52 protein-coding genes and 1 tRNA gene (2 of these 53 only partly in view) are annotated in these 56511 nt (G+C 61.6%); 30 read left to right on the top strand and 23 right to left on the bottom strand.

Going from position 1 to position 56511, the window contains the following annotated elements; genetic code table 11:
• Nucleotides 1-2303 carry the 5' portion of a Zn-binding domain-containing protein gene (locus I6I12_RS11620; RefSeq protein ID WP_200288346.1) on the bottom strand. 61 nt of this gene lie to the left of the window's left edge, so the window shows 2303 of its 2364 coding nt (coding positions 1-2303); the start codon lies at nucleotides 2301-2303; its stop codon lies beyond the left edge, outside the window.
• 177 nt (nucleotides 2304-2480) lie between these two features.
• Between I6I12_RS11620 and I6I12_RS11615 the strand changes: the two genes are divergently transcribed.
• On the top strand, nucleotides 2481-2684 hold the full coding sequence (locus I6I12_RS11615) for a cold-shock protein (RefSeq protein ID WP_086588724.1): 204 nt from the start codon (nucleotides 2481-2483) through the stop codon (nucleotides 2682-2684).
• Nucleotides 2685-2701: 17 nt separating this feature from the next.
• Here the strand turns inward: I6I12_RS11615 and I6I12_RS11610 are convergent, their stop codons facing one another.
• On the bottom strand, nucleotides 2702-3331 hold the full coding sequence (locus I6I12_RS11610; protein ID WP_023020430.1) for a DedA family protein: 630 nt from the start codon (nucleotides 3329-3331) through the stop codon (nucleotides 2702-2704).
• A gap of 248 nt (nucleotides 3332-3579) precedes the next feature.
• Here I6I12_RS11610 and topA point away from each other — a divergent pair, with 248 nt between their 5' ends.
• Together topA and I6I12_RS11600 are read left to right on the top strand one after the other, a co-directional pair.
• On the top strand, nucleotides 3580-6555 hold the full coding sequence (gene topA / locus I6I12_RS11605) for a type I DNA topoisomerase (RefSeq protein ID WP_200288345.1): 2976 nt from the start codon (nucleotides 3580-3582) through the stop codon (nucleotides 6553-6555).
• 18 nt (nucleotides 6556-6573) lie between these two features.
• A complete protein-coding gene (locus I6I12_RS11600; RefSeq protein WP_200288344.1) occupies nucleotides 6574-7155 on the top strand; it encodes a hypothetical protein in 582 nt (193 codons plus the stop codon).
• On the opposite strand, the gene I6I12_RS11595 is transcribed toward I6I12_RS11600, so the two are convergent.
• Nucleotides 7105-8343, bottom strand: a complete 1239-nt coding sequence (locus tag I6I12_RS11595) for a DUF418 domain-containing protein (RefSeq protein ID WP_234288133.1) — start codon at nucleotides 8341-8343, stop codon at nucleotides 7105-7107. The genes I6I12_RS11600 and I6I12_RS11595 overlap by 51 nt on opposite strands.
• A gap of 12 nt (nucleotides 8344-8355) precedes the next feature.
• Nucleotides 8356-9888 (bottom strand): adenylate/guanylate cyclase domain-containing protein, encoded by a 1533-nt coding sequence (locus I6I12_RS11590; protein WP_200288343.1) that lies wholly within the window; start codon nucleotides 9886-9888, stop codon nucleotides 8356-8358.
• Between the two features lie 37 nt (nucleotides 9889-9925).
• Between I6I12_RS11590 and I6I12_RS11585 the strand changes: the two genes are divergently transcribed.
• Nucleotides 9926-11125, top strand: a complete 1200-nt coding sequence (locus I6I12_RS11585) for a DNA polymerase III subunit delta' (RefSeq protein ID WP_396130028.1) — start codon at nucleotides 9926-9928, stop codon at nucleotides 11123-11125.
• 87 nt (nucleotides 11126-11212) lie between these two features.
• A tRNA-Thr gene (locus I6I12_RS11580) sits at nucleotides 11213-11288 on the top strand.
• Nucleotides 11289-11354: 66 nt separating this feature from the next.
• Here I6I12_RS11580 and I6I12_RS11575 read toward each other — a convergent pair.
• On the bottom strand, nucleotides 11355-13022 hold the full coding sequence (locus I6I12_RS11575; protein ID WP_396130027.1) for an AMP-binding protein: 1668 nt from the start codon (nucleotides 13020-13022) through the stop codon (nucleotides 11355-11357).
• A gap of 101 nt (nucleotides 13023-13123) precedes the next feature.
• On the opposite strand from I6I12_RS11575, the gene I6I12_RS11570 reads away from it, so the two are divergent.
• The 3 genes from I6I12_RS11570 to I6I12_RS11560 are packed head-to-tail and all read left to right on the top strand — an operon-like array spanning nucleotide 13124 to nucleotide 15691.
• Nucleotides 13124-13939, top strand: coding sequence for a GDSL-type esterase/lipase family protein (locus I6I12_RS11570; RefSeq protein ID WP_200288340.1), 816 nt, complete (start codon nucleotides 13124-13126; stop codon nucleotides 13937-13939).
• Nucleotides 13940-13991: 52 nt separating this feature from the next.
• Nucleotides 13992-15077, top strand: a complete 1086-nt coding sequence (locus tag I6I12_RS11565; protein WP_023020438.1) for an S-(hydroxymethyl)mycothiol dehydrogenase — start codon at nucleotides 13992-13994, stop codon at nucleotides 15075-15077.
• Nucleotides 15077-15691 (top strand): MBL fold metallo-hydrolase, encoded by a 615-nt coding sequence (locus I6I12_RS11560; protein ID WP_023020439.1) that lies wholly within the window; start codon nucleotides 15077-15079, stop codon nucleotides 15689-15691. Before I6I12_RS11565 ends, I6I12_RS11560 begins: the two co-directional genes overlap by 1 nt.
• Nucleotides 15692-15694: 3 nt before the next feature.
• Here I6I12_RS11560 and rfbA read toward each other — a convergent pair whose 3' ends face one another.
• The 7 genes from rfbA to I6I12_RS11525 form a co-directional block, all read right to left on the bottom strand.
• Nucleotides 15695-16543 carry a glucose-1-phosphate thymidylyltransferase RfbA gene (gene rfbA / locus I6I12_RS11555; RefSeq protein ID WP_023020440.1) on the bottom strand — a complete coding sequence of 283 codons (849 nt, stop codon included), beginning with the start codon at nucleotides 16541-16543 and terminating at the stop codon, nucleotides 15695-15697.
• Nucleotides 16544-17899 (bottom strand): sugar nucleotide-binding protein, encoded by a 1356-nt coding sequence (locus I6I12_RS11550; protein ID WP_200288339.1) that lies wholly within the window; start codon nucleotides 17897-17899, stop codon nucleotides 16544-16546.
• Between the two features lie 2 nt (nucleotides 17900-17901).
• Entirely contained in the window at nucleotides 17902-18897 is a 996-nt protein-coding gene (gene rfbB / locus I6I12_RS11545; protein WP_200289071.1) for a dTDP-glucose 4,6-dehydratase, read from the bottom strand.
• Between the two features lie 73 nt (nucleotides 18898-18970).
• Nucleotides 18971-20452 (bottom strand): HNH endonuclease signature motif containing protein, encoded by a 1482-nt coding sequence (locus I6I12_RS11540; RefSeq protein WP_200288338.1) that lies wholly within the window; start codon nucleotides 20450-20452, stop codon nucleotides 18971-18973.
• Nucleotides 20453-20574: 122 nt separating this feature from the next.
• Nucleotides 20575-21900, bottom strand: a complete 1326-nt coding sequence (locus I6I12_RS11535) for a M1 family metallopeptidase (protein WP_200288337.1) — start codon at nucleotides 21898-21900, stop codon at nucleotides 20575-20577.
• Between the two features lie 45 nt (nucleotides 21901-21945).
• On the bottom strand, nucleotides 21946-23025 hold the full coding sequence (locus tag I6I12_RS11530) for an alpha/beta hydrolase (RefSeq protein WP_200288336.1): 1080 nt from the start codon (nucleotides 23023-23025) through the stop codon (nucleotides 21946-21948).
• Between the two features lie 51 nt (nucleotides 23026-23076).
• A complete protein-coding gene (locus tag I6I12_RS11525; RefSeq protein ID WP_023020446.1) occupies nucleotides 23077-24453 on the bottom strand; it encodes an alpha/beta hydrolase in 1377 nt (458 codons plus the stop codon).
• A 524-nt stretch (nucleotides 24454-24977) separates the two neighbouring features.
• On the opposite strand from I6I12_RS11525, the gene lpdA reads away from it, so the two are divergent.
• Nucleotides 24978-26390 (top strand): dihydrolipoyl dehydrogenase, encoded by a 1413-nt coding sequence (gene lpdA / locus I6I12_RS11520; protein WP_200288335.1) that lies wholly within the window; start codon nucleotides 24978-24980, stop codon nucleotides 26388-26390.
• A gap of 135 nt (nucleotides 26391-26525) precedes the next feature.
• Here lpdA and ramB read toward each other — a convergent pair whose 3' ends face one another.
• Nucleotides 26526-27935: an acetate metabolism transcriptional regulator RamB gene (gene ramB, locus I6I12_RS11515; protein WP_200288334.1), complete on the bottom strand. Its 1410-nt coding sequence runs from the start codon at nucleotides 27933-27935 to the stop codon at nucleotides 26526-26528.
• 369 nt (nucleotides 27936-28304) lie between these two features.
• On the opposite strand from ramB, the gene I6I12_RS11510 reads away from it, so the two are divergent.
• The 8 genes from I6I12_RS11510 (at nucleotide 28305) to I6I12_RS11475 (ending at nucleotide 35112) form a co-directional block, all read left to right on the top strand.
• On the top strand, nucleotides 28305-29060 hold the full coding sequence (locus I6I12_RS11510; protein WP_023020450.1) for a succinate dehydrogenase cytochrome b subunit: 756 nt from the start codon (nucleotides 28305-28307) through the stop codon (nucleotides 29058-29060).
• A gap of 15 nt (nucleotides 29061-29075) precedes the next feature.
• Complete coding sequence (locus I6I12_RS11505; RefSeq protein ID WP_200288333.1) at nucleotides 29076-31091, top strand: fumarate reductase/succinate dehydrogenase flavoprotein subunit; 2016 nt, start codon at nucleotides 29076-29078, stop codon at nucleotides 31089-31091.
• The gene (locus tag I6I12_RS11500) at nucleotides 31091-31840 is read left to right on the top strand and encodes a succinate dehydrogenase/fumarate reductase iron-sulfur subunit (RefSeq protein ID WP_023020452.1); all 750 of its coding nucleotides are present in this window, start codon (nucleotides 31091-31093) and stop codon (nucleotides 31838-31840) included. The genes I6I12_RS11505 and I6I12_RS11500 overlap by 1 nt, the downstream gene beginning before the upstream one ends.
• Before the next feature lie 56 nt (nucleotides 31841-31896).
• Nucleotides 31897-32271, top strand: a complete 375-nt coding sequence (locus tag I6I12_RS11495; RefSeq protein WP_200288332.1) for a hypothetical protein — start codon at nucleotides 31897-31899, stop codon at nucleotides 32269-32271.
• 250 nt (nucleotides 32272-32521) lie between these two features.
• On the top strand, nucleotides 32522-33856 hold the full coding sequence (locus tag I6I12_RS11490) for a DUF445 domain-containing protein (RefSeq protein ID WP_200288331.1): 1335 nt from the start codon (nucleotides 32522-32524) through the stop codon (nucleotides 33854-33856).
• 19 nt (nucleotides 33857-33875) lie between these two features.
• The gene (locus I6I12_RS11485; protein ID WP_200288330.1) at nucleotides 33876-34313 is read left to right on the top strand and encodes a CGLAU_01105 family protein; all 438 of its coding nucleotides are present in this window, start codon (nucleotides 33876-33878) and stop codon (nucleotides 34311-34313) included.
• Between the two features lie 5 nt (nucleotides 34314-34318).
• Nucleotides 34319-34609, top strand: a complete 291-nt coding sequence (locus I6I12_RS11480) for a DUF2516 family protein (protein WP_200288329.1) — start codon at nucleotides 34319-34321, stop codon at nucleotides 34607-34609.
• Nucleotides 34609-35112: a beta/alpha barrel domain-containing protein gene (locus tag I6I12_RS11475; RefSeq protein WP_023020457.1), complete on the top strand. Its 504-nt coding sequence runs from the start codon at nucleotides 34609-34611 to the stop codon at nucleotides 35110-35112. The genes I6I12_RS11480 and I6I12_RS11475 overlap by 1 nt, the downstream gene beginning before the upstream one ends.
• Here the strand turns inward: I6I12_RS11475 and I6I12_RS11470 are convergent.
• The 3 genes from I6I12_RS11470 to I6I12_RS11460 form a co-directional block, all read right to left on the bottom strand.
• On the bottom strand, nucleotides 35109-35960 hold the full coding sequence (locus I6I12_RS11470) for an LmeA family phospholipid-binding protein (RefSeq protein WP_034655702.1): 852 nt from the start codon (nucleotides 35958-35960) through the stop codon (nucleotides 35109-35111). The two genes, I6I12_RS11475 and I6I12_RS11470, sit on opposite strands and share 4 nt — an antisense overlap.
• Before the next feature lie 109 nt (nucleotides 35961-36069).
• On the bottom strand, nucleotides 36070-36882 hold the full coding sequence (locus I6I12_RS11465) for a class I SAM-dependent methyltransferase (RefSeq protein WP_200288328.1): 813 nt from the start codon (nucleotides 36880-36882) through the stop codon (nucleotides 36070-36072).
• A gap of 20 nt (nucleotides 36883-36902) precedes the next feature.
• Entirely contained in the window at nucleotides 36903-37394 is a 492-nt protein-coding gene (locus I6I12_RS11460; RefSeq protein ID WP_200288327.1) for a DUF2505 domain-containing protein, read from the bottom strand.
• Between the two features lie 24 nt (nucleotides 37395-37418).
• Between I6I12_RS11460 and I6I12_RS11455 the strand changes: the two genes are divergently transcribed.
• Nucleotides 37419-38525, top strand: coding sequence for a UDP-N-acetylmuramate dehydrogenase (locus I6I12_RS11455; RefSeq protein ID WP_200288326.1), 1107 nt, complete (start codon nucleotides 37419-37421; stop codon nucleotides 38523-38525).
• A 144-nt stretch (nucleotides 38526-38669) separates the two neighbouring features.
• On the opposite strand, the gene I6I12_RS11450 is transcribed toward I6I12_RS11455, so the two are convergent.
• Nucleotides 38670-39146 (bottom strand): S-ribosylhomocysteine lyase, encoded by a 477-nt coding sequence (locus I6I12_RS11450; RefSeq protein ID WP_023020462.1) that lies wholly within the window; start codon nucleotides 39144-39146, stop codon nucleotides 38670-38672.
• A gap of 71 nt (nucleotides 39147-39217) precedes the next feature.
• Between I6I12_RS11450 and I6I12_RS11445 the strand changes: the two genes are divergently transcribed.
• Nucleotides 39218-40474: a YihY/virulence factor BrkB family protein gene (locus I6I12_RS11445; RefSeq protein WP_023020463.1), complete on the top strand. Its 1257-nt coding sequence runs from the start codon at nucleotides 39218-39220 to the stop codon at nucleotides 40472-40474.
• Here the strand turns inward: I6I12_RS11445 and I6I12_RS11440 are convergent.
• From I6I12_RS11440 to I6I12_RS11425, 4 genes are all read right to left on the bottom strand, one after another.
• The gene (locus tag I6I12_RS11440; RefSeq protein WP_200288325.1) at nucleotides 40471-42000 is read right to left on the bottom strand and encodes an AMP-binding protein; all 1530 of its coding nucleotides are present in this window, start codon (nucleotides 41998-42000) and stop codon (nucleotides 40471-40473) included. The two genes, I6I12_RS11445 and I6I12_RS11440, sit on opposite strands and share 4 nt — an antisense overlap.
• Before the next feature lie 11 nt (nucleotides 42001-42011).
• The gene (locus I6I12_RS11435) at nucleotides 42012-43721 is read right to left on the bottom strand and encodes a long-chain-fatty-acid--CoA ligase (RefSeq protein ID WP_200288324.1); all 1710 of its coding nucleotides are present in this window, start codon (nucleotides 43719-43721) and stop codon (nucleotides 42012-42014) included.
• 71 nt (nucleotides 43722-43792) lie between these two features.
• Nucleotides 43793-44278: a methylated-DNA--[protein]-cysteine S-methyltransferase gene (locus tag I6I12_RS11430; RefSeq protein ID WP_200288323.1), complete on the bottom strand. Its 486-nt coding sequence runs from the start codon at nucleotides 44276-44278 to the stop codon at nucleotides 43793-43795.
• 1 nt (nucleotide 44279) lies between these two features.
• Nucleotides 44280-45995, bottom strand: coding sequence for a long-chain-fatty-acid--CoA ligase (locus I6I12_RS11425; protein ID WP_200288322.1), 1716 nt, complete (start codon nucleotides 45993-45995; stop codon nucleotides 44280-44282).
• A 66-nt stretch (nucleotides 45996-46061) separates the two neighbouring features.
• Here I6I12_RS11425 and mshA point away from each other — a divergent pair, with 66 nt between their 5' ends.
• From mshA to I6I12_RS11405, 4 genes are all read left to right on the top strand, one after another.
• The gene (gene mshA / locus I6I12_RS11420; RefSeq protein WP_200288321.1) at nucleotides 46062-47327 is read left to right on the top strand and encodes a D-inositol-3-phosphate glycosyltransferase; all 1266 of its coding nucleotides are present in this window, start codon (nucleotides 46062-46064) and stop codon (nucleotides 47325-47327) included.
• A gap of 40 nt (nucleotides 47328-47367) precedes the next feature.
• Nucleotides 47368-48114 (top strand): phosphoglyceromutase, encoded by a 747-nt coding sequence (locus I6I12_RS11415; protein ID WP_023020469.1) that lies wholly within the window; start codon nucleotides 47368-47370, stop codon nucleotides 48112-48114.
• A 63-nt stretch (nucleotides 48115-48177) separates the two neighbouring features.
• Nucleotides 48178-49440, top strand: a complete 1263-nt coding sequence (locus I6I12_RS11410) for a sensor histidine kinase (RefSeq protein WP_200288320.1) — start codon at nucleotides 48178-48180, stop codon at nucleotides 49438-49440.
• Nucleotides 49437-50144 (top strand): response regulator transcription factor, encoded by a 708-nt coding sequence (locus tag I6I12_RS11405; protein WP_049358745.1) that lies wholly within the window; start codon nucleotides 49437-49439, stop codon nucleotides 50142-50144. The genes I6I12_RS11410 and I6I12_RS11405 overlap by 4 nt, the downstream gene beginning before the upstream one ends.
• Here I6I12_RS11405 and I6I12_RS11400 read toward each other — a convergent pair.
• Nucleotides 50141-51052, bottom strand: coding sequence for a DUF3109 family protein (locus I6I12_RS11400; protein ID WP_200288319.1), 912 nt, complete (start codon nucleotides 51050-51052; stop codon nucleotides 50141-50143). The two genes, I6I12_RS11405 and I6I12_RS11400, sit on opposite strands and share 4 nt — an antisense overlap.
• Before the next feature lie 33 nt (nucleotides 51053-51085).
• Here I6I12_RS11400 and I6I12_RS11395 point away from each other — a divergent pair, with 33 nt between their 5' ends.
• The 5 genes from I6I12_RS11395 to I6I12_RS11375 all read left to right on the top strand — a co-directional run bounded on the left by I6I12_RS11395 (nucleotide 51086) and on the right by I6I12_RS11375 (nucleotide 54714).
• Entirely contained in the window at nucleotides 51086-52015 is a 930-nt protein-coding gene (locus I6I12_RS11395) for a Ppx/GppA family phosphatase (RefSeq protein ID WP_080971159.1), read from the top strand.
• 9 nt (nucleotides 52016-52024) lie between these two features.
• On the top strand, nucleotides 52025-53095 hold the full coding sequence (locus tag I6I12_RS11390; RefSeq protein ID WP_200288318.1) for an Rv0497 family membrane protein: 1071 nt from the start codon (nucleotides 52025-52027) through the stop codon (nucleotides 53093-53095).
• Between the two features lie 72 nt (nucleotides 53096-53167).
• Nucleotides 53168-53959 (top strand): pyrroline-5-carboxylate reductase, encoded by a 792-nt coding sequence (proC, locus tag I6I12_RS11385; RefSeq protein WP_234288132.1) that lies wholly within the window; start codon nucleotides 53168-53170, stop codon nucleotides 53957-53959.
• 225 nt (nucleotides 53960-54184) lie between these two features.
• On the top strand, nucleotides 54185-54373 hold the full coding sequence (locus tag I6I12_RS11380; RefSeq protein ID WP_005527601.1) for a helix-turn-helix domain-containing protein: 189 nt from the start codon (nucleotides 54185-54187) through the stop codon (nucleotides 54371-54373).
• A 239-nt stretch (nucleotides 54374-54612) separates the two neighbouring features.
• The gene (locus I6I12_RS11375; protein ID WP_003855542.1) at nucleotides 54613-54714 is read left to right on the top strand and encodes a 30S ribosomal protein bS22; all 102 of its coding nucleotides are present in this window, start codon (nucleotides 54613-54615) and stop codon (nucleotides 54712-54714) included.
• An 86-nt stretch (nucleotides 54715-54800) separates the two neighbouring features.
• Here I6I12_RS11375 and I6I12_RS11370 read toward each other — a convergent pair whose 3' ends face one another.
• Nucleotides 54801-55838 (bottom strand): HAD family hydrolase, encoded by a 1038-nt coding sequence (locus tag I6I12_RS11370; RefSeq protein ID WP_200288317.1) that lies wholly within the window; start codon nucleotides 55836-55838, stop codon nucleotides 54801-54803.
• A gap of 88 nt (nucleotides 55839-55926) precedes the next feature.
• Here I6I12_RS11370 and I6I12_RS11365 point away from each other — a divergent pair, with 88 nt between their 5' ends.
• Both I6I12_RS11365 and I6I12_RS11360 read left to right on the top strand, forming a co-directional pair.
• A complete protein-coding gene (locus I6I12_RS11365; RefSeq protein WP_200288316.1) occupies nucleotides 55927-56169 on the top strand; it encodes a glutaredoxin family protein in 243 nt (80 codons plus the stop codon).
• A 73-nt stretch (nucleotides 56170-56242) separates the two neighbouring features.
• Nucleotides 56243-56511, top strand: the start of a protein-coding gene (locus tag I6I12_RS11360; RefSeq protein ID WP_023020478.1) for a glutamyl-tRNA reductase. 1066 nt of this gene lie beyond the right edge of the window; the window shows 269 of its 1335 coding nt (coding positions 1-269); the start codon lies at nucleotides 56243-56245; the stop codon falls past the right edge of the window.

Raw genomic sequence — 56511 nt, 5'->3', positions numbered from 1 at the left:
GGATTATTTCCGTTGCCGCACTTCGGTGATTGCACGCACGACGGGCAACCGGATTCGCAAGGACACGAGCGCACCGCCTCGAAGGTGGCCTCTATCCATTCGGGGAAGCGGCGGAAGCCTTCTTCAGCAAAGCCGGCACCGCCCGGATGGCCGTCATAGACAAAAACGGTGGGCAGCTGGGTATCGGGGTGCAGTGCGGTGGATACGCCGCCGATATCCCAGCGGTCGCAGGTGGCGATAAGCGGCAGTAAGCCGATGGCGGCGTGCTCGGCCGCGTGTAGGGTGCCGGGCGTATCGGAGGCCGTCACGCCCATGGCGGAAAGTGCCAGCGGATCGATGGTATAGGCCACGGCTCGGGTAACCAGGCGCTGTTCGGGGAGATCGAGGGGGATGTCGTCACCAATGGTGCCATCGGCAAGCCGCACTTGGTAACCGGTGACGAGATCGGTGACCTCTACCTCCACGTCGGCTACCCACAGGCCCGGGGAATAATTGACCAGGTTATCGGCCTCGCGCAGGATGCGGATATCCGTGGTGGAGCGCGGGGTCGTCGAATAATCCGGGGCCTCGGGGCGGGCGAGCGCCAGGTAATCGCTGAGGATGAGTTCCTCGATGACAAAACTTTCGCCTTGGTGCAGGTACACCGCGCCGGGGTGCACCTGGCTGGTGGCGCGAGCGGCATCGATGGTGCCGAGCAGGCGGCCGTCGGAAGAATCCACGATCATCACTTCCTCGCCTGACCCGCCGCGCAAGGAAACGGCGGTATGCGCCGTCTCCGGGGAGAGTTCCTCCGGCGAGTGGGCAGGAATGGGTACGGCGAACCACCCGCGCTCGCGGTGGCGCAGCAGGCCAGACTCGGCCAGCTGATGGACCACGTCCTGGGCTCCCCAGGCAGCAATCGTGGCATCATCCAGTGGTTTTTCTACCGCAGCGCAGTAGACATGGCCGAAGAGGATATAGGGATTGGCCGGGTTGAATACGCTGGCCTCCACCGGCTTGCCCAGCAGCGCCTCGGGATGGTGGACCAGATAGGTATCCATCGGCTCATCGCGGGCGATGAGTACTACGAGCGAGCCCTGCCCGCGGCGGCCGGCGCGCCCGGCCTGCTGCCAAAAACTGGCGACGGTCCCCGGGAAGCCGGCCGTGACCACGGCATCGAGCCCACCGACGTCGATGCCCAGCTCGAGCGCGGAGGTGGTGGCGACGCCGAGCAAGGAGGCGTCGTCAAGCGCGCGCTCTAATGCACGGCGGTCCTCGGCCAGGTAACCCGCGCGGTAGGCGGCGATGCGCTGGGCAAAATCGGGCCGGCCCAAACTACCGGAGAGCACCTCGGCCGCACGCATGGCCACCACCTCGGCCGAGCGGCGCGAACGCACGAAGGTCATGGTGCGCGCACCCTCGGCGATGAAAGAGGCCATCATCTCGGCCGCTTCGGTGGTGGCGGCGCGGCGCACCGGCGCCCCGTGCTCACCCTCGGCGCCCTCGATGAAGCCTGGCTCCCACAGGGCTACGGTGCGCGCACCGGTGGGGGCGGTGTCCTCCGTAATTGCGCGGGCCGGCCGGCCGGTGAGGCGCTGTGCATGCCGGCCCGGGTCCTTCATGGTGGCCGAGGCATAGATAACCGTCGGCCGCGAGCCATAGTGCGCGCACAAGCGCAGCAGCCGCCGCAACACGAGCGCCACATTGGCGCCGAATACGCCCCGGTAGGAATGGCATTCATCGATGACGATGAATTCCAGGTGCCGCAGCAGCCGCGCCCACCGGGCATGCGCGGCCAGCAGGGACATATGCACCATATCCGGGTTGGAAAAAATGAACCGCGAATGATCGCGCACACCCGCGCGGGATTCCTGCGGCGTATCGCCGTCATAGGGCGCGGGCACCACACCCTTGAGCGCCGGAATCCCCCGGCACAGCTCCAGCACCGCCTGCAGCTGATCCGAACCCAGTGCCTTAGTGGGGGTGAGATACAGCGCGCAAGCGGTCGGCTCCTGCGCCAGCCGGCTCAAAATGGGCAGCTGGTAGCCCAGGGATTTTCCTGAAGAAGTGCCGGTAGCAATCACCGCATCCTCGCCTTTCCAGGCGGCCTGTGCGAGTTCAGCCTGGTGCCGATACAGCTTGCCGACGCCCCCTTCTACCAGCTTCTCCCGCAACTGCGGCAGTACCCACTCCGGCCACTGCGCATACTGGGTGCGCTGAGGGGGCAGGGTGGTGTGAAAGGTGAGAGTGGACTCATCGAGGCGGCGCTGGATGAATTCGAGGAGCTCTGTTCCCAGGGGATTATCTGTTTCCGGGTGAGACAATTTTTACCCCCTTGTGGGTTTGGTCTATCGCTTTGGCGTGGAACGTGTCACACTGATATAAGGCCAATGATGTCTTGGTGCGGTGTTTACACTTTAAGGTACTGCTAAAGGACGCATTTACCGAACCCCCTTGGTGCGGAATCGCTGCACCGATAAGCAAGAAAAGGACTGCACACCATGGCACAAGGAACCGTTAAGTGGTTTAACTCTGAAAAGGGCTACGGCTTTATCGAGCGCGCGGATGGCGCCGGCGATATCTTCGTCCACTACTCCGAGATTCAGGGCAGCGGTTTTCGCACCCTAGAGGAAAACCAGCAGGTTACCTTCGAGGTAGGCACCGGGCCGAAGGGCGATCAGGCTCAGTCCGTGTCCGTCATCTAGGCGGCCTGTTCTCCCCGCTACGGCGTCTCGGCGTAGCCGCGGCGGGTATCCCACCACTCGGTGAACTTATTCTGCAGCTTCTGCAGGCCCACGCCGATGATGATGGCTGCGATGATGCTGACCACCACGGCGAGTACTGGCGAATTAGAAAAGGCCATGCCGCCGAGATAACCAATGGCCAGCGCCTCGCCAGCCCAGAGGGCGACGCCGATGGTGTCGAAGAAAACAAAGACGATCCATGGGAACCTCATGGACCCCAGCAGGATGGTCATAAACAAGCGTGCTGAAGGGATGAAGCGGGCGATAATAATGGCGGCCCCTCCGCCGCGGCGCATATTCCGCTTGACCCAGTTCAGCCCTTCGTAGGCCTTAGATCCCTTTGGCACGCGCTTAAGCAAGGGCATAAACCGCGTGCCTAGCAGGAAACAGAGATTATCGCCCATCATGGCGGCGATGAGCGCCACGAAGAACATGGTGGGCAGGTGGGGGAAGCCCTGCGAGCCGGACCAGGCGCCGGCCATATTGAGCGGGATTTCTGACGGCAGGACGGGGAAGAAGCAGTCACCAAAGATCAGCGCGGCGACCAGCGGGTAGATCCACTCTGTGGACATGACGGTTTCGATCCACATAGTGATTGTGTCGACCATGAATCCTCCCCGGGTGTCGGCTTAGGTGTGCTATCGTGCCCCACAATGCTTTCACAGTTACTGGGCATTCTAAGTAGGCCAGTATAGACCCGTTCCGTGGGGGTACATAGTGCCCCTGAAAACGACCTTTTGGCAGAACCGCGTATATGGTGCGAGAAAGGAAACACAGATCAACTGTGTACGCTAGGGGCGATTGCTGAAAGCGTGCATACCTTATTGTTCGCATCATCGAAAGGGATGAAGTCGAAGTGGCAGAAGCAGCCGGGCCGGGAAAGACCTTGGTGATCGTCGAGTCGGCGACGAAGGCGAAGAAGATTCAGCCTTACCTCGGAGATAAGTACATCGTGGAGGCCTCCGTAGGCCACATCCGCGATCTTCCCCGCGGCGCTGCGGACGTACCGGCTAAGTATAAGAAGGAATCCTGGGCGCGCCTCGGCGTGAACCCGGAGGATGACTTCGCCCCGCTATATGTGGTGAGCCCCGATAAGAAGAAGAAAGTCGCGGACCTAAAGTCCAAACTGAAGCAGTGCGATCAGCTCTACCTCGCAACAGACCCCGACCGCGAGGGCGAGGCCATCGCCTGGCACCTGCTTGAGGTCTTAAAACCCAAGGTTCCGGTACGCCGCATGGTGTTCAACGAGATCACCAAATCGGCCATCCTGGAGGCGGCGGATAATACGCGCGATCTGGATTACAACCTTATCGACGCCCAGGAAACCCGCCGCATCCTTGACCGTCTCTACGGCTACGAGGTCTCCCCGGTGCTGTGGAAGAAGGTCATGCCGCGGCTTTCTGCCGGCCGCGTGCAGTCGGTGGCTACCCGCGTCATCGTCGAGCGCGAGCGCGAGCGCATGGCGTTCATCCCCGCGGATTATTGGGATCTAGCCGCCACGCTAGATACCGGCGCTGCGGATGCGGATAATCCCGCTACGTTCGACGCCCGCCTCACAGCCGTCAATAGCAAGCGCGTGGCCCTGGGCCGCGACTTTGATGACCGCGGAAACGTGAAGAGCAAAGACGTCATCGTCATCACCGAGCCGCAGGCCAAGGCGCTAGAAACCGCACTGAGCGGCGCGGACATGCAGGTCGCTGGTGTCGAGCACAAGCCTTATACGCGCAAGCCTTATGCGCCGTTTATGACCTCTACGCTGCAGCAGGAGGCCGGCCGCCGCCTGCACTTTACCTCCGAGCGCACCATGCGCATTGCGCAGCGCCTGTACGAAAACGGCCACATTACTTATATGCGTACTGACTCCACTTCGCTGTCCAAGCAGGGCCTATCAGCTGCGCGCAACTCCGCCACCAGCATCTATGGCGCAGAGTATGTCTCCGACTCCCCGCGGGTTTATGACCGCAAGGTGAAAAACTCCCAAGAAGCCCACGAGGCCATCCGCCCGGCTGGCGAGACCTTCGCCACCCCGGGCCAGCTTTCCGGCCAGTTGGATGCGGAGGAGTTTAAGCTCTATGACCTGATTTGGAAGCGCACCGTCGCCTCCCAGATGGCCGATGCCAAGGGAACCTCCATGAAGGTCACCGTGGCCGGCACGGCTACCACGGATAATGGCAGCTATGACGTGGAATTCTCCGCCACCGGCCGCACCATTACCTTCCCGGGCTTCCTGAAGGCCTATGGCGCAGATGACGCCAAGGGTGACAAGAAGGGCGAGACCCACCTGCCACATTTGGAAGAGGGTCGCGCCCTGAACGCCAAGGAGGTCTCCGCCGAGGGCCACTCCACCAACCCGCCGGCGCGCTATACCGAGGCCAGCTTGGTCAAGAAAATGGAGGACTTGGGTATCGGCCGCCCGTCCACGTATGCGTCCATTATCAAGACCATCCAGGACCGCGGCTATGTGGTCTCGCGCGGCAATGCGCTGGTGCCATCGTGGGTTGCCTTTGCCGTCGTGGGACTGTTGGAGGAGAACTTCACCGAGCTGGTCGACTATGACTTCACCTCTTCTATGGAGGATGAGCTGGACCAGATTGCTACCGGTATCGAGGACGGCACCGCCTGGCTCAATGGCTTTTATTTCGGCAACGCCGAGGCCAACGAGCAAAAGGCGGCCTCCATTGCCCGCCACGGTGGCTTGAAATCGCTTATCGACGTCAACCTAGAAGCCATCGATGCCCGCAAGGTCAACTCCCTGCGCCTTTACACCGATACCGAGGGCCGCGATGTCTTCGTCCGTGTGGGCCGCTATGGCCCGTATATCGAGCGCGCCGTCGGCACCAATGACGACGGCAGCATCGAGTACCAGCGCGCTAACCTCTCTGAAACCGTCACTCCGGACAGCTTGAACGAGGAGCTGGCGGAAAAACTCTTTGCCACCCCACAGGGCGGCCGCGAACTGGGTGAAAACCCGGCAAATGGGCGCATGATTGTGGCTAAGGAGGGCCGCTTCGGCCCGTATGTCACCGAGGTGGTCCGCGATGATGAGCGGGAAAAGGCCGAGGGTGAGGCTGAAGAGGTCGTCGCCAAGGAGCGTGCCGAGGAAGACAAGCAACGCGCCGAGGAAGGCAAGCGCGCTAAGAACTGGGAAACCAAAACTGCCGCGAAGCAGAAGGAAAAGCGCGTCAAGGAGTACATCGAGAACAAGCTGAAGCCGGGTACGGCCTCGCTATTTAGCTCGATGGAACCCTCTACGGTGACCCTCGAAGAAGCCCTCCAGCTGCTGTCCCTGCCGCGCGAGGTGGGCGAGGACGACGGCGTGATGATCACCGCCCAAAATGGCCGCTACGGCCCGTACTTGAAGAAGGGGACCGATTCGCGCTCTTTGGCCAAGGAAGAGCAGATCTTCACCATCACCTTGGACGAGGCCCGCCGCATCTATGCCGAGCCGAAGCGTCGCGGCCGCGCCGCGGCCCAGCCGCCGATCAAGCAGCTGGGCGATAATGACGTCTCCGGCAAGCCCATGACCGTCAAGGATGGCCGCTTCGGCCCGTACGTCACCGACGGCACCACCAACGCCTCCCTGCGCCGCGGCGATGATCCAGAGCAGCTTACCGACGCCCGTGCGAACGAGCTCCTCTCCGAGCGCCGCGCCAAGGAAGCATCCGGCGAAACCAAGAAGAAGTCCACCAAGAAGTCCTCTAAGAAGACGACCAAGAAGAAGACGACTAAGAAGGCCACCAAAAAGTCCACGAAGAAGGCCGGCAAGAAGGCAACCAAGAAACCATCGCCCGGCACGAAGAACGTGGTGAAGGCCGGCTCGCGCAAGAAATAACCGCGTAAGGTGGCGGGCATGAACGATTTTCTTGCCCGCACCCAGGAAGGCGCTGCGGCCCTGCGGCGCGCCGTATCCGATATCAGCGCACAGCCGCAGCTTATCGCCTCGGTCCGCGAAGACCCCGCCGTTGGCGCCGGTATCCTAGCCGGGGTCATCGCCCAAGTGGAAAAGGCCCGCACCCTGACTCGTCCTTCGGCGCTGGGCGTGGCGGCTTTAACGGCGAACCACGCCGCCTATGCCTGGAGCCTGTATCGCCGCGGCGCGCGCAACGATGCCCTGGGCTGGGGCCTGCGCGCGGCCGCATGGGGTGCGGGCGTTGCCGCTACCCGTAGCCAGCCGACGTCCGCCGCAGTGGCAGTGGGTGGCGCGGCCGTGCTTGCCACCTCGGCGCTGGCGGGCGACCCAGTGCTGCGCACCGACGCCGGCAAAGGCATGAGTCACGGCGCTAATGTGCTCGTCGCGGCCGAGGGGCTAACCGCCTTGCGTGCGGCGCTGAAGCAGCGCAAGCACAAGGCGCGGCTAGTGTGCGCGGCCGAAACCGGCGCCCTAGTTATCGGCCATCTGCTGCTGATTGACGGCCTTCACCGCACCCGGTAACTGCGGCTGCATCGTCGGACCATAGGAAAGGCGGCGGTGCACCGCCTCGAAGGGGCCGCGGCGGCCGCAGGCCTCCAGCACGCAGGCGAAGATGAGAGTGGCCAACCACACCGCGAAGGCCATCACCGCTTGGCCGAAGGCCCCCAGCTCGTGACCGAAGTTCAGCATAAACGGGTGCACGAGGCAGAAAAAGAGGATGGACTGCCCCACATAGCCGCTCATGGAGCGCTTGCCCAGCGCCGCAAAGGGCCATAACACTGCGGGCAGCGGTGCCCCGGCCGAAAGTCGCTCCTGTACTGGCTGCAGCACCAACGCGAGCCCGGCCAGGATGCCGGGGCCAGTGAAGACGCCGAGGAAAGAGTTGGCATTATTGGCTGCATTCGCCCAGCGCTGCTCGATGACCCCAAGCGTGCTCAGAGACCACAAGGTACCGATAACCACGGTAATGACCACCGCGACGGCCACCCAGCGCAGGAGGGTGGGGCGGTGGGAAGGGACGTCGGCAAGCACGCCTTGGCGCGCCCACACAAAGCCCACCAGCATGACGGGCAGGTACATCAATAAAATGATCGGCGTGGCCAAGGCCTGGCTGCCTAGGGTGACAAGCTGGCTGAGCAGCAAATCGGGGTAGGACTCGATGGTGCCGATGCCCTCCGTGGCCACCACGCCGAGGGGATCCAGCGCGCCGGAAATGAAGGCCACAATCCCGCCCAGCGCGCATAGTGCGAATAGAATATAGGCCACGCGCATGAGGGAGGAATCCCGCTTGCGCAGCAGGAATGCAATCACGATTCCGGCCACGCCATAGAAGAACATGATGTCGCCCCAAAACAGCAGCACCATGTGCGCCGCTCCCATCACCGCCAAGAAGGCATAGCGCTTGGCGATGACCCTGCGCGCCCCCTGCACCGGAAACCCGCGCCGCCACAGACTCAGCGCGATGAGCCCCACGCCAAAACCCAGCAGGGTGGAAAACATGGGCAGGCCGCGGTTGTGGACAAAGAAGGCGGCGAAGACGACGGCCGCCTTATCCCACACGCTGCCATCGATGATGCCGCCGAAATAACTTGCTGGCCGGTCGGTGGTGATGATCCACGCCGTGGTCATATTGGCCATGGCGATGCCTAGAAGGGCCATGCCGCGCGCCACATCGGGCACGATCATGCGGGGCCGGGGAGCTGAGCTCACTTAAAAACCTCGTTATACCTCGGAACGTTCTGCCAGGGTAGCGCGGATAGGGCGAGCCAGCTGGGTCATGCGGTGACGGCCGCGCAGCTCAATGGATTTCATCATAGTCCAGCGGGCCTGCTCGGCCTCGTTAGCGGTTTTGAGCGTGGCGGCGTTGGTCAATACTTGGCCCGGGGTGTCCTTGGCCAGCTCGGTCAGGCGCGCGGCCTCGTTGACGGCATCACCGATGACGGTGTATTCAAAGCGATCGGCGCCGCCGATGTGCCCGGCGACAACGTGCCCCGCGGCCACGCCGATGCCGGCTTGCAACTCGAGTCCGCGCAATTCGCCGCGTAGCTCGCGGGCGGCCTGCAGGGCCATGGAGGTGGAATCATAAACGTTGAGGGGAGCGCCAAAGACAGCGAGGGCTGCATCGCCCTGGAATTTATTGATAATTCCTTTATTGCGGTGTACCACCTTGACGACGTGCTCGAAGAACTTATTGAGCTCCTCCACAACTTCTTCGGGGGAGTGGTTAACGGCAAACGTGGTGGAACCGATGACGTCAATAAAAAGCACCGCTACTTTGCGGTCCTCTCCGCCTAATTCTGGGCGTTCCTCCAGCGCACGTTGGGCCACCTCGCTGCCGACGTAGCGGCCGAAAATATCGCGCACGCGGTTGCGCTCCCGCAGGCCACGCATCATTTCATTAAAACCGGCCTGCAGCACGCCTAGCTCGGATCCGTCATAGATATCGACCTCGGCATTGGTCTCACCGCGGCGCACCCGATTGATGGCGTTCTGTAGCTCCACAATCGGGTCCACGACGCTCATCACCGCAAAGCTGGTGCCGATAAAACCGGTAGCCAGAGCGGTAAGCGCCAAGGCGGTAATGGCGGGAACAAGATCATCGGCGGTTCCAGGGAAAAGCCCGGTGAGCTGGGCAATCAGCGCCAGAAGGATGCCGATGAGCGGCACCCCGGAAGTCATCAGCCAGGTGGATATCAGGCGGTATTTGATGGGGGGCTCGAGCGTGGAATCCTCAAAGCGCCGTGCCACCGCCTGGGCGGCAACCGGGCGCACGAGGCGCTCTGCCTGCAGGTAGGTCAGGATGATAACCACCAAGCCAGCCAGGGTAGCGGATACGCCTACGACAAGCCCCAATCTGCCGGACTCCCGCGCGGAAATGACCACGGCCAAAATGATGCCGATGAGCCATACCGCGGCCGCTACTGCGGATTGGTAGACGGGGATGCGCAGCACGAGGTTGCGCACCATATTCGGATCGTGTTCGTCTGGGTTGCGCTGCCAGTCCAGCACCGGGCGGAAGAGCAGCAGGGTAACGGCAATTCCGATAATCACGGCGAAGATGAGGTACACCGCGGCGACACCCATCAAGCTCGGCAGCTCGGCGGCAAAGTCCTCGATTTCCGGCATGGGAAGGAAATAGAGAACGAATGTCATGATCGCGATGGCGCCGATGAGGTTCGCACCGAGGACTAAGGCAGCGTAGACCGGCCATTGGGTTCCCATGAGCCATCGTGCGCCGCGCAATAGTCTGTTCATGTCTTCATACTTTAGTAAGACCAGTAGGCTAGGGCGAGTGAATACCGGAAGCGTTGCGCAAAGATTGGCAGATACCCCAGGCGTGGCCCGCACCATCCTGGATGCCGCTCGGGCAGCTCGGGGGATGCCGGGGGCAGACCCGCGGGCAATGAGCCATTCCTGGCTATTTACCGGCCCGCCGGGCTCCGGCCGATCCCTGGCCGCCCTCGATTTTGCTGCCGCACTCATGTGCACGGACCCGGAAGAGCCGGGCTGCGGCCGGTGCGAGGCCTGCCAGGCGGTGCTGGATGCGAAGCAGCATACTGACTTGGTGCTGGTGGACCCGCAGGAAGTCATCATTCCGGTGGATACGGTGCGCGAGGTCATCGGCCGCGCCGCGAGCCTGCCCACGGTGGCGCCCTGGCGCGTAGTGATCTTCAACAATGCCGACCGCCTCAATAATAACGGTGCGAATGCCCTGCTCAAGACCGTGGAAGAACCGCCGGCGCGCACAGTGATCATCATGTGCGCTCCTTCCGACGCCCCCGAGGACTTCTCCCAGACCCTCCGCTCGCGCTGCCGCCACCTCTACATTCCTTCCCCGTCCGTAGAGAGCATTACCGCCCAGCTGGTCAGCGAGGGCGCCTCGGATCACGACGCCCACTTGGCCGCCCTCACCTCCCTCCGCCACGTCGGCAGGGCGCGACGCCTCGTCAACGACCCGGCGGTACAAAAGCGCCGCGCGGTGGCCATCAACCTGGCAGAAGAGGTCTTCCACGGCTCCCAAGGCTTCCAGGCGGTCACCTCGCTGCTGAAATTGGTCGATTCGGAAGCGAAGGAATCGCATAAGGAACAAGAAGAAGCCGAACTGGCGAAGCTGGAGCAGACCCTCGGCGTAGGTGCGAAGGGCAAAGGCGCGGCTAAAGCGCAGCGCGATGCCCGATCCGCCATTAAGGATCTGCAGGACCAACACAAGAAGCGAGCGAAACGCCGAGTTATCGACAACTTGGACTTAGTTCTTATCGATCTCTCCGGTGTGTACCGCGATGCGCTCATGCAGAAAGTTGGCGCGCAGGTGGACCTGACCCACCCGGACTTCGCCGGTCTTTCTGGCGAGCTAGCGCAACGCGTGAGTGAGGAAGGTCTGCTGGACTGCCAGGCCGCCATCACGTTGTGCCGCGAGCAGCTCACACAAAACGTCGGCACGCAGATTGCCTTCGACGGGTTGGTGGGCCGACTGCGTCGCGCGTGCCTATAAGCGGGTGCGTAGTCGGGGCCGATTTCTATTCCGCGGCGCCCCTAGGTTAAACTTTCTCTTGCTGCACTGGCATATGCCAAGCAGCGTGCCGCCTTAGCTCAGTCGGTAGAGCATTTCACTCGTAATGAAAAGGTCGCGAGTTCGATTCTCGCAGGCGGCTCCACAGTGGCCGCAGGTTATCTAGCCTGCGGCCTTTCGCCGTTGTGGGCACGGCAGTGGGTGCAGAGCGTTAAGCCTCGCCGTGGTTGTGCAGTAGGCGCGGGACCACCTTGCCGGTGGCGTTGCGCGGCAGCTGGGATAGGAAGTGCACATCGCGCGGCACGGAGTGATCGGCGAGCTTGGTGCGGACCCACTCGCGGATGGCGTCGGCCGTGAGGGCCTTTCCGGTGGCGTCGGCAGTAGGCACCGCCCACACGGCGATGCGCTGGAAGGTCTCGCTATCCTCCACGCCACCGGCATGGACCTCGTGGATGCCGGGCATGGCCTCGAGGACCTCGGTGATGGACTGCGGGTGGACGTTTTCGCCGCCGACAATGATCATGTCATCGGCGCGGCCGACCACGTGCAGGAAGTCGTGCTCATCGATGTAGCCCAAATCGCCGATGGAAATGAGCCCGTCCACCTTATTGAGCCGCAGGTTCGGGTTGGTATAGCCGGTCATCGCAGTGGAGTTGGTCAGGTAGATCTCTCCCACCTCGCCGCGCGGAACCGGGTGGCCCTCCTTATCGAGGATGCGCAGCTTCGTGCCCGAGGCCACGCGCCCGGCGATGGTGGGGTTGGCGGCCACCTGATCCATGGTGGCGGTCGTCGCGAGCGCGAGCTCAGTGGATCCGTATACGTTGCATAGGATGGCGCCGAAGCGCTCATTGGTCTCCTTGACCACCTCCGGAGTCAGCGCATTGCCGGCCGAGGCGATGAATTTCAGGCTCGAGGTATCGAACTCACCGGCTGGGTCCCGCTCCACTAGGCGCTTAAAGAAGATGGGGGAGGAAATCATGCCATCGAGGCGGTAGCGCTGGACATCGTCAAGCACCTGCTCCGCGTCGAATACGCGGCGGGTGACGATGGTATTGCGCAGTCCGAGTGCGATATTGATGCAGGCCCATCCCCAGGTGTGGAAGATGGAGGCGGTGATCTGCAGGCGCTGGTCGGCGCGCCATGGAATGGTATCCACGATGGAGGCCAGCACTACCGGCAGGGTCGGTTCCGGCCGCACAATGCCCTTCGGAATGCCGGTGGTGCCGGAGGACATGAGCACGATCGGGCCGTGCTTGGGGAAGCGCGGCAGCTCCACGGCCGGTGGATTCTTCACAATCTTGTCTAACTTCGGCAGCTCGCTAGCCCCGGTATCGTGCGCGATGATTACGGGGATATCGGTGTCCACGCGGTCGATGAATTCATCATCCACGACGAGCACATTGATGCCGTTTTCCTCAATGCAGCCGGCCAGCTGCTCCGGGGAGGAGCCTACGTTGAGCAGGTAAATAGAAGCGCCCACATAGCCCTTGGCGCCGAGCGGAATGATGATGCCGCGGCCGTTGCGCGCCATGACGCCGAGGCGAATCTCGGGCAGGTCCAGCGAGCGGAGGTAGCGGGCGAAGCCCTGCGTGTGGGTGCGCAGCTGGCGGTAGGTGAGGGTGCCGTCGTCGTCGATAAGCGCCAAGCGCTCCGGACAGGCAAGGTAGCCCTGCTCGATCTCGCGTGCGGTGGTAAAGCGGTAGCGGGCCAGGTTCGGCAGCAGGTTGAGCTGGGCCTTCGCGCCGCCTTGGTGGCTGATGAGTCCGGCGTTAAGAAGCGCCGGCACGAACCGGCCGAGGGCTGCAGCGTGGAATGTGAAATCAGAAAAATTCACGGTTGGGGTAGCTCCAAAAAGCGAAGATAACAAAAAGGTAACCATGGACGATCTCGTGAGAGAGGCGCGCGGTGTAGCCGCCAACTCGAAATTACAGAAGTGACTACAGTTACCTGAAGTTACTGGTGTTTCTAGAAAAGGATCTCATGAAATCTCTGCAGCTCAAAGTCCTCTCCGTGGTGGCGTCCGCGCTGGCCGTCGTAGGCGTGGCAGTCGCGCCGCAGGCCACCGCCGCGGAGCGCAACCTAGTAGCCTTCGGCGATTCCGTCCTCGCGGATCCAGATGCCGGCTCCTACTTCGCCCACCGTTACGATCCCTCTAAGGGTGTGGGCGTGGATTGCCCGACCTCCAATAACTACGCCAAGCGTGCCGGTGCCAAGCTGCGCCTTCCGGTGCGGGACTTCTCCTGCTCCGGCGCCGTGTCCATGTCCCGCGGCCCGCAGATTTTCCAGCAGGTGGATGCGGCCATCCGTACCGGCGCGCTGACTCCGGCTACCAACCGTGTGGTAATCACTACCGGTTTCAATGACACCTATAACCACCGCGAGCTCAACCTGTCGCAGATTCGCAAGCAGTTCGCGGACCATACCGCACCGCAGATTGAGCGCATTAAGCGTGCGGCTCCGAATGCGCGCGTGCAGATCGTTGGCTACCCCACTATCGGTTCTGGCCCGTACTACTGCCTCTTCCACTTCGGCCCGCGCCCGGCCGATTCCACCTTCCTGCCGCCAATCCAGGACTTTGAGAATAAGGCACAGTGGATGCAGGTGGACCTGGCGGCACGCACCGGCGTGCAGTTCTTGGATATGAAACCTTCCACCCGCAATAACGGCATGTGCGCCGATGCAAACCAGCGCATGTGGGCTGGTCTAGTGGACTTTAGCGCAGGCGACGGCAACCTGCCCATCCACATGAACCAGCGCGGCCACGAGCATACGGCCAACGTCATCGCTCGCTCTTAAAAAATATTTTCATTAATGTGCCGATTTTGAAAATATCGGTATGCTCGGGCGCATGACTGTAAAAGCTGTTATTGCCCGTTCCAAGGGCGCGGAAGTCGAAACCGTCAATATTGTTGTCCCCGACCCCGGCCCTAATGACGTCATCGTGCGCGTGCAGGCCTGCGGCGTATGCCACACCGACCTTGCTTACCGCGATGGCGATATTGAAGACGCCTTCCCGTTCCTGCTCGGCCACGAGGCCGCAGGCGTGGTGGAGACCGTAGGTTCTGCGGTCACCCACGTGGAGGAGGGCGACTTCGTCATTTTGAATTGGCGCGCCGTATGCGGCGAGTGCCGCGCTTGCAAGAAGGGCGAGCCAAAGTACTGCTTCAATACCCACAACGCCTCGAAGAAGATGACCCTCGAGGACGGCACCGAGCTCACTCCTGCGCTGGGCATCGGTTCCTTCGCGGAAAAGACCCTGGTCCACGAGGGCCAGTGCACCAAGGTGGAAGACACTGACCCAGCCGCTGCAGGCTTGTTGGGCTGCGGCATCATGGCGGGCCTCGGCGCAGCCGTGAATACCGGTGACATCCAGCTCGGCGAGTCCGTTGCCGTCTTCGGCTGCGGCGGCGTGGGCATGGCCGCCATTGCAGGCGCCAAGCTGGCGGCCGCGGCAAAGATCATCGCCGTGGACATTGACGAATCCAAGCTGGAAACCGCCCGCGAATTCGGCGCGACCGATACTATCTGCTCCAAGGACCTGTCGGAACAGGAAGTCATCGACGCCGTCCGCGAGCTCACCGGCGGCTTCGGTACCGATGTTTCCATCGACGCCGTGGGTATCCAGCCCACCTGGCGCCAGGCCTTCTACTCCCGCGACCACGCCGGCCGCATGGTCATGGTGGGCGTGCCAAACCTCACCGACCACGTGGACATTCCCGCCATCGACCTCTACGGCCGCGGCGGTTCCATCAAGCCAGCGTGGTACGGCGATTGCCTCCCGGAGCGCGATTTCCCCGCTTATGTAGCGCTATCCAAGGCCGGCAATTTCCCGCTAGAAAAGTTCGTTTCCGAGCGCATTGCGCTTGACGACGTCGAGCAGGCCTTCGCCACCATGAAGTCCGGCAAGGTCCTGCGTTCGGTGGTGGAGTTCTAATGCGCATCGATAGCACGGTTACTTCTGGCAAGTTCCGCCTCGACGGCGGCGAGTGGGACGTGGATAATAACGTCTACGTCGTGGGCGATGACTCCAATGTTTATGTGGTGGATCCCTCTCACGATCTCGATGCCGTAGCGGAGCTGGTAGGCGATCGCCACGTGGAAGGCATCCTGCTCACCCACGCGCACAATGACCACTGCGAGCTCGCCCCCGAGGCCGCCAAGCGCTTCGATACCGAGGTTTATCTGCACCCGGACGATGACATGCTGTGGCAGGAGTCCAATGGCGATGCCCCGTATACGCCGCTGGCGGATCGCGGTCAATTCGATATCGGCGGCGAGAAAATCACGGTCTACCACACCCCTGGTCACTCGCCGGGCTGCGTGGTGCTGCACGTGGGCGAGACGCTGCTGTCGGGCGATACGCTCTTCAATGGCGGCCCTGGTGCCACTGGCCGCAAGTACTCCGACTTCGATGTGATCATCGAGTCGCTGAAGAACGTGGTCTTCACCCTGCCGGAGGACACCAAGGTCCTGCCGGGGCATGGCGACGCCACCACGGTGGGTGCCGAAGCCGCACGCCTCGACGAATACATCGAGCGCGGTTACTAGCCGTTAGTACGCCCGCAGGTACTCGCCGTAGCCGGACTTAAGCAGCGGCTCGGCGAGTGCTTCTAGCTGGGCGCGGTCGATAAAGCCCGCCTCATAGGCAGCAACCTCGGGCGATCCGATAACGATCCCGGTGCGCTTTTGCATCACCTCAACATAGGCAGAAGCCTCGCTCATGGAGTCCACCGTGCCGGTATCGAGCCAGACGCTACCGCGGTGCAGGCGCTGGACATTCAGCTCGCCGCGGCGCAGGTATTCCTCGTTAACCGCCGTGATTTCCAGCTCGCCGCGGCCGCTGGGCTGGATGCCCTTGGCAATGTCCACGACGGAGTTGTCATAGAAATACAAGCCCACCACCGCGTGATTCGACCGTGGAACCTCCGGCTTCTCTTCGATGCTGAGCGCATGCCCCGCAGCGTCGAATTCCACCACGCCGTAGCGCTGCGGATCCGAGACCTCGTAAGCAAAAATGATGCCACCCTCCGGATCCTGGCAGTGGGTGAGCTCGCCGCCGAAGCCGTGGAAGATATTATCGCCGAGCACCAGTGCGACGCTATCGTCTCCAATAAAATCCTCGCCAATCAAGAAGGCCTGCGCGAGCCCCTCCGGCCGCGGCTGGACCGCATAATCGATCATGAGTCCGAGCTGGGAGCCGTCACCAAAGAGGCGTTGGAAGGCACCCGCATCCTCCGGGGTGGTGATGATGAGGATTTCCCGAATACCCGCCTGGATGAGCGTGGTCAGCGGATAGTAAATCATCGGCTTGTCATAGATGGGCATGAGTTGTTTCGAGATGCCCTTGGTAATCGGGTAGAGCCGCGTGCCGGAACCGCCGGCCAGGATGATGCCTTTCATTTAATCCTCCGGGTAGAGCGCTAGGTACAGGGCAAGGGCCGCGCGCCAATTCTGCGGCTTGAAGCGGGTGGCCTCGATTTTATCCAGCGCAAACGTCGATTCCTTGGGCCGCGGCGCCTCCGGTCCCGCGATTTCGCGGTACTGCTCGGTCGTCACTGGCGTGACCTCGGACGGATCGTGGCCGAGCCCGATGAATACCGCCATGGCAATCTCATCGCGGCCCACGGTATCGCCCGAATTGGATAGGTTATACACGCCGTAGTCCGCGTCGGACTTGAGCAGGTGCACGATGCCCTTGGCTAGGTCCTCGGCAAACGTGGGGCGGCCACGCTGGTCATGGATGACCTTCGGCTCCACGCCCTTATTAGCCAGCCGGCGCATGGTGGACATGAAATTTTCCCCATCGCCAAAGACCCACGAGGTGCGAATGACGTAGTGCTGCGGCGCGGTCTGTGCTGCGGTATCACCCGCGGCTTTCGACGCCCCGTACGCACTGAGCGGCGACGGCAACTCCGCCTCGGTGTGGACTTCGTTCGCCCCATCGAAGATATAGTCGCTCGAGACATGCACCAGCGTGATCTGGTTTTCTGCGGCGATGCGTGCCAGCTTTGCCGGCCCTTCCGCGTTGACGGCCCAGGCAGCGGCGCGGTCGTTTTCGGCGCCGTTGACGTCGTTGTACGCCGCGCAATTAATGATGGTCGAGTACTGCTTCCAATTTCGCTCCGGCGGATTGGTGATGTCGAAGTCGGCGTGGGAGCAGAATTCGGCGTCGCCAAGCAGGCGCTTCAGCGCCCTCCCCAACTGCCCATTCGCACCCGTGACGAGGATGCGCCGGGCGGGCATCGGGCTCACCTCTTCGAGGCTGTGGTGCTGCTTGTCTTTCTCCGAAATCTCGGTGGGCTCTAGTGGCCAGTCCACGATGTCGAGGTTCACCGCGGCATAGCGCGCCTCGGCAGACCAGTGCTCATTGACCAGGTAACTATAAGAGGTATCCTCCAGCGCTTGAAAGCCATTGGCGACGCCTCGCGGCACAAACACCGCCGTCTCCGGCCCAATCTCGTGGGTAATAACCTCGCCGAAGCTCTCCGACCCCTCGCGCAGGTCGCACCACGCACCAAAAATCTTGCCCTGCGCCACCGAGATGAGTTTGTCCCAAGGTTCGGCGTGCAGCCCGCGGGTAGCGCCGGCGTGGTTGAAGGAAATATTGTTCTGCACCGGCTGAAAGCTCGCGAGTTCGGGCGCGAGACCGGTGAGCTTTTCCCGCTGCCAATTTTCTTTGAACCAGCCGCGATTGTCCCCGTGCACGTCGAGGTCGATGATGAGTAGTCCCGCGATGGCGGTTTCAGTTATGTGCATGTCTACTGTCCTTGCTGCTTGTAGCGGGTCTCTACGTCTTCTTTCTCGGGCTTCCACCAGTCTTCGTTATCGCGGTACCACGCGATGGTGTCTTCGAGGCCGGCGCGGATATCCGTAAACCGCGGGGCCCAGCCCAGCTCGCGGCGAAGCTTGGTGGCATCCATGGCATAGCGCTGATCATGGCCGGGGCGGTCCGCCACGTGCTCATAGAGCGCGCGTCCATCGCGGGTGTGGCCCATGATCTCGCAGATAAGCTCGATGACCTGCTTATTGCTGATATCTGGCTGATCCGCGCCGATAGCGTAGGTCTCTCCAATCCGGCCGCGCTCTAGGATGGCGAGCACTGCCTCGTTGTGGTCATCGACATGAATCCAATCGCGGACCTGCTCGCCCGTCCCATAAAGCTTGGGCGTGCGGCCGGAGAGAATATTGGTGATCTGGCGGGGAATGAACTTCTCGATGTGCTGATACGGCCCATAATTATTGGAGCAATTCGAGATGGTGGCGCGCAGCCCAAAAGAACGCACCCATGCGCGCACGAGGTGGTCAGAACCTGCCTTGGTGGCGGAGTACGGGCTGGAGGGGGCGTAGGCGGTGTTCTCGTCAAACTTGGTTTCTGCCCCAATCTCGAGATCACCGAAAACCTCGTCGGTGGAGACATGGTGGAAGCGGGTATCGTGCTTCCGGCACGCCTCCAACAGCGTGAACGTGCCCACGATATTCGTGTGGAGGAATCGGGAAGGGTCACGCAAAGAATTGTCGTTATGGGATTCGGCGGCGAAGTGAACTACTACATCGGCGGCAGCGACGAGCGGTTCTACCGTCGCAGAATCGGCGATATCACCCTCGACGAAGTCAATATCCAGATCGGCGAGGTTGGCGCGGTTTCCAGCGTAAGTGAGCTTGTCAAGCACCGTAACGCGGGTATCGGGGCGCGCCTGGCGCATGAGGCGCACGAAATTGGCGCCGATAAAACCGGCGCCGCCAGTGACGAGCATCGTTTGCATGGTTATCCAGTGTAGGGCAGTCGGACGGGCTGCTGTGGCAGGCCGCGGGCCCGCGCGCAAGAGGTCAGGCCGCGCCCGGGGGAGACGGTGGTGGCGAGGGCGGATCCGTGAGCCTGCGTCCCGGGGCTTGTTCCGCGGCGGGGTGGTCGTTGACCTCTACTGTGGGCGATAGCCCGCTCGCGTGCGCGGCCCGGTAGCCTACCCGGCCGGTGGCGGGGTCTCGCTCGGCGTGACCCATTCCGTTGCGGCCATCGCGGTAGTCGTTATTGTCTACGTGGTGGCGCCGGCACAGCAGCGTGAGGTTCTTGAGGTCGGTGGCGCCACCGTGAGACCAAGCCTGCAGATGGTGGACATCGCAGTCCTGCCAGGGGCGGTGGCACTCGGGGCGGGTGCAGACAAGCTCGGAGGCCGCGAGGGCGAGCTTCTGCCAGAGGGACGCGGTGCGTTTGGTGCGGCCAAGTTCGAGAGGAAAGCCCTTCTCATCCACCGCACAGAAGAAATCGTGCTGCGCGGCACCCAAGCGGAGGAGATCGAGCGGAGAAAGCTCGATGCCGGTGCTGGTGGCGAAGCGGGTATCGCCGCCCATCGCCTCCAGTTCTTCCAAGGTGGTGGCGACGAAGAAAGAACCAAGGCCCGCTGAGTCCTTTTGGGTGGCAGAAAGGTAGCTCGACAAGGCAGCGGTCAATTGGTCCGCCATGCGCTGGGCATAAGTGCGGGTATCATCCTCGGCGCTGAAATCGGCGCTGCCTTTATTTTTGGCGGGAGCAAAGGCACTGGCAAGGATGGCGGCCGCGGAGGCGTCGAGGTATCCGGAGATATGCACACCGCCGTCAGCATCTTGGCGGGAGATGCTAAAGCGCCGCTTGCGGGTAGCGGCGTGCGGATCGGGCTCGCCGGCAGGATTGAGGGCGTGCTTATTCGCCTTGCGAACTGCCTTACGCAGCCACTCGCGTAAGGAATCGAAGGAGCGGCGCTTGGCCTGCTCGAGGGCCTGGTTGCGCAGCTCGCTTGGGCCGGGGATGGCGTACTTGCTGAGGCTGCGCAGCTCATTCTCGATGAGGTTAAGGATGCGCTCAGGGATAGGCTCTTCTTCGAAAAGCTTCTTGCGGCGCTTTTCCTCTTCGCGGCGCTCGCGGTCGGCGCGGCGGCGGGCTTCTTCCTCGGCCTGTGCGCGTGTGGCGTCATCAGCATCGGGATCAGCAGGTGGGGGAGTGGGCTCCGGTTCGGGGATAGGGGCAAATAGGTTGCGCCCATTGCGCAGACGGGCGGCGGCTTCGGACTCGCTAAGACCTAGGCGGGCGGTCAGGTAGTCCTTGGCCTTGGAGGAGCCCACGCGGCGGCCGGCGTCATCGCGCTCCGCGATGAAGGCGAAGGCAGCGTCAATAGCGGCCTTGTTGCCCAGGGCCCTTTCCAAGTGCTCGAAATGAGGGTGAAGAAGCTCGAAAGAGAGGTCGGAGGGATCCTGCATGAGGGCGCGCAGTTGGGTTAACCCGGCGGCAACTTGGGCGATGGCGGAGTCTATCTCCGCGTGCTTGGTGGTCTGCATAATCCCTCCCCTCCTGTTCGTTTACATGTTCTATTCTACCTAGATAAAACACCCCGTCAACAGGAAAGAAGGGATTGGTCAATAGATTAGACAATCCCCAAACAAACGCAGGGCCAAAACCACTAACTCGGGAATGAAGGAAGGGCCGTGTGGTTGAGCCAAGCGTCTACGGTGGCGTCGAAAAGCGCGGCATCAGGAGCGGCGGCGCGGAAGGAATTTAGCAACATGGAAGGCTCCACCACCGAATGCTGGTGCTCGGTGAGGTAGCTGCGGAGGGTGCTAAAGAAGGCGTCGCCAAGCAGGCGGTGAATGGCGTGCACGGTCAAAGCACCGCGCTTATACACGCGGTCATCGAACATATCGCGCGCACCCGGATCGGAAACGGTGAGGTTCTGCGCCTTGCGGCCTAGGACGTTGTAGTGGGACCGTGCTGCCTCGCGCGCGGTGGTCTCGCCCTTGTGCTCGGCCCATAACCACTCGCTGTAGCAGGCAAAGCCCTCATTGAGCCAGATATCCTTCCACTCGCCTAGGCCCACGGAATTGCCAAACCACTGGTGGGAAAGCTCATGCGCGATAAGGCGCTCGAAGGCGTGGTCTCCCTTCACATGGTTGGATCCAAAGATAGAAAGCCCCTGCGCTTCGAGCGGAATCTCCAACTCATCTTCCGTGATGACCACCTGGTAATCCGCAAACGGGTAGGGGCCATAAATGGAGGTAAAGAAGTCCACCATCTCCTGCTGCTGGGCAAATTCATTCAGCACCCGCTCGCGCAGCGTGGCTGGAGCCCAAGCCCGAGTGGAAGGGCCCAAGGCAAAGCTGGAAAACTCACCTACCTGCACCGTAGCCAGGTAGGTGGCCATGGGCTGGCGGGTACGGTAATGCCAGCGCGTGGTGGAGCCGCCCGCCCTGCGGGAGACGAGGTCGCCATTAGACACAACGATAAAGGGATCATCGGCCGTAATGATGATGTCATAGAGCGCCTTTTCAGACGGTGTATCGTCGCAGGGGAACCAGCTCGGCGCGCCATTGGGCTGGCTGGCTACCAGCGAGCCGGACTCGGTTTCTTCCCAACCAATCTCGCCCCAGGTGGTGCGGATGGGGCGAGGGCTACCGCCATAGCGAATAACCAGCTCAAACTCCGTACAGGCGGCGATTTCTGCAGCGAAACGAAGACGCAACTTACCGGAAGACTGGCGGAACTTTGCCACCCGCGGTGCACCCTTCGCGGTCACGCGACGGGCCACCATCGCCCCGCCCAAATCCAAGGTCAAAGACGTTAAATCGGCGGTCGCTCGGATTGCTAAAACGGCCTCGCCGTGGAGCAAGTTGGGCTCCACGCGGTAGGTCAGATCCAGCGTGTAGTGGGACACCTCAAATCCGAGGTTAAAATCCACGCCGGTATAAGGGTCAGTGTGGGTACGCGAAAGGGCGGTAGGAAGCAACTTCATAATGCTGCAAGCCTACCGCCCTTTTAGCCGCGGAAAGAAACGAGCTTATTTATTGAAAGCGCGCTCGAAGACCGGCCAAGAATCCTTGAGGTCCGCAATCCAGTGCGGCCAGGAGTGGGTGCCGGTATTGCGGAAGTTATAGGTAGCCGGGATGCCAGCCTGGTCCAACTTGGCCTTGAAGTTGTGGGTGCAGTAGTTCACGCCAGCCTCGATGGCGCCGCCTTCCACCTGCAGCTTAGCGGAGCCCAAAGCAGCGGCGGCAGGGTTGTAGCCCTTAGCCACGTTATAGGAGAAGGTATCCTCCTTGCCGGCCAGACCGGAACCGGAGGAGATGTACAGCTCCGTGCCGCGCAGCTTCTCGTGGTTCATCATCGCATCGTTATAGCGGTTGGTGGGGGAACCGAAGGGGCCCCACATCTGCTCTGCGGAAGCGCCACCGCGGTTAACGGTGAGCTCAACGGCCTTGTGCTCTACCGGGTAGGCGGTAGCCGCACAGCCGGCGTAGGAACCAACGGCGTCATAGAAGCCTTGGTTGTGCTCTGCCAGCAGCAGGGAGGAGGTAGCGGACATGGACATACCCGCGATGGCGCGGTGGTTATCGGCCTTGATGTGTCCCTCGATAGCGCCCGGCAGTTCCTTGGTGAGGAAGGTTTCCCACTTCTGCGGGCCCTTAAGATACTGGGAGTTCGGCTCGGATACCCAGTCGGTGTAGTAGGAGAAGGCACCAGCCTGCGGGATGACCACGTTGACGTTCTTGGAGTGGTAAAAATCCACGGCATCGGAAAGCTTCAGCCAGTCCATGTCCTGCTCCGCGCCGCCTGCGCCATTAAGCAGGTAGATGGTCGGGCGGTTCTCATCCGTCGCGCGAATGACAGCCAGCGGAATCTTGCGGCCGTTCATAGCCGGGGAGGTGGCCTGCAGCTTATCGACGCGCGGATCGTCCTTGTACTTCTGGTACCAGGTCTGCTGCTCCAACTCCGGGGTGACCTCTAGTGGGGCCAGGGTGGACTGGGCGGCGTTGCCTGCTACCTGCTGCGGGGTGAGCTGTGCGGCGCCCGCCATCGGGGCGCTAGCCAAGCCTGCGCACACTGCGGTGGCGGCCAGGATGGAGCTAAGACGCTTCATTGTGCTTCTTTCCTGTAGTTAATGAACTCGTTGATTATACTTCTGCGCTACTTATTCCGCAGCGCCGGCAGCCTCTGGAGCTTCGGCTTCCTTGCCCTCGACGAAGTCCTTATCAGGGGACTGGTCAGCGGCGCTCGGGGCGTCCTTGATCTGCGCATTTTCCTGAGCCTGCGGCGCATCGATGGAAAGCTCGTTGGGCTTTACTTCCGGCTCGGCCGGAGCTTCTGCGGCGTCCTTGTTAAAGCCACGCTCGAAGGTCTTCCACGAGGAGAAGATGTCATCGCGCCAGCCCGGCCAGGAGTGGGTGCCGGTATTGCGGAAGTTCCAATCCGCCTTCATGCCCTGGGAATCCATCTTGGCCTTGAGATCGTGGGTGCAGGAGCTCATAGCAGCCTCGATGACGCCGCCCTCCACGATGAGGGTGGACGATCCCTTAGCGCCCCAGTCATTGGCACCGCCCAAACCGCTATTCACGGAGACGTAGGTCTCGGATGGGCCCAAATTCTTCGGGGTGGCATTGACCAATGCGTCGTTGTACACGTTGTACTCACTGCCCATAGCGCCCCACATCTGATCGGCCGAGCCGCCGCCGCGGTTGACAGTCAGCTGGGTGTACAGGCGCGGCAGCGGGCGAGAGGTAGCCGCGCAGCCGGAGAAGGAGCCCACCGCGTTGTAGAAGCCCGGGTTGTGCTCCGCCAGCAGCAGGGAGGAGGTAGCGGCCATGGACATGCCAGCGATGCCGCGCTTGCCATTGCCTCCGATATGATCCTCTAGAGCGCCTGGCAGCTCCTTGGTCAGGAAGGTCTCCCACTTCTGTGGGCCCTTGAGGTAGCCGGCATCCGGCGTAGAAACCCAGTCAGTGTAGTAGGAGAAGGCACCGGCCTGTGGGATGACCACATTGACGTCCTTGGACGTGTAGAAATCCACCATGTCCTGCACGCCCTCTTGCTCTGGGTTGACGTCGCGCTTCGCGGTGGCGGTGATCCAGTCCATGCCCTGCTCAGCGCCGCCCGCGCCGTTGAGTAGGTACAGGGTGGGGCGCTTCTTTTCAAAGTTGCCGTCTGGGGAGATGACCGCAAGCGGGACCTCGCGGCCACCCATGGCGGCGGAGGTAGCCGTCATGACCTTGACGTGGTTGCCGTAGTGGTTGCCCTGGGCGCTCTTGTGGCCGAAGGCATAACCCTTCCACTTGTCCTTGTCCTTTAGTCCGGCAATATCTACCACGCGGTTTTCGCCCTCGGTGGTGATGGCGTAGTTGATATTTTCCGGATCTGCCGAGTCAGTGAGGTTTACCTCGCGGATGGTGGATGGGGTGGCGTCCCCCTGAATCTTGGCCGGCTCGACGGCGGAGGCGATAGGGGCGGAGAGGACTCCTGCCGCGATGGCGATGCCTGCGACGCTGGAGCCGATAGAGCGCAAAGTATGCATATTTTTAGCTTCCTCGAGTTAAGAGAATTTCCTCAGTAGGTATCGTTCCGCATAGCGGGAGTGTTAGCAAGACTCTATGCCTTAATAGCCCTTTTAATGTAGCAAAACCTGTGACGCATGTGGTTTGTGTGTCATAATTCTGAACGCAGCGCGTATGTAACGGCGGCGCTACAATTCCCGTTAGTTCTAAACGTGTGAATAGTGCGGTCCCGTCCGCGGGCCCATCCCTCGCTCTAGGCAAAAGACAGAAAGAAGAAAAATGAACGTTTTCGATTCCATCCTCGTGTCCATCAACGAAGTTCTGGGCCAGTTCCTGCACATGGGCTCCTCCATGTCCTCCGCCGCCGCACTGGCTCTCGGCCTGTTCTAAAATACCGAGCCCATAGCCCTGCACGGCGTCGCGCGCTTGCCGACGTCACCGTGCAGGGCCTTTGTGCGTTTTACCCCCGAAGCGTGGGGTACACGGGCAAAAGAGTGTGACCCAATGCGCGACATGGAGGGGAAAGTTACGTATCCTGTAGGGCGTGACTAATGAACATTATGACGTAGTAGTACTCGGCGCGGGCCCTGGCGGCTACGTGGCCGCCATCCGTGCAGCTCAGCTTGGTAAGAAAGTTGCCGTAATCGAGAAGCAGTACTGGGGTGGTGTCTGCCTCAACGTAGGCTGCATCCCTTCCAAGGCACTGCTGAAGAACGCTGAGGTTGCCCACACCTTCAACCATGAAGCAAAGGACTTCGGCATCTCCGGCGATGTTTCCTTCGACTTCGGTGTAGCCCACAAGCGTTCCCGCAAGGTTTCCGCGGGCATCGTCAAGGGCGTTCATTACCTGATGAAGAAGAACAAGATCACCGAGATCAACGGCCTTGGCTCCTTCAAAGATGAGAAGACTATTGAAATCACTGACGGCGATGACAAGGGCAAGACCGTCACCTTCGATGACTGCATCATCGCTACCGGCTCCGTGGTCAAGTCCCTGCCGGGCGTAGAGCTCGGCGGCAACATCGTGTCCTACGAGGAGCAGATCCTCAACGATGAGGCCCCGAAGTCCATGGTTATCGTCGGCGCTGGCGCCATCGGCATGGAATTTGCTTATGTTCTGTCCAACTACGGCGTGGACGTCACCATCGTGGAGTTCATGGACCGCGTTCTGCCGAACGAGGACAAGGATGTCTCCAAGGCCATTGCTAAGGAGTACAAGAAGCTTGGCGTTAAGCTGCTGACCGGCTACAAGACCACCTCCGTCAAGGACAACGGCGATAATGTCACCGTTGAGGTCGAGTCCAAGGATGGCTCCAAGCAGGACACCCTCACGGTGGACCGCGCCATGATTTCCATCGGCTTCGCCCCACGTACCGAGGGCTTCGGCCTGGAGAACACCGGCGTTGAGCTCACCGAGCGCGGCGCTATTGCCATCGATGACACCATGCGCACCAACGTGGACCACATCTACGCCATCGGTGACGTCACCGCGAAGCTGCAGCTCGCACACGTTGCTGAGGCACAGGGCGTTGTCGCCGCAGAGACCATCGCCGGCGTGGAGACCCAGCTTCTGGGTGACTACATGAACATGCCGCGCGCTACCTTCTGCAACCCGCAGGTCGCTTCCTTCGGCTACACCGAAGAGGCCGCAAAGGAGAAGTTCGTGGACCGCGATATCAAGGTCGCTACCTTCCCGTTCTCCGCCAACGGCAAGGCTGCCGGTCTCAACGAGACCGCGGGCTTTGTAAAGCTCATTGCGGATGGCGAGTATGGCGAGCTCATCGGCGGCCACATGGTGGGCTCCAATGTCTCCGAGCTGCTGCCGGAGCTGACCTTGGCGCAGCGCTTCGACCTCACCGCTGAGGAAATCGGCCGCAACGTTCACACCCACCCGACCCTCTCTGAGGCCATGAAGGAAGCTGCCGAGGGCATCGGTGGCCACATGATTAACCTCTAAGCAGGGGCGCTTGGCGACGTCGCCTTGAGCGCAACACCCACGGCACCGCGCCGTCCCCCGCCCACCGGGCAAAGGGGCCGCGGTGCCGTTTTGTATGTCTACGCCCCCGAAAAGGCTCGTCGTGGTGATGTGTAACTAGTACGGTGCCACCGCTGAGCGGTGGGCATCGATGCTGATGACCTCGTTAATGGGTGGGAAGGCGCGCTGCGCACAATTCTCGCGCGGGCAGGTGCGGCAACCGGAGCCGATAGGGGTAGCAGAAGAGAGATCTTTGAGGTCGAGACCTTCTGCGTAGACGGTGCGGTCGGCGTGGCGAGCCTCGCAGCCCAGGCCAATGGCGAAAAGCTTATTGGTATCGCCAAAGCGGCCTTGATGGTGCTGTACCGCGCGGGAGATCCACAGGTAATTGCGGCCATCGGGCATCTGGGCCAACTGACGGGAAATAATGCCCGGCTGGGTGAAGGTCTCGTAGACATTCCACAGCGGGCAGGTGCCGCCATTATTGGAAAAGTGCACGCCGGTGGCGGATTGTCGCTTGGACATGTTTCCGGCGCGGTCGACGCGGACGAAGGTAAAAGGAATGCCGCGCAGGTTATCGCGCTGCAGGGTGGACAGCCGAGAGGCGACGGATTCATAGCCCACTCCGAAGACCTGGCAGAGGTATTCCACGTCGTAGCCGGAGCGTTCAGCCTCAGAATGTAGCAGGGTATAGGGCATCACGGTGGCGGCGGCGAAGTAGCTGGCCAATCCGCGTTGTGCTAGGTTACGCGAGGCATCCGAGGTAAACGGCTCATTTTTTACCAAAGATGCGATCTCCTCGCCAGCCTCGAGGAAGCTCAGCTCCGCGGCCATGCGGAAGGCGCGTTGCCCTTCGCTTAAGCGCGAGGCGAGCCGAAATTCGCCGGTCTCGCGGTCGAAGCTGTGCAGCGTGCCATCCATCTGTGAGGTGATGTGAATGTCTACGTTGTGGAGATCGCGCAGGCGCTGGGCTAGGGCATGTTCGGTGTCGCGGATGCCGAATTGGGTGACCGAGAGGGCGTCGGCAAGCTGCTCCGCATGGTGGTCCAGGCCGTCCAAGTAGTTCTGGCGGGCATAGAAGAAATCGCGCACCTCATCGTGCGGCATGGACAGTGCCTGGGTGGCCTCGGTGGTGCGGCGGGTATCGGTGGCGAGTGAGAGCTTATCGCGCACATTGCGGTAGCGGCGGTGGACATCCACCAGCGTGCGGGCGACGGTGGGGTGGTTATAGACCAGCTCGGAGAGCTCCTGCAGCTCGACGGGGGAGGGGCACAGCTCCTTGTCCTGGATGACGTCCTGGATCTCCGCGAGGAGGCGCGAGTCATCGTCGCGGGAGAAGAAGGTGGCGTCAACTCCGAAGACTTCGGTGATGCGAAGGAGGACCGGAACGGTAAGTGGCCGAACGTCGTGCTCGATCTGGTTGACGTAGCTGGCCGAAAGGCCCAGCGTGGCGGCTAAGGAAGCCTGGCTGAGATCGCGCTCACGGCGAAGTTGGCGAAGGCGGGATCCCACATACGTCTTACTCATGCCGGAAAGGTTACTGGGTGGCCTGCGGGTGTGCACCTTAATCGCAAAGATCTTGCGAAGAATATTCACCCTCCTGTGGGGAATATGTGTGTTTCATGCGAAAGTTTGACACATAAAGGGGTAAGGGGGTCACTCCCGTAACACTGGGTGACCAAGTTCACAACTGGTGGAAGATTTACGCAACGTCAATATTGCGAAATTGCGAGCAGCCAAGGTAGTGACGTTTTGAATCCGGGCATCTAAGGCAACCCTTACCTAAAAGAATTCTGAGTTTAACCGTACCGCCGTACCGTTAGATGAAACGCCGCCGGAATTGACTGGTAACCAGCGGTTAAGCCCAGTTAAGGTGAGGACGACAATGGAGGTGTCATGACTTTAAGAAATCCCGACCGTGAGGCAGTAGCTCACGGCCACATTACTAACGAACCAATCCGTCAGAAGCCGGGAGTGCCCTCTTGGGTTCTGAAGCTCATCATGGCCGTCACCGGCCTGCTATTTGCACTTTTCGTCGTCGGCCACATGGCCGGCAACCTGAAGCTGTACTTGCCGGCTGAGGGCGGCGACGAGGCTCTTGATGAATATGGTGCATTCCTGCGCTCCATGGGCGAGCCACTGTTCCCGCATGAGGGTGCGTTGTGGATCATCCGCGCAGTCCTGCTGGTTGCCATCATCGCCCACATCTATGGTGCGTTTGCTCTCACCGCACGTTCCAAGGCGTCCCGCGGCAAGTTCCGCCGTAGCAACCTGATGGGCGGCCTTGATTCCTTCGCTACCAAGTCCATGCTGGTTACCGGCATCGTCTTGCTGCTGTTCATCATCTTCCACTTGCTAGACCTGACCTTGGGCGTACAGCCCATCGCCCCAGGTGACTTTGTGGAGGGTGCGGTGAAGGCCAATATGATCGCAACCTTTAGCCGCTGGCCGGTCACCATCGTGTATGTGATCGCCATGTGCTTCCTGTTCCTGCACCTCACCCACGGCATTCGCCTCGCTGCTTCTGACCTGGGTATTACCGGTGCGAAGTGGCGTCAGACCTTCCTGATCCTGGCGTACGTCATCCCGGCCGTTGTCTGCATCGGCAACATCGTTATGCCTTTGTCCGTTGCCCTGGGCTTGGTCAGCTAAAGGAGTTAGAAACCCATGACTAATACTGAACTCAAGCGCGAGCACCCCAAGTTCTCGCATCCGCAGTCCATCGTTCCGGGCGTATCTGCCGGCAACATTCTGGAATCCAATGAGCCGCACGGCGTGCCAATGAAGGATATGTGGTCCCACCAAAAGGACCACATGCAGCTGGTTTCCCCGCTGAACCGCCGCAAGTTTGAGGTCCTCGTGGTTGGTACCGGCCTATCCGCCGGCGCCGCTGCGGCCGCACTGGGCGAGCTGGGCTACAAGGTAAAGGTATTTACCTACCACGACTCCCCGCGCCGCGCGCACTCCATCGCCGCGCAGGGTGGCGTCAACGCCTCCCGTGCCAAGAAGGTGGACAATGACTCCGCCTACCGCCACACCAAGGACACCGTCAAGGGTGGCGACTACCGCTGCCGCGAGTCCGACTGCTGGCGCTTGGCCAACGAATCCGTTCGCGTTATTGACCACATGAATGCCATCGGTGCACCATTCGCTCGCGAGTACGGCGGCACCCTGGCTACCCGTTCCTTCGGTGGTGTGCAGGTCTCCCGTACCTACTACACCCGTGGCCAAACAGGCCAGCAGCTGCAGCTGTCCACCACCTCGGCGCTCTACCGCCAGATTGGCCTGGGCAACGTGGAGCTCTTCGCTCACAACGACCTGCAGGACATCATCGTCTACAACGACAATGGCAAGAAGCGCGCTGGCGGCATCGTTACCCGCAACCTGATCACCGGTGAGCTCAAGGCCTTCACCGGCCACGCTGTCGTGCTGGGTACCGGCGGCTACGGCAACGTCTACCACATGTCCACCCTGGCTAAGAACTCAAATGCCAGCGCCATGATGCGTGCGTACGACAGCGGTGCTTACCTGGCTTCCCCAGCCTTCGTGCAGTTCCACCCGACGGGCCTACCGGTCAACTCCGATTGGCAGTCCAAGACCATCCTGATGTCGGAGTCCCTGCGTAACGACGGCCGCATTTGGTCCCCGAAGAAGGAGGGCGACGACCGCGACCCGAATACCATTCCGGAAGAAGAGCGCGACTACTTCCTGGAGCGCCGCTACCCGGCATTCGGCAACCTGGTTCCGCGTGACGTTGCTTCCCGCGCCATCTCCCAGCAGATTAACGCTGGCTTGGGCGTTGGCCCGCTGCACAACTCGGTGTACCTGGACTTCCGCGACGCCATCGAGCGCCTGGGTAAGGACAAGATTCGCGAGCGCTACTCCAACCTCATCGAGATGTACGAAGAGGCCATTGGTGAGTCCGCCTATGAGACTCCGATGCGTATCGCTCCGACCTGCCACTTCACCATGGGTGGCCTGTGGACCGACTTCAACGAGATGACCTCCATCGACGGCCTCTTTGCTGCCGGTGAGTGCTCCTGGACCTACCACGGTGCTAACCGCCTGGGTGCTAACTCCCTGCTTTCGGCTTCCGTTGACGGCTGGTTCACCTTGCCGTTTACCATCCCGAACTACTTGGCTGACCACCTCAATGAGGAGAAGCTGGCGGAGGATTCCCCAGAGGCACAGGCAACCCTGGCCCAGTCCCAAGAGCGCATCGACCGCCTCATGGGCGTGCGCGGCGAGAACCCGCACGGTCCTTCCTACTACCACCGCCAGCTAGGCGACATCCTGTACCACGGCTGCGGTGTGTCCCGTAACGTGGAAGACCTCAAGGAAGCCATCACCAAGATCCGTGAGCTGCGCGAGGACTTCTGGGCTAATGTCCGCATCCCGGGCGAGGCCAACGACATGAACCAGGTGCTGGAATACGGCCTGCGCGTTGCCGACTACCTGGACCTGGGCGAGCTCATGTGTGTTGACGCTCTGGACCGCGACGAGTCCTGTGGCGCCCACTTCCGCGAGGACCACCTCACCGAGGACGGCGAGGCAGAACGCGACGACGAGAACTGGTGCTTCGTTTCCGCCTGGGAGCCGGGCGCTAATAAGAACGAGTTCATCCGCCACGCTGAGCCGCTGTACTTTGATTCGATCCCGCTGATGACAAGGAACTACAAGTAATGAAACTGACACTTGAGATCTGGCGTCAAGCCGGACCGACCCAAGAAGGCCACTTCGAGACCGTCCAGGTGGACGATGCCTCTGAGCAGATGTCCATCCTGGAGCTGCTGGACCACGTCAACGAGGGCTACATTGAGCGCGGCGAGGAGCCCTTCGCCTTCGCCTCTGACTGCCGTGAGGGCATTTGTGGTACCTGTGGTCTGACCGTCAACGGCCGTCCACACGGCCCTGGACAGAACACCCCGGCCTGCCAGCAGCGCCTGTTCAACTTCACCGAAGGACAGACCATCAAGCTGGAGCCATTCCGTTCCGCTGCCTACCCGGTTATCAAGGACATGATCGTCGACCGTGCGGCACTGGATCACGTGATGGAGCAGGGCGGCTACGTCTCCATGGATGCTGGTACCGCTCCGGATGCGGATACCCTGCACGTCAACCATGAGACTTCCGAGTACTCGCTGGACCACGCTGCCTGCATCGGCTGCGGCGCCTGCGTTGCTGCTTGCCCGAATGGTGCTGCACACCTGTTTACCGGTGCGAAGCTGGTGCACCTGTCCCTCATGCCGCTGGGTAAGGAAGAGCGTGGCCGCCGTGCCCGCAACATGGTCGATGACCTGGAAGCCAACTTCGGCCACTGCTCCCTCTACGGTGAGTGCGCTGATGTTTGCCCGGCCGGCGTTCCCCTGACCGCAGTATCCGCGGTTACCCGCGAACGTGCACGTGCTGCTTTCCGTGGCAAGGACGACTAAGCTAAGGTTATTCCGTAGGAATACAAGGAACGAGAGAAAGACAGAAAGACTCCGCCATGAGCGATAACACCCACGCAGTCGCTGACTACACCAGCGAGACTTACCCGGAGTTCTCCGGAAAGATTCAGGACGCCTACATTGAAGGCTACGACCCAGTTTCCTTCGGTGCTCCTCATTCTTCCCTCATTCGCACCTCCACCTGGGTGGGCATGGGTCTGATCCTGTCTTGCCTCCCGGCTGCCGGAATCCTCATCTGGGGCCTCGGCGTGTGGGATACCCCGCTGGGCACCGCCGGCGAGGGTGACTACACCCTGACCACCATCATCGGCATCATCGCTCTAGCCGTTGTGGCTATCGCCGCCTTCAGCACCGTCCACTATGGCCGCCGCTACTACCGCAAGTACCGCAAGGAAACTGGCCGAGCTAACTAAGGCGCTTGCTGTACCAGGCAATGCCTAAGTTTCTGTACTGACTCGACGTCACCCCCGTCTCCACAGCATGCAATCCATGCAAGGAGGCGGGGGTTGCGTGATCTCTCAGTACCCAAGTGGCAATGTCAGATGGACCAGGCGGCGATTCAGGACATCATTGCAACGACGACTGCCACCGAGCATGTTCGTTGCTGGCACTAGTGTTAGAGAATGAAGCTCGAAAGCACCTTCACAACCCCAAGGAGAACTCATGACCCACCGCGCGGACGAAGGCCTCGAAACGGCTACGACATCGGCATCGTCGGGTGCTGCTCCCGTGCCGCAGGCTGGTAACCAGGAGGCCCGGCGGGCGGACTTGCGGCGGTGGAAGGCGATTGCGCTGTCGTTCCTGATTGGTGCCGCGGTGATCTTTTTGGGGTGTTCGTGGTGGCAGGCGTCGGAAAGCGGGGCACCTGTGTGGGTGGGCTACGTGCGTGCAGCGGCGGAGGCCGGCATGGTGGGTGGCCTGGCGGACTGGTTTGCAGTGACCGCGCTTTTCCGCCGGCCGTTGGGACTGCCCATCCCACATACGGCGCTGATTCCGAATAATAAGGACCGCGTGGGCGATGCCCTGAGTGACTTTGTGGAGGAAAACTTCCTGACCGCAGATGCGCTGAGCGCCAAGGTGCGCGAGGCGGAGCTGCCATTGTGGCTGGCACGCCAGGGAGTCGAGCCCGGCAAGGCGGAGGAGGTCTCCGCGTGGATTGGTGAGCGTGCGGCCAGCGTGGTGTCGGATTTGGATGCGGAAGAGGCAGAGAATTTCATCCGCACCCAGGTCATGGACCGCCTAGCCGAGCCCGAGTGGGGCCCGCCGCTGGGCAGACTGCTGGAGGGCTATATTGCAGACGGCAAGGCGCGCCCCCTGGAGGATGACCTCATCGATTGGGCCCACGGCAAGATTCTCAGCATGGAGTCCACGGTGGTCACCGCCATCGATGAGCGCATGCCGGGCTGGGCGCCGCGCTTTGCCCGCGAGATGGTGGGGGAGAAGGTCTATACCGAGCTCGTAGAATTCGCCGATGAGGTCCGCCGCAACGGCAACCATGAGGCCCGCCTGGCCATTCGCCGCAACCTGTCCAAGCTGGCCTCCGATCTGCAGTGGGATGAGGACATGCGCGGGCGCATCGAGGGCATCAAGCAAGAGATGCTCGCCTCTGAGCAAGCGCAGCAGGCACCCGCGGCCATGTGGCGCACGGTCTCCACCACGCTCATTGACCAGCTCAATGACTCGGAGTCTTTCCTGCGCCAAAAGATTACGGCCAAGGTCAAGGAGCTGGCGCACCGCCTACTCGAGGACTCCGAATTTTTAGCCCAGGCAAATGCGCTCGTAGACAAAGCCGCGCGCTACGCGGTGGAGAAATTTGCCCCGGAAATCATTGCGATTATCCCCGAGACCATCAAGCGCTGGGATGCGGAGGAAGCCTCCCAAAATATCGAGCTCATGGTGGGCAAGGACCTGCAATTTATTCGTTTGAACGGCACCGTCGTCGGTTCCCTGGCAGGATTGGTGATATTCGCGGTCAATCACCTTATCTTTGGCGCTTAGAAAAAAGGAGTAATGAACAATGAGCGATAATAAGAAGATTTTTGATTCCCTGAAGGATGCTGGCAGCGCTGCCTTTGACGTAGCCAAGGACTTCGGCGGCCGCCTGCAGGAGGAGCGCGCCCAGCACGCTCATGGCGCCGAGGCCAAAAGCCCCTATGGCGCCTCCGGCAAGGAGAGCTTGGTGGATAAGGCCACTGCCACCGCGAAGGAGTTCGGTGCCACTGTGAAGAAGGCCGCCGATGGCACCCGTGAGTCCGCTGCTTTCGACGCCGCTAAGGGCAAGTTCTCCACCGCCTATAACGAGACCCGCGAGGGCGTCATGGACGCCTATAATTCCGCCCAGGCCCGCCGCGCGGAAAAGAAGAATGCGGCGCGCCCTGGCCAGGATTCGGCTCCTTCGCAGGGCGATAATATTATCGATGGCGAAGTAATCGACACCGACGACCCACAGAATTAACCTGCATGAATTCACTTTTTGAAATTGCGTACTCCTTGGATGCCTATATTTTGCGCATCCTCGCCCTGACCGCCATCATCGGCGCGGTCCTCGCTGCCACCACCCGCGAGGATGCCTTCCGAGCCGGTGACCGACAAGGTAAGTGGGTATGGGTAGGCCTGCTGGCGGGCTCGGCGGTAGCGATGGCCACCGGCATGCCATTCCTGTCTTGGATCGGCGCGGTCATTACCGGCGTGTACTGGTTTGATGTGCGCCCGCAGCTCAAGGCCATTATCAACGGCGACTACAGCTACTAATGCTTAATTTGCTTGACGCCCCGGCCGCGACGGTCAAGGAGCGCGCCGCCGATAACACCGTCCTTGTCTCCCCGCACCATGTTTCCCTTGCCGCAGGCGCGGGCGCGGCCGATATTATTTCTGTCGCGGGGTATCCTACCGGCCGCCACCATACTCTCATCAAGGCCTCCGAGGCGCGCCTGGCCATCCAATCGGGCGCCAGCGAGGTATGGGTCAGCCTCGATGAGACCTTAACGGATGCCAATGCCGTGCTCTCCGAGCTCATTGCCATCCGCGAGGCCTGCCCGGATCCGGCCCGCTTGGGCCTCATCGTGCCGGACGCCCCGCTTGCCGACGCCACCCTTAAAGCCGCCCATCAAGCCGGCTACCAGCGCCTCATTGTGCGCAGCCGCAAGGCCGCGGATTACGCGGAATCCGCGGCCGGTGAAGAAGGCAAGAAAAAAGGACCGGAGTTGGCCGCTGCCACACTTCCGGTCCTCGAGTTTCCCGCTCCCGCGGTTTAGGCGGCTTTCTCCTGCGCGTCCTGCTGCGGCGCGCCATTGCCCGTGGCGCCGCCCTGGCCCGCGGAGTCACCGCCGCCGGCGAACTTATCCATGTCGTTCATCGGGACATCGGTGCCGGTGATGGTGAGCTTGAGCTCGCCATCGAGCACCTCTACGGAATCGACGTTCATGTCAGAACCCACGAACTGATCCGACATGCCATTTTGCAGGGCGGAGGAGATGGCTTCGGTGGCCTGATCCGGCAGCTCGAGGCCAAAGATGGAGGCCTCGGTGGCGCGGATATCGAGCTTTCCATCGTGGGCGGTGGGCTCCAGCGAGAGGTTGGCAAGGCCGCCGGCAAACTTCACGTCCAGCACGTGGTCTTGCTCATTGGCGTTAATCTCCGTGACCACCATATTGCCCACCTTCTCGCTGCCGGCCTGCTCGGAAATGCCTTTCTGGAAGGAAGCCAGCAGGTAGTCATCCGGCACGGTGGTGGAAGCGCGCAGCTTGCCGGCCACCGGATTCTCTTGGTCGGTGCTCATATCTTCTACGTGGATCTCGGAGGCAGGTTGGCCCTTGATATCAGTGCCATCGATTTGCAGGGTGGACGGCGTGGTCATATCCATTTGGGAAATGGAGCCCTTAAATAGCCCTACGAGCAGCGGGCTGCCGCCAAAGCTGACGGAGGGATCTTCTTTGACCTGGATACCTTCTTCTTCGGCAGCCTGGTTAAATTGCGAGGTCATCTGGTGACCAATGAACCAGCGCAGGCCGAATTCGGCCAAGAGGATGAGCACGAGTAGTGCTACGAGGATGCCAATGATGATTTTCCAGGCGAGTGAACCTGCCGATTTCTTCGAAGCCATGCGTACCAGTGTGGCGCATGAGACGGCGCGGGGCAAAGTTTGCGGGAGTTCTCGGGCACATTGCTAGGCACTTCACAGCTGCCCCAGCTGCCATCATCGCGCGGAGCGGTTAGTCCCGTGGCGCGACGGACTCCCAGTCCACGGTCAGCACATTATCGCGCAGGCGCCGACGGATGGTGTGGATAGTAAAGGGGGCGTCGGCAAGCGTGGCTCGTGCCATGCGCCAACGCACGCGCGGGCCGTAGGGCGCCCACCCCGCCGCGTGGTCCCAGGCCTCGTCGGCGGCCTTAAGCAGCTCGTGGATGGGCTCGCCGGGAACGTTGCGGTGAATGAGGATTTTGGGCAGGCGCTCGGCGATGTCTGAGGGCCGCGCCACATCGAACGGGTCCCACGCCAGGGTGAGAGTCCGTGGGCCGTGGGCATCCAGCAGCAACCAGGCCGCGCGCCGGCCCAGCTCATCGCAGGTGCCCTCCACAAAGAAGCCACCGGGGGCAAGCCGAGAACACACCGTCTGCCAGGCCTCCTGGACCTGGTCCACGTCGTATTGGCGTAGCACATTGAATGCGCGCACCAGCTGTGGCCGGTAGCCGGCCAGTTCAAAGCCGCCAAGTTCGAAGCGCACGCCGTCGCGCGGTGGCAGGACCCGGTCCGGGTGGATTTCGAGCCCGCGGACGTCTACCTGCGGATTCGCCCGGCGCAGCCACCCTGCCCATTCCACGGTGGTGGCGTGCGAGGCCCCGTAGCCTACGTCGAGCGCGAGCGGCTTTTCCACGTGCCGCAGCAGCGTGGAAATCTCCGGATGCGCGAGCATCCATCTATCGCAGCGGCGCAGGCGATTGTGATTGGTGGTGCCGCGGGTAATAACGCCAAAAGGCCGACCCGCAGCTGCGCTAGCGCGCAGATTATGTGCGTGGTCGGCCATAGATTTCGGTGCTGTAGAACTTAGGCGTTCTCAGAGATCCACTGCTCGGTGAGCTTGCCTTCGTTATCGAAGAGCTCAGCCAGGGATTCGCCCACCTTCGGCTCGATGGCGGCGCCCATCATCGGGATATTGACGGAAATCTCGTTGACGTAGGACAGCTTGGTCATCTCGCCCTCGCCAGCCAGGGAAATATCGCCCTTGAAGTCCACCGGGGTGCCCTTGACATCTGCGGTGTAGTTAACGTCAGCGGCTTCACCGTTGAGCTCGCCGACGGTGACCACGCGCTTGACCTTGAGGTCTTGGGAGACCATGGCGCGCACTGCCTCTGGCAGCAGGGTGGTCGGCAGAACCTCGAAAAGGGTAGCAACATTATCGCTGAAGTCGTGCACCTGACCCGCCTCAGGGGAGAGGTTGGCCACGATGAACTCCCAGTATTCCTTTGTGAGCAGCGCCTTGTGCACCTTTTCGATGGGCTGATTGATGGTTACGGTGTTTTCACTACGGGTTGACATGCTTAACAGACTACCTTGGTAGGCGTGCTTGATAAATCTTTGACGCAACAGCTCACAGCGATCGACGGCGTGGAACTGGACTCTACCGCCACCTTTGCGGATCTGACTACGCTGCGTGTGGGTGGAAAACCGCAGGCCGCACTGCGCTGCTCGCAGCCGGATGCCGCCGTGTCCGTTGTCCGCGCCCTGGATCGCGCTGCGGTGAAGTTCATAGTCGTTGGCGGCGGCTCCAACCTCTTGGTGGCCGATGGCTCCGTGGATGTCGTCGCCGTCATCCTCGACTTTGATGAGGTGTCCATGGACACCGAATCCGGTCTGGTGCGCGCGCAGGCGGGTGCCAACTGGGATGATGTGGTGGCTCGCTCCGTTCAGCTTGGCCTGGGTGGCATCGAGTGCCTGTCCGGCATCCCCGGCACGGTGGGTGCGGTTCCGGTGCAAAACGTGGGCGCTTATGGCGCAGAAATCTCCGAGGTACTTACCCGCGTGCGCCTTTATAACCGCCGCACCGATAGCGATGAGTGGGTCCCCGCCTCCGATCTGGAGCTAGCGTATCGCTATTCCAACCTGAAATTCACCGGCCGCGCCGTGGTCCTTGAGGTGGAGCTCCGGCTCGATACCGAGGGCCTTTCCCGCCCGCTGCGCTTTGGCCAGCTCACCCAGAATCCGGGCGAGCGCCGCCCCGTGGCCGAGGTCCGCGAGCAGGTCCTCAAGCTGCGCCGCGGCAAGGGCATGGTGCTCGACGCCACCGACCATGACACCTGGTCCGCTGGCTCTTTCTTTACCAACCCGGTGGTGGACTCCGCTCTTGCCGACGCCGTCCAGGCCAAGGTCCGTGCCTCGCTTGGCGACGCCACCGCAGACTCCATGCCCCGCCACCCCTCTGCAGAGACCGGCCGGGAAAAGCTCTCCGCCGCCTGGCTCATTGACCGCGCCGGGTTTGCCAAGGGCTACCCGGGCTCCGGCCGGGCCACGCTCTCGACGAAGCACACGCTAGCGCTGACCAACCGCGGCGAGGCTAAGGCCGCCGATATCGTGGACCTCGCCCGCACCATCCGGGACGGTGTCCGCGATGCTTTCGATGTGGAGCTCGTGCCCGAACCCGTCTGGATTGGCCTTTCCCTCGACGAGTAGCGTGGGGTTGCCCCTGCACACTGGGGCCTAAAACCTATAAAGCAGCCACGATAGCGCCCTAAACCACACGGTTTTCGGGTCTATCGTGGCCGCTTTGCGGGCGTGGCGCCTGTCGCGTTTGTCGCGCCCGCGAAGGTTTCTGGATTAGGCCGCCATGACCTGAAGCCACTCATCCTTAGCACCTAGGAAAGCGCGGGCCGCCTCCTGCGCACCCTCCAGGCTGTGGTGCGCACCCCAGCCGCACTGCTCTTCGTTGGCTGCGGGTACCTCGGTGGCGTTAAGAATATCGTTGAGCGCGCCTTCTACCGCGCGCAGCAGCTCGTCTTGTTCCATGCCATTAGTGATGGCGTAGAAGCCGGTACGGCAGCCCATTGGGGCAAAACCGATGAGCTTATCGGTGTAATTGCGCATGAAGTTGGCCATCATGTGCTCCACCGAATGCAGCGCCTTGGTATCAAGGTGATCCTGATTAGGCTGGCAGAAGCGCAAGTCGTACTTAATGATTTCGACGCCGCCACCCAAATCCGTGCGGTCGGCCACGCGAATATACGGTGCGCTGACGAGGCGGTGGTCGAGTTCGAAGGACTTCACGTTGAGCTTCTTATCATTCTGTTCAGTCATGCTTCTCCAGTGTAATCACAGCTGAGTGTCACTTCCTGAAATAGATTCTTTACCGCATACGCTGGGATAATATGAGCACACTGGACGATTCCGCCGAGGTTCCTGGCGCCGCGAACATGGCGGCCGACGATCTGTCTGCTGGCGACCCGTCCGCCACTGCACGGCCGAGCGCTTCAGCCACTCCGGTAAGAGAATCCGTCTATGAGGGCGCGGATAAAATCGTGCCGAGTACCGCGCCCACCGTGGTCAAGATCGAAGGCCACACCGAAAATGTGGACCCGCTGGCCCGCGGTAACCGCTTGCGCAAGGAAAGCTGGGGGCTGGTGCTCCGCCGCGTGTGGGCGGACTTCTTCCACGATGCCTTGATGGATCGCGCCGCCACGATGACGTATTTCACGCTCATGGCCTTTGCTCCTACGGTGCTCGCGGCCTATTCGATAGCCACGCTCATCTTTTCCTCTCGGCGCGCCGAGGTACATGAATTAACCTCGCAGTTCATTGCGGATTACGTGCCGAGTTCGATGACGGAGCAGGCCGAGCACCTCGTGGGCTCCATCATTGGCTCCACAGCCCAAGGCACCTTCGCGCTGGTGGTATCCGTGCTGGTTTCTCTTTTTGCCGCCTCGGCCTATGTGCGTGCCTTCTCGCGCACCGCCAATACCGTTTACGGGCGGGTAGAGGGCCGCGGAATAATCCGCACCTGGGCACTCATGTGGGGGCTTACTATCGTCCTGGTCATCGGCGCGGTGATCGTGCTTTTTGCTAACCTGCTGCGCGATACCATTGTCAGCGGTGTGGTCGAACCGTTAGCCGGCAAGCTAGAGATGCAAGGCACCGCGGACTTTTTGGGCGGCATCTTTATGCCGGTGTGGAATTGGCTGCGCTTCCCGCTCACCGTGGTGGTCGTGCTGACGTTGATTGCCATCCTGTACCACTTTTCCCCGAATGTGCGGCCAGCGCGCTTCCGCTGGATAACTCTCGGTTCCGTGGTGGCGCTTAGCACCAATGTCGTGGTGTGGGGAGCCTTTGCGCTGTATACCCAGCGCTTTGCTGGGGCCAGCGTCTACGGCGCCTTCAGCCTCATCATGGCCGTATTCATGGCCGTATGGTTATCTAATACGATGCTCATTTTGGGCATCAAAATCGATGCGGAGGTATTGCGAGCCAAAGAGCTGCAACTGGGTCTGCACGCCGCGCGGCATATTCAGGCTCCGCCGCGTTCCGATGCCGCCGCCAAATCCCAAGCCCGCGCCCAACTTGACCTAGAAGAGCGGTCCGAGCGCATCTACAAACAAGCGGTGTGCAAAGCAGAAAACGACGCAGACTAGTCGCGGTGAAGGCGGGCGAGGAGATCGCGCCGGACATCGCGGCGGCGCAGCTTGCCTAGCTGATCACCGGCAAGCTTATCCATGGCAAAGAATCTTTGCGGTACCTTATAACGCGCCAGCAGCCCGCGGCAGTGCTCGCGCAAGGCGGCTTCGTCGAGCCGGACACCAGGAGACAGGACCACGCAGGCAGCGACGTCCTCAGAACCATCGGAGCGGGGAGTGCCTACGACGGCGGCTTGGGCGATATCGGGGTGGGAGGTTAAGGCCTCCTCAACCTCGCCGGGATAAACATTGAATCCGCCGGTAATGATGATTTCTTTAATGCGGCCCACCAACCGGATATGGCCATCGGGTTCGCGCACGCCCATGTCTCCTGTGCGGAACCAACCTTCATGGAAGGCGGCTGAGGTAGCGGGGGCGTCGGCAAGGTAGCCGCCAAAAACCTGCGGGCCGCGGGCGAGGATCTCGCCGGCCACGCCATCCGGTTGGGTGCGGCTGAGATCGGCAGGATCGCCGATGCGCAGCTGCGTATCCGGCAGCGGCAGGCCGATGGTGCCGGCGCGCCGGGTGTCATCAAGGGGATTGATGGTCAGCACGGGAGAGGTTTCCGTCAGCCCATAACCTTCCACCAACATGCCACCGGTGCGTGCCTCCCAGGGGTCGATGATGCGCGAAGGCAACGAGGCCGCGCCCGAGATGGAATAGCGCACCCCGCCGAGATCCGAGGGAGACTCGGAATCAGCGGCAGTGGCAGCGTAGTTCATGGCGCGTTCGTAGATGGTCGGCACGCCCGGCATCCAGGTGGGGCGGCGGGTCGCAAGCGCTTCCGTCACTGCGTCGGTGCGTGGGGTGGCAAGCAGGATGATCTCCGCCGCGCAGCGCACCGCAAGCAGCACGCTCATCGTCAGGCCATAGGAATGGAACATGGGCAACGCGGCCAGGAAGCGCTCATTACCGCGGCGCAGCGGGGCCTGAGTTTCTAGCTGCAAGCAGTTGGCAGCGAGGTTGCCGTGGGTTAAGACCACGCCTTTGGGGCGGGCGGTGGTGCCGGAGGTGTAGAGGATAAGGGCGGCGTCGGCAAGCGTGGCTGGGTGCGGCTCCACCGGGGTGCCGGAAAGCGGAAGCGGATTGGCAAGGGAAACGGAGATGGTGGCCTCCACCTGTGCGGATACGGTGGGGGCGATGTCCTCCCAGGCAATGGCCACGCGGGCGCCATGATGGGCGAGCAGCGGGGTGAGCTCGTGCGCGGTATAGCGCGGGTTATGCTCCACCACCACCGCGCCCAGGCGCAGGATGGCGAAGAATGCCACCACGTGTTGCGGGCAATTAGGGAGCAGGAGCGCCACCCGGTCGCCGGGGCGCACGCCCATCTCGCGCAAGGCGCCGGCCGCGGCCGCCACCTGGGCATCGAGCTCGCTATAGGTTAGCGTGTGGCCGGCGAAGTAGGTGGCCGGGCGCTGTGGAAACTGTGCGACGGCCGCCGTGAGGAAATCCGTCAAGGTAGCGCCATAGTGAATTTCTGCCATAGCCGATAAGTTTAGGCCTTTGCCTCCAACAGCTCGAGTAGGTCCTTGCGCACCTGGTGGCGGCGAATCTTGCCTAGATGGTCGCGCGCCAAATCCTCAAAGTGATAGAACGTGCGCGGGACCTTGTAGCGGGTAAGGCGCTCGCGGCAGAATTCCTTCAATCCCTCGGGATCGAGCACGGCACCATCGCGCAGGGTGACGCAGCCGACGACATCCTCGGAGCCATCCTGGCGGGGGCGACCCACGGCGGCGACGTCCACCACATCGGGGTGCTGCGCGATGGCCTCTTCCACTTCGGCGGGATACACGTTGAAGCCGCCGGTGATAATGATTTCTTTGATGCGGCTGACCAGCTTGATATAGCCATCCGGTTCCATCAGTGCCATATCGCCGGTGCGGAACCAGCCATTGTGGAAAGTCTTTTCGGTGGCGTCGGCATTGCCAAAATAGCCCTGGAAAATTTGCGGACCGCGCGCGAGCATCTCGCCCGGCTGGCCATCGGGTTGGGTTTCATCCAAGTTATCGGGGTTGGCGATGCGCACCTCCGTATCTGGGAAGGGCACGCCCACATAGCCGGGGCGGTGCTTGCCATTCATGGGGTTGGCGGTGAGGACCGGGGAGGTTTCCGTCATGCCAAAGCCCTCCACGAGCCGTCCACCGGTCATGGTTTCCCAGCGCTCCACAATCTCTACAGGCAGCGTGGCCGCGCCGGAAAAGGCGTTGCGAATTCCGCTTAAGTCAACGTCTTTTTCTTCGGCCGCGTCCATGATCTTCTGGTAGAGCGTGGGCACGCCGGGCAGCCAGGTGGGAGTGCGCTTCTTTAGGATGTCCAGGATGAGCGGCATCTGCGGCGAGGGAAGCAGGATGAGCTCGGCGCCCAGGTAGATACTGAAAATGCACAGCGTGGTCATGCCATAGGCGTGGAAGATGGGCAGCGCTGCGAGGAAGCGCTCTTGCTGCTTGCCCATCTGCGGTACCCAGGCTTTGCCTTGGATGGCATTGGCGATGAGGTTGCCATGGGATAATAGTGCGCCCTTGGGCTTGCCGGTGGTACCAGAGGTGTAGAGGATGAGCGCGATATCGTCCGGGGAGATCTCGGGGAAATCGAGGTCCGTGCCGTCGCCGCCGATGGCCGCGCCGATGAGCGTGGACCATTCCACGGTATTGGGGGCAGGGGTGGTCAGCTGCTCTCGTTTGGCAGCCAGCGGTGGGATGGGCAGGCGCAGCGCGAGGCGCTTGAGCGGAGGCATGGCATCTACCATATTGACGGAGATGATGGTCTCCAGCGGGGTAGTCGAGCGCAGTTTTTCCAGCGTGGAGGCGGTCTTATCCCAGGCAATAGCCACGCGCGCGCCATGGTCCTTGAGCAGCCCCTCAAACTCCGGGGCGGTATAAAGCGGGTTGTGCTCGACCACGGTGGCGTCGAGTAGTTGGACCGCATAAAAGGCGGCGATGTGCTGGGGGCAGTTGGGAAGGACGATGGCTACCTTATCGCCCGGGCGAATGCCAAAGGCCTTGAGACCGGCCGCGGCGGCGCGCACCTGGCTATCGAGCTCTGCGTAGGTTTGCGTGCGCCCGAAGAAATAGGTGGCGGATTTATTGGCGTTGACCCGCAGGTTATTGCGGTAGTAGTCGACGATGGTCTTATCGCCGTAGTCCAGCGTGTGTGGGGTCCAGTCGCTGTAGTGCTGGAGCCAGGCTTGGGAGGGGGAAGTGGACACGCGAAAACCTTTCGTTTGGCTACAAAAACTATTTCTGAGGGGATAGTTTATCCCAAACCGAAAGAATCCTTCTAGATTTCTTCCAGCGTCAGCAAAAATCGTTTGGCAGCTAGCCCGCCCGCGTATCCGCCCAGCCCGCCATCGCTACGCAGCACCCGGTGGCACGGCCGCACAATAAGCAGGGGATTGGCGCCGCACGCGCTGCCCACGGCCCGCGTCGCGCCGGGCCGGCCGAGCATCTTGGCGACGTCGCGATACGTGACCGTTTCCCCATAACCAATCTCCGTCAACTGCGCGTGTACGGCCGCGCGAAATTCGGTTGTGGTGGGCGGGTCCAAAGGCAACTCGAAGGCGCGGCGCCGGCCAGCGAAGTACTCCGCAAGCTGCGCCTGCGCCGCATCGAGCACGTCTGTGCTGTGCTTTTCGACGTCCCTTTCATCCGCACTGCCCACCGCTTCCGGCAGGGCGCCGGTTGCGGTGAATTCCACACGGGAAAGCCCCCGCGGGCTCGCCTGCAGGCGCAGGGGTCCGAGGGGGCTATCGATGAGGCGGAACACGCTAGTCCTTTTCGGCCTCGAGGCGGCGGATAAGGTCTGCCTGGACCTCGCGGCGGCGGATCTTGCCCATCTGATCCTTAGCCAGCTCTTCAAAGTGGTAGAAGGTGCGCGGGACCTTGTAGCGGGTAAGGCGTTCGCGGCAGTATTCCTTGAGTCCCTCCGGGTCGAGAGCGGTGCCATCGGCCAAGTCGAGGCAGGCGACGACGTCCTCGGAGCCATCTTCGCGTGGCCGGCCTACCACGGCGACGTCATCAATGCTCGGGTGCTCGCGCAAGATTTCTTCCACCTCGCCCGGATATACGTTGAAGCCGCCGGTGATGATGATCTCCTTGATGCGGCTAACCAGGCGGATGAAGCCATCTTCTTCCATAACGCCCATGTCACCGGTGCGGAACCACTCGCCGTGGAATGCGGCCTCGGTGGCCTCCTCGTTATTGAGGTACCCCTTGAAAATCTGTGGCCCACGCGCCAAAACTTCGCCTTCGGTGCCATCGGGCTGGGTTTCATCGAGGTTATCTGGGTTGGCGATGCGCACCTCGGTATCCGGGAAGGGGATGCCCACGTAGCCGGGGCGGCGGTCGGTGCTCATAGGGTTGCCCACGATGATGGGCGAGCATTCGGTCAGGCCATAGCCTTCCACCAAGAGGCCACCGGTATAGTTCTCCCACTTCTTGACCGTGTCCGAAGGCAAGGTAGAAGCCCCGGAGAAGGCTGCGCGCACGCCCTTGATAGGAATCTGCTGCTCGTCGGCGGCTTTGACGATTCGCTCGTAGAGCGTCGGCACACCCGGCACCCAGGTCGGGGTGTGCTTTTTCATCAGCTGCATAATGAGCGACATATCTGGCTTAGGCAGGATAACCAGCTCGCCGCCGATAAACTGCGCCAGGGTCACGTTCATGGTCAGGCCATAAGCATGGAAGAAGGGGAGGGCGGCGAGCATGCGCTCGGGCTTATCGCCCAAGCCCGGCACCCACGCCTTGCCCTGCAGGAGGTTGGAAAACAGGTTCCCGTGCGAGAGCATGGCGCCCTTCGGGGCGCCGGTGGTACCAGAGGTATACATGATGAGCGCGATGGTGTCCTTGTCCACGTCTTCCGGCGTGGTGATATCGCTGCCGTCGCCACCGATTGCGTTGCCCACCAAAGTTTCCCACGGCACGGTATTTGGCGCCGGGGAAGATAGCTGCTCGCGCTTGGACTTGAGCGGCGGAATAGGCAGGCGCAAAGCGGCGCGCTGCAGGGTGGGCATGGCGTTGATCATGTTGATGGACACGACCGTTTCCAGATTGGTGGTTGCCCGCAGCTTCTCCAGCGTGGGCGCGGCCTTGTCCCAAGCGATGGCGATGCGCGCGCCGTGATCTTGGAAGAGTCCTTCCAGCTCGTGGGCGGTGTAGAGCGGGTTATGCAGTACCACCTGCGCACCGAGCTTCAGAATGGCATAAAACGCCGCGATGTACTGCGGCGAGTTGGGCGCGACGATCGCTACGCGGTCACCTGGCCGCACGCCGAAGGCCTTCAGGCCCGCGGCCGCTGCGCGAACCTGGCGGTCTAGCTCAGCATAGGACTGCGTACGGCCAAAGAAATAGGTAGCCGGCCGATCCGCGTTGATTTTTAGGTTGTTGTCATAAATATCCAGCAGCGTGGTATCGCCGTAGTCCAGCGTATGCGGTGTCCATTCCGGGTAATACTGGAGCCAAGCCTTTGTTTCATATGCGGACAAAACGTGACCTTTCGGTAGCGTAGGTTTCTGGCAGGGGCCAGTATAGCGCCGCTAGAATGGAGCGCCATGCGCATCGCCATGATTTCTATGCATACATCCCCTATCGAGCAGCCTGGCTCAGGGGATGCGGGTGGAATGAACGTCTACGTCCTCAATATTGCCCGCCAATTGGCCCGCCGGGGAATCGAGGTAGACGTCTATACCCGCGCCACCCGGCCCAGCCAAGGCGAAATCATTGCGGTGGAGCCTAGCCTGCGCGTTATCAATATCGTCGCGGGCCCGTACGAGGGGCTAGATAAAGAGGATCTCCCTACCCAGCTGGCCGCTTTCGCCGGCGGCATGGTGCAATTTGCCAAATGGCAGGGTAAAAAATATGACCTTATTCACTCCCACTACTGGCTTTCTGGCCAGGTGGGCTGGCTGTTGCGGGATCTCTGGGGTATCCCGCTTATTCACACAGCGCATACCTTGGCCGCGGTGAAAAACGCCTCGCGGACGGCGGATGACACCTTGGAGTCCGAAGCCCGCCGCATCTGCGAACAGCAATTGGTGGATAACGCGGACTTGCTGGTGGTCAATACCGAGCAAGAAGCCCGCGACTTGGCCGAACATTATGATGCCGAGAGAGCCAATATTCGCGTGGTCTCGCCCGGCGCCGACGTAGAGCTTTTTACCCCTGGCACGGACCGCAATACCGAGCGCTCCCGCCGCGAGTTGGGCATTCCGCTGCACACCAAGGTGGTGGCCTTTGTCGGCCGCTTACAAAAATTCAAAGGCCCGGAGGTACTCCTCCGCGCCACGGCCGAGCTCTTCCGCCGCGAGCCGGCCCGCAACCTGCGGGTGGTTATCTGCGGTGGCCCGTCGGGGGCCAATACAGCGCCGGAGGCATATAGGGAGTTGGCGCGTGAGTTGGGCGTCGATAAGCGGGTGCGCTTTTTGGGTGCCCGCCCGCCGGAGGAACTGGTGGGGGTCTACCGCGCGGCTGATATTGTGGCGGTGCCCAGCTATAACGAGTCCTTCGGCCTAGTGTCTCTGGAGGCCCAAGCCTCTGGCACGTCGGTGGTTGCTGCCGCCGTCGGCGGGCTACCCATTGCCGTGGCTGACGGGGAAACTGGCCTGCTGGTGCACTCGCACGATCCGGAGGATTGGGCTGATGCCTTGGCCCGCCTGCTTGACGACGACCCCATGCGCATCGCCATGGGCGAAGCCGCCGTCGCCCACGCCGCGCGTTTTAGCTGGGCCAGCTCCGCCGCAGCGCTCGCAGAAATCTATGACGAGGCCAGCCATATCGAGGTTCCAGACTGCCATCAACGGCGGGCAAGTGGAGACTAAACCTCCTACGCTGGGAGCCATTTCGTGGCATGCTGGAAACATGACTAACGGAAAGCTAATTCTCCTTCGCCATGGCCAATCCAAGTGGAATGAGTCCAACCAGTTCACTGGCTGGGTCGATGTAGACCTGACCGAAAAGGGTGAGGCGGAAGCCAAGCGCGGCGGCGAGCTGCTCGCGCAGGAAGGCATTCTGCCGGACGTCCTTTATACCTCTCTTCTGCGCCGCGCTATCCGCACCGCAAATATCGCGCTCAATGCCGCCGATCGTCACTGGATCCCAGTAGTGCGCGATTGGCGTCTCAACGAGCGCCACTACGGCGCCCTGCAAGGCCTGAATAAGGCTGAGACCAAGGAAGAGTACGGCGAGGAAAAGTTCATGGCATGGCGCCGCTCCTATGACACGCGCCCGCCAGAGCTGGCCGATGACTCCGAATACTCGCAGGCCAATGACCCGCGCTACGCAGACCTAGATAAGGTCCCGCAGACCGAGTGCCTCAAGGATGTTGTCGCCCGCTTTGTGCCGTACTTTGAAGAGGAAATCCTCCCGCGCGCCAAGAAGGGCGAGACCGTGCTCATCGCCGCTCACGGCAACTCCCTGCGCGCACTGGTCAAGCACCTGGACAATATCTCTGATGATGATATTGCCGGATTGAATATCCCCACCGGCATCCCGCTGGTTTATGAGATTACCGAGGACGGCTCGGTAGCAAACCCAGGCGGTACCTACCTGGATCCGGAAGCTGCTGCTGCCGGTGCCGCCGCCGTTGCTGCGCAGGGCGGTAAGTAAGTAACTGCGCTAAAGTCCCCGGGGAGTATTCCCTGGGGACTTTGTGATGGATAGGCTAGACACGTGGAATTGATTCTTTCCTTTGCCGCCGGCGTGGTGGCCTGCGGGTTGGCGCTGCCGGCGATGTCCTGGGCGCGCGGGCGCATTGCGCGCTACCGCCAGGCTACCGATGTCGGGGCCAATCAGGTTACGACGGTTAGCCAGGTGCTGCACTTGGCCGTGCAAGGCTCGCCGACGGCGCTGACGGTGCTGGACCGCAGCCAGGAAATCGTCATGTCTAATCCGGCCGCGCATGAGATGTCCTTGGTGCATGACCGCGCCGTTAACCCGGAGGTATGGGAGACCGCGCAGGAGGTCTTCGAAGACAAGGAGACCCGCACCGTCGACATAGCTATTCCCAAGCGGCGCACGGGACACCGTGTCACGCAGGTCAGGGCGGTGATTAAGCCACTGACCCTTAATGACGGCCGCTTTGTCATCGTCTACGGCACCGATGAAAGCGAAAATGTCCGCATGGAGTCCGCCCGCCGTGACTTCGTGGCGAACGTCTCCCACGAGCTCAAGACGCCCGTCGGCGGCATTGCCCTGCTGGCGGAGGCCCTGCTACAAGACCCCGGCGACCAAGAGACCGTGGAGTACTTTGGCAATAAGGTCTATAAGGAAGCCAACCGCATGGCCGATATGGTCAGCGAACTTATCTCCCTGTCCAAGCTGCAGGGAGCCGAGGCCCTGCCGGAGATGGAACCCCTAGCCGTAGATGATCTCATCGATGAAGCCCTCTCGCGCAACCACCTTGCTGCCGAGGCCCGTTCCATCGAGCTCAACCGCGGCGCCTCTGTCGGCGTGCAGGTTAAAGGCGATCGATCCCTGCTGGTAACAGCACTATCCAACCTGGTCTCCAATGCGATTAACTACTCGCCGGAGAAAATGCCGGTGTCTGTCTCCCAAAAGGTGGTGGATGGTGGGGTCGTACTCATCCGCGTCACGGACCGTGGCATTGGCATCGCACCGGATGACCAGAAACGTGTTTTTGAACGCTTCTTCCGTGTAGACCAAGCCCGGTCGCGGCAGACCGGAGGCACTGGCCTAGGATTAGCAATTGTTAAACACGTGGTGGCCAACCATGGTGGCAATATCAAACTATGGTCCCGGCCGGGTACGGGTTCTACATTCACCATTGAATTGCCCATCTACAGGGAAGAAAAGCCAGCGCAGGAAGCTGGCATGAAGGATAATGAGAAAAGGGATGCCGTCGACGCGGCGGCGCCTGGGCTCCCGCGTGCAGTGGCACGCGTTGCAGCACGTCGAAAGGATAAAGCACAATGACCACCATCCTCATCGTTGAAGATGAAGAGTCGCTGGCAGATCCGCTGGCATTCCTCCTCCGCAAGGAAGGTTTTGAACCCATCATCGCGCATGATGGCCCTACCGCGCTGGAAAAGTTTGCCGCAAACGACATCGATATCGTCCTTTTGGACCTCATGCTGCCCGGCATGTCCGGCACCGAGGTATGCAAACAGCTGCGCACTACTTCGTCCGTGCCCGTCATCATGGTCACCGCGCGCGACTCCGAGATTGATAAGGTCGTCGGCCTCGAGCTGGGCGCCGATGACTACGTCACCAAGCCTTATTCTTCCCGCGAGCTTATCGCCCGCATCCGTGCGGTACTGCGCCGCGGCCATGATTCTGGAGCCGGTGCCGAGGCCGAGGCCGAGGAAGAGGTTGCCGAGCAGATCCTCGAAGGCGGCCGCGTCAAGATGGACGTGGAGCGCCACACCGTTACCGTCGCAGATGAGCCGGTATCCATGCCTCTCAAGGAATTCGACCTCCTGGAGTACCTATTGCGCAACGCCGGCCGCGTGCTCACCCGCGGTCAGCTCATTGACCGCATTTGGGGCGCTGATTATGTCGGAGATACCAAGACGCTCGACGTCCACGTCAAGCGTCTCCGCTCCAAGATTGAGGAACAGCCCTCCCGCCCGAAACACTTGGTCACGGTGCGCGGTCTGGGCTATAAATTCGAGCTCTAATCTTCCGCCTGCAGGCTTTCAGCCTTCACACTGGCCGGGTGCTGCGTGAGCTGAACGCCGTGTTCGGCCGCCGCCGCTCGGGCCTTGCAGTGCGCGGCCAGAATCTCATAAGACTCGCGGCCCATTAGTGCTACCAGCTCGTCCTCGTGCGACTGCCACATCGGCAGCGGATTGGCGTGACAGGCGGAATCGGCCGAGCAATACCAATCAAAATCTTCGCCGCCATTGCCCCAACCGCGACGGTCATACTCGCCTATCTGGGTGCGTAGGATCTCCTGCCCATCCGGGCGTTCTTCATAATCCTCGTACCGGCGCAGCGGCAGCTGCCAGCACACCTCCGGCTTGACCACTGTGAGCTCTTCGCCAGCATCCACCGCCCACTGGTGCAGCGCGCAGCCCGTGCCCGTAGCCCAACCGGCGCGGTTGGCAAAAATGCACGCTCCATCCACAATCGGCGTCTTCAGCGCCGGTTCCGGTTCCCCGTCCTCGCCGTCGAGTTCGTCCCATTCCAGCCACGGTTCTAATTCATCCGTATCGTCTTGCGCGAGGAATTCATCTACCCCCGCTGGGCGCAGCTGCCAATATTCGGCGGGCATGCGCGCGACGGCGTCATAAAGCTGGTCGCGGTCTTCCTCATCGGCCATATAAGCTCCATGCACGCAGCAGCCCACTTCGGGCTGGCGCTTGTCGATGCCCCGGCATGCCGAAGTACCAAACTGGCAGCTGTAGTGCGATTCCACCCATGTCAGGTCGATGGAAAAGACGTGGTGTGGGTCGTTCGGATTGGTAAATTCAAACCACTCCCGCGGGAAATCGGGGGCCTCTTCGCGGCCTGCTCTTATCGACGCCGCCGCGGGCGAGCTCGCGGGAAAACCTAGATATACCGTGTCAGATTTTGGGCGATTCACACCTAACCACGGTAGACCTACTACGCTATTAGTGTGCGATTAGGTGTATTAGACGTCGGAAGCAATACTGTCCACCTTGTTGCGGTCGATGCCGCGACGGGCGGACGACCGACTCCGATGAGTGATTGGAAGACCCCGCTCCGGCTGGTAGAACAGCTGGATAAGAAGGGCAACATCCATGAAAAGGGTGTAAAGAAGCTGGTCAGTGCCGTAGCTGAAGCTAGCGAGCTGGGTGAAAAGCTGGGCTGCGCTGAATTCATTGCCTTTGCTACCTCGGCGGTGCGCTCCGCGCCCAATTCTGAGGAAGTGCTCGATGAGGTGGAAAAGCATACTGGCGTGCGCCTGCAAATCCTCTCCGGCGTGGAAGAAGCCCAGCTGACCTTCCTCTCCGCGCGTCGCTGGTATGGCTGGTCCGCTGGCCGTATCACCAACCTGGATATCGGCGGCGGCTCGCTGGAGCTTTCCACCGGTACTGATGAGCACCCCGACCTTGCTTTCTCCCTCGACCTAGGTGCCGGCCGGTTGACCCATAATTGGTTCGACACCGACCCACCAGAGAAGAAGAAGGTAAGTGCGCTGCGCGATTTTATTGATGCGGAGCTTGAGGACGTTGCCGCACAGATGAAGGCGATGGGTCCCGCCGGCCTCGCCGTGGGCACCTCTAAAACCTTCCGTACGCTTGCACGACTTACCGGTTCTGCGCCCTCGTCTGCCGGCCCATACGTCAAGCGCACGCTGACTGCACCGGGTCTGCGTCAGTTGATTTCCTTCATCTCCCGCATGACTGCGGCAGACAGAGCGGACCTAGAAGGTGTAAGTTCTAACCGATCGCACCAAATCGTTGCCGGCGCTCTGGTGGCCGAGGCATCCATGCGAGCCTTGGAAATCGAGAAGCTGGAAATCTGCCCATGGGCGCTGCGTGAGGGCGTCATTTTGCGCCGGACCGACAAGGGATTGGAATAGGAAGAGATCATGGCTGACCAGAATAAGTTGACCGTGGCAGAGCTGCTGGCTCGCAATAACAAAGCCCGCGGCGAGAAGGAAAGCAAGAAAGACAACCGTTCTCGTCGCCACCGCCGCAGCCTGGATGAAGGCGGCATTTCCGTTGCCGAGCTGACCGGCAACCTCAAAAAGGTCAAGGCTTCTCCTGCTGAGGCCAAGCACACCTCCGTCTCTATCGACGAAGACGCCCCCGTCATCCGTTCCCCCAAGTCAGCCGAACAGGCCGGTGCCGATTCCGCGAAGAAGCCCGCCGCGGACCCAGCCGCAAAGCCGGCGGCAAAGCGCGCGGCACAGCCCGCAGCTAAGGCGGCGCAGACTACCAAGCCTGCCGCAAAGCCCACCACAAAGACTGCAGCTGCTTCGTCCGCTACTCCGGCTGCCGCTGCTCCGGCCGCACAGAAGCCTGCTGCCACCGGCGCGGCACAGGACGCGGCGAAGAAGAACCAGCCTTCAGCCGATGACACCGCGGTAATCCAGCGGGTGGATAAGGCGGGCGAGGCTAAACCTGCTGCGGCAAAGTCTGCTGCGGACACACCAGCGGCAAAGAAGCCAGCCGCAGACAAGGCCCGTGCTGAAAAGCAGGGCACTGCGAAGCCTGCTGCTGAAAAGCCTAAGGACGACAAGCGCGCGAAGGCAGCCGGAGCAGGAGCTGCGGCAGCGGGCGCTGGAGCGGCCGCGGCGGCGGTGCCGACGTCGAAGAAGGCGGGCGTCGCCAAGAGCGCAGAGGAAACCGGCAACCTACCCAAGGTCGAGGACAACGAGGATTGGGTGGAAGAAGAGCACGAGAAGCTCAATCCGGTATCCATCCTGCTGATGATTGTCGCGGGCATCCTGCTGGCGATTGTCATTTTCAAGGGCTTTGAGATTCTGTGGGATAACTTCCCACGCCTGGTCGTGGCTGTCCTAGCGCTGTGCGTCACCGCGATTATGGTCGGTGTGACCCACGCGCTGCGCACCGCACGCGATGGTTTCTCCATGTTCCTGGCCGGCTTTACCGGCCTCGTCCTCACCTTCGGCCCGCTGCTATTGGTTATGCTTTAACCCCGCGCTTGTCGATGCCCCGGTTACCCCACGTGGTAGCCGGGGTTCCACATTTTTGGCATGGTGGAGACTATGACAAAAATTGCAATTTTAGGCGGCGGACAAATCGGTGAGGCTTTGACCTCGGGACTCGTGGCATCGGGCTTTGCAGGCTCGGATATCACGGTTACCAATCGCACCGAATCGCGCAGCCACGAACTCGAACAGACCTATGGCGTGAATACCACCAGCGATAATGCGGCCGCGGTAGACGGCGCGGACTATATCTTCGCGTGCGTGAAGCCCTACGCCATCCTGGAACTGCTCGAAGGCCTGTCGCCGGCGAAGGACGCCGTGGTCGTTTCCATGGCCGCAGGCCTAACGCTAGAGCAGCTGCAGGGTGCGGTGGGCGAAGGCCAGCCGGTGGTGCGCGTCATGCCCAATACCCCCATGTTGGTGCGCCGCGGCATGTGCACCTGCGCGGCCGGCGAGCATGTGAGCGATGCCCAGATGGACGGCGTGCGCGAGCTGCTCGAAGCCGTTGGCGAGGTTGCGGTTATCCCAGAGAAGAATATCGACGCCGCCACCGCGCTGGCGGGCTCCTCCCCGGCATACTTTTTCCTCGTGGCAGAGGCGCTTGTCGACGCCGGCGTGCAGCTCGGCCTTCCCCGCGACGTCGCTGAGAAGCTTGCCGCCCAGGCTGCGGCCGGCTCCGGCGAGATGTTGGCCAGCTCTGGCCGCTCGGCCACCCAGCTGCGTGCCGGAGTGACCTCGCCGGGCGGCACCACCGCGGCCGCTGTTCGCGAGCTGGAGGAGTCCGGCCTGCGCGGAGCGTTCTACCGCGCGGCAGAGGCCTGCTCCGACAAGGCTAAGGAGCTTGGCTAAAGCTTCCGTGCGCGACCTTCCCGTGGTGGGGGTGTACCCGCCCGGGAGCGTTGGGGCGGGTGTTAAGCAGCGCTTTCGGGGTAAACCCTAATGAATGCTGTGAAGAAATTTGGCACTTGGGTCGCATTAGTCACATGTTTCACGATAGGCTAGGACAAGCACGTGCGTGAAGTCCTGTGGGAGGGGAAGCCTACAGCGCGCACCGAGCTGAAGGGTTAGATATATATGGCAAATGAAGATAAGGGAACCTTTCTGACGATCGCGGAGGTCGCCGAGATTATGCGCGTCTCCAAGATGACCGTCTACCGTTTGGTTCACGCAGGCGAAATGCCGGCTGTTCGCGTTGGACGCTCTTTCCGCGTCCACGAGTCCGCCGTCAACGAGTACTTGGAGGCATCCGTCTACGGAGCCTAGGCTCGCGCCGCACTAGACAGCGCCCACCTCTGCTGGCCATCGTGGTCAGCGGTGGTGGGCGCTGTTCTTTCTCCTGGGCCCTTTTTGGTCACGGGCTGGGGGCTGGGTAAGATGGTGTGCATTCGTGTCGGCTCGCTGATGTGGCCCGCGGTCCGTGTGGCCACGGCGGCAAGAGTGCACCTTCGCCGTTTTAGCGCTGACAAGTTTGACAGTACGTACTATTTGAAAGTGAGGACTCTATGGGTTCCGTCATTAAGAAGCGCCGCAAGCGCATGTCCAAGAAGAAGCACCGCAAGATGCTGCGCCGCACCCGCGTGCAGCGCCGTAAGCTGGGCAAGTAAACCCAGCCCGCTTCTTGCCCTCCGCCATTGTGCGGAGGGTTTTTGCATGCTTGCCGATGTCCCCCCAGCGCCCGCTACCGCCCTCGCTACCGCCGGTAGTAGCGCCAGCCGCCATAGGAAAAGGCAGCGGTGGCCAGGGCCGGCAGGCCATAGGTGCGGATAGCGCGACGCACTGAGCGATAGTCGCGCACCAGCCAGCCGTGCTCGCTGGCGATGGTGCGCAGCTTACGGTCTGGGTTAATGGCCACGGCGGTACCGACCATGGACAGCATGGGCACGTCGTTGGCGGAATCCGAATACGCGGTGCAGCGCGAAAGGTCCAAGCCCTCGATGGTCGCGAGCGCGGCTACGGCGTGCTTTTTGCCGGGGCCGTGCAGGATATCGCCGACCAGCCGGCCGGTGAACTTGCCATCCTTGACCTCTGCGACGGTGCCGAGCGCTCCCGTAAACCCGAATCGCCGCGCGAGCACCTGCGCTAGCTGCACCGGGGTGGCCGTGACCAACCACACCTGCTGGCCGGCGGCTAAGTGCATTTCTGCTAACTGGGTAGTGCCAGGGTATGCGCGGCGCGCGAGCGAGGCGTCCACGATCTCCTCGCATAGATCGACCAGCTCGTCGACGCTGCGGCCTTTGACAAACTCCAGCGCCTGCGCACGGCCGGCGGCGACGTCTCGGGCATTTTCGCTGCCGGAGACGCGGAATTTAAGCTGCTTCCACGCAATCGGCAAGATCTCTGATAACCGGAAGTAGCGCTTGCGCGCCAACCCGAAGGCGAATTCCACGAGGGAGGAGCCTTGGATGAGGGTATTGTCGACGTCGAAAAACGCCGCCGCGCCCACATCTACCGGTACGTCCGGGTCCTGGGCGGTAATACGCTGCGAGCCCGCCGCGTCATAAGAGCCGGTTACCGAATCCACACCGGAGGCAAAATCCTCTAGCTCCAGCCCGAATTCTTCCAATGCCGCCGCGGCCGCGGCTTCGCCGGCGGTGCGCTGGGATTCCTCATCCAGCGGGGCGAGCGCCTGGTTTTCTAAAAAATTACGCAGATTGCCGCGCGAAGCGGTCCAGTTGGCCAAGAATTCGCGGGGAGTTTCAGGGAACCCTGGGGGAGTGGTAGCGGACACGAGTCAGACAAACAGCTTTCGCAAACGCGGGGTGGACTAACGTGTCCATAGTAATGGTTTCGACCGCCGCCGTCCCTGTGAGGAGAATATGTCTCAGCATTTCGTCGAGCTCATGGTGCGCACCACCTGCGGTTCTTGTGCGCGCGTGAGGGAGCAGATTACCCCCGTTGTCACGCAGGCAGGTGCGGAGCTTGCCGTGCGTAACGTGGATGAGGATGCGGAGCTGGCCATGGAGTTCGGTGATCGCGTACCCGTCGTGGTTATCGACGGCGAAGAGTTCGCCTGCTGGGAAGTAGACAATGCCGAGCTCGCGGCCGAGCTAAGCAGATAATTCGGGATCCCTGCCACCGACGGGTACTCTTTTGGTGGGTTAAAATCAATCAAATGGTTGAGGAGTGTTGTGCATGAGCGTGCTCGTCGTGGGCATGTCCCACCAGTCGGCGCCAGTGGCGCTGCTGGAGAAGCTGAGCATGGATAGTGCGGTCCAGGATTCCGCCTGCGGGAAACTGGTGGCGGCCGACTCACTTTCAGAGGCGATGATCATCTCCACCTGCAACCGCATGGAGGTCTACACCGTTACTAACTCCTTCCATGCCGGCGTGCAGGAAGTCGTGCGCGTGCTCACCCAGGTATCGGACGTGAGCGAGGAGGAGCTGCGCAGCTACCTCTACGT

It is taken from the genome of Corynebacterium kefirresidentii (assembly GCF_016599755.1).
Classification (GTDB): domain Bacteria; phylum Actinomycetota; class Actinomycetes; order Mycobacteriales; family Mycobacteriaceae; genus Corynebacterium; species Corynebacterium kefirresidentii.
The sequence above is the reverse complement of the archived record's forward strand: the minus strand, read 5'-3'. Positions and strand labels throughout refer to the sequence as shown.

Bases quoted from the DNA above. Each gene is read 5' to 3' on its own strand.
- I6I12_RS11540 (WP_200288338.1), bottom strand. From the start codon at position 20,452: ATGCAGACCACCAAGCACGCGGAGATAGACTCCGCCATCGCCCAAGTT.
- I6I12_RS11550 (WP_200288339.1), bottom strand. From the start codon at position 17,899: ATGCACATAACTGAAACCGCCATCGCGGGACTACTCATCATCGACCTC.
- I6I12_RS11480 (WP_200288329.1), top strand. From the start codon at position 34,319: ATGAATTCACTTTTTGAAATTGCGTACTCCTTGGATGCCTATATTTTG.
- I6I12_RS11485 (WP_200288330.1), top strand. From the start codon at position 33,876: ATGAGCGATAATAAGAAGATTTTTGATTCCCTGAAGGATGCTGGCAGC.
- I6I12_RS11525 (WP_023020446.1), bottom strand. From the start codon at position 24,453: ATGCATACTTTGCGCTCTATCGGCTCCAGCGTCGCAGGCATCGCCATC.
- I6I12_RS11475 (WP_023020457.1), top strand. From the start codon at position 34,609: ATGCTTAATTTGCTTGACGCCCCGGCCGCGACGGTCAAGGAGCGCGCC.
- I6I12_RS11500 (WP_023020452.1), top strand. From the start codon at position 31,091: ATGAAACTGACACTTGAGATCTGGCGTCAAGCCGGACCGACCCAAGAA.
- I6I12_RS11460 (WP_200288327.1), bottom strand. From the start codon at position 37,394: ATGTCAACCCGTAGTGAAAACACCGTAACCATCAATCAGCCCATCGAA.
- I6I12_RS11615 (WP_086588724.1), top strand. From the start codon at position 2,481: ATGGCACAAGGAACCGTTAAGTGGTTTAACTCTGAAAAGGGCTACGGC.
- rfbA (WP_023020440.1), bottom strand. From the start codon at position 16,543: ATGAAAGGCATCATCCTGGCCGGCGGTTCCGGCACGCGGCTCTACCCG.
- ramB (WP_200288334.1), bottom strand. From the start codon at position 27,935: ATGAGTAAGACGTATGTGGGATCCCGCCTTCGCCAACTTCGCCGTGAG.
- I6I12_RS11380 (WP_005527601.1), top strand. From the start codon at position 54,185: ATGGCAAATGAAGATAAGGGAACCTTTCTGACGATCGCGGAGGTCGCC.
- I6I12_RS11365 (WP_200288316.1), top strand. From the start codon at position 55,927: ATGTCTCAGCATTTCGTCGAGCTCATGGTGCGCACCACCTGCGGTTCT.
- I6I12_RS11505 (WP_200288333.1), top strand. From the start codon at position 29,076: ATGACTAATACTGAACTCAAGCGCGAGCACCCCAAGTTCTCGCATCCG.
- I6I12_RS11450 (WP_023020462.1), bottom strand. From the start codon at position 39,146: ATGACTGAACAGAATGATAAGAAGCTCAACGTGAAGTCCTTCGAACTC.
- I6I12_RS11440 (WP_200288325.1), bottom strand. From the start codon at position 42,000: ATGGCAGAAATTCACTATGGCGCTACCTTGACGGATTTCCTCACGGCG.
- I6I12_RS11575 (WP_396130027.1), bottom strand. From the start codon at position 13,022: ATGGTTACCTTTTTGTTATCTTCGCTTTTTGGAGCTACCCCAACCGTG.
- I6I12_RS11415 (WP_023020469.1), top strand. From the start codon at position 47,368: ATGACTAACGGAAAGCTAATTCTCCTTCGCCATGGCCAATCCAAGTGG.
- I6I12_RS11465 (WP_200288328.1), bottom strand. From the start codon at position 36,882: ATGGCCGACCACGCACATAATCTGCGCGCTAGCGCAGCTGCGGGTCGG.
- I6I12_RS11495 (WP_200288332.1), top strand. From the start codon at position 31,897: ATGAGCGATAACACCCACGCAGTCGCTGACTACACCAGCGAGACTTAC.
- I6I12_RS11530 (WP_200288336.1), bottom strand. From the start codon at position 23,025: ATGAAGCGTCTTAGCTCCATCCTGGCCGCCACCGCAGTGTGCGCAGGC.
- proC (WP_234288132.1), top strand. From the start codon at position 53,168: ATGACAAAAATTGCAATTTTAGGCGGCGGACAAATCGGTGAGGCTTTG.
- rfbB (WP_200289071.1), bottom strand. From the start codon at position 18,897: ATGCTCGTCACTGGCGGCGCCGGTTTTATCGGCGCCAATTTCGTGCGC.
- I6I12_RS11600 (WP_200288344.1), top strand. From the start codon at position 6,574: ATGAACGATTTTCTTGCCCGCACCCAGGAAGGCGCTGCGGCCCTGCGG.
- I6I12_RS11560 (WP_023020439.1), top strand. From the start codon at position 15,077: ATGCGCATCGATAGCACGGTTACTTCTGGCAAGTTCCGCCTCGACGGC.
- I6I12_RS11590 (WP_200288343.1), bottom strand. From the start codon at position 9,888: ATGAACAGACTATTGCGCGGCGCACGATGGCTCATGGGAACCCAATGG.
- I6I12_RS11610 (WP_023020430.1), bottom strand. From the start codon at position 3,331: ATGGTCGACACAATCACTATGTGGATCGAAACCGTCATGTCCACAGAG.
- I6I12_RS11535 (WP_200288337.1), bottom strand. From the start codon at position 21,900: ATGAAGTTGCTTCCTACCGCCCTTTCGCGTACCCACACTGACCCTTAT.
- I6I12_RS11510 (WP_023020450.1), top strand. From the start codon at position 28,305: ATGACTTTAAGAAATCCCGACCGTGAGGCAGTAGCTCACGGCCACATT.
- I6I12_RS11490 (WP_200288331.1), top strand. From the start codon at position 32,522: ATGACCCACCGCGCGGACGAAGGCCTCGAAACGGCTACGACATCGGCA.
- I6I12_RS11405 (WP_049358745.1), top strand. From the start codon at position 49,437: ATGACCACCATCCTCATCGTTGAAGATGAAGAGTCGCTGGCAGATCCG.
- I6I12_RS11375 (WP_003855542.1), top strand. From the start codon at position 54,613: ATGGGTTCCGTCATTAAGAAGCGCCGCAAGCGCATGTCCAAGAAGAAG.
- I6I12_RS11445 (WP_023020463.1), top strand. From the start codon at position 39,218: ATGAGCACACTGGACGATTCCGCCGAGGTTCCTGGCGCCGCGAACATG.
- I6I12_RS11565 (WP_023020438.1), top strand. From the start codon at position 13,992: ATGACTGTAAAAGCTGTTATTGCCCGTTCCAAGGGCGCGGAAGTCGAA.
- I6I12_RS11390 (WP_200288318.1), top strand. From the start codon at position 52,025: ATGGCTGACCAGAATAAGTTGACCGTGGCAGAGCTGCTGGCTCGCAAT.
- mshA (WP_200288321.1), top strand. From the start codon at position 46,062: ATGCGCATCGCCATGATTTCTATGCATACATCCCCTATCGAGCAGCCT.
- I6I12_RS11570 (WP_200288340.1), top strand. From the start codon at position 13,124: ATGAAATCTCTGCAGCTCAAAGTCCTCTCCGTGGTGGCGTCCGCGCTG.
- I6I12_RS11470 (WP_034655702.1), bottom strand. From the start codon at position 35,960: ATGGCTTCGAAGAAATCGGCAGGTTCACTCGCCTGGAAAATCATCATT.